42 protein-coding genes, 4 tRNA genes and 1 pseudogene (1 of these 47 cut by a window edge) are annotated in these 57,671 nt (G+C 71.5%); 28 read left to right on the top strand and 19 right to left on the bottom strand.

Annotation, left to right across the window (positions count from 1 at the left end; genetic code table 11):
- Window positions 1-92: 92 nt before the first annotated feature.
- Both OG199_RS08910 and OG199_RS08905 read right to left on the bottom strand, forming a co-directional pair.
- On the bottom strand, window positions 93-737 hold the full coding sequence (locus OG199_RS08910; protein ID WP_401805160.1) for a CoA transferase subunit B: 645 nt from the start codon (window positions 735-737) through the stop codon (window positions 93-95).
- Window positions 737-1,519: a CoA transferase subunit A gene (locus OG199_RS08905; RefSeq protein WP_356803755.1), complete on the bottom strand. Its 783-nt coding sequence runs from the start codon at window positions 1,517-1,519 to the stop codon at window positions 737-739. The genes OG199_RS08910 and OG199_RS08905 overlap by 1 nt, the downstream gene beginning before the upstream one ends.
- Window positions 1,520-1,767: 248 nt before the next feature.
- Here OG199_RS08905 and OG199_RS08900 point away from each other — a divergent pair, with 248 nt between their 5' ends.
- A complete protein-coding gene (locus tag OG199_RS08900) occupies window positions 1,768-2,232 on the top strand; it encodes a MarR family transcriptional regulator (protein WP_356803754.1) in 465 nt (154 codons plus the stop codon).
- A gap of 66 nt (window positions 2,233-2,298) precedes the next feature.
- Here OG199_RS08900 and OG199_RS08895 read toward each other — a convergent pair whose 3' ends face one another.
- Both OG199_RS08895 and OG199_RS08890 read right to left on the bottom strand, forming a co-directional pair.
- Entirely contained in the window at window positions 2,299-3,294 is a 996-nt protein-coding gene (locus OG199_RS08895) for a DUF3048 domain-containing protein (protein ID WP_356803752.1), read from the bottom strand.
- Window positions 3,295-3,655: 361 nt separating this feature from the next.
- On the bottom strand, window positions 3,656-4,726 hold the full coding sequence (locus OG199_RS08890; protein WP_405828923.1) for an ATP-dependent DNA ligase: 1,071 nt from the start codon (window positions 4,724-4,726) through the stop codon (window positions 3,656-3,658).
- Window positions 4,727-5,481: 755 nt separating this feature from the next.
- Between OG199_RS08890 and OG199_RS08885 the strand changes: the two genes are divergently transcribed.
- The 4 genes from OG199_RS08885 (at window position 5,482) to OG199_RS08870 (ending at window position 13,318) form a co-directional block, all read left to right on the top strand.
- Window positions 5,482-10,389 (top strand): RICIN domain-containing protein, encoded by a 4,908-nt coding sequence (locus OG199_RS08885; RefSeq protein ID WP_405828921.1) that lies wholly within the window; start codon window positions 5,482-5,484, stop codon window positions 10,387-10,389.
- Window positions 10,382-10,771: a hypothetical protein gene (locus tag OG199_RS08880; protein ID WP_405828919.1), complete on the top strand. Its 390-nt coding sequence runs from the start codon at window positions 10,382-10,384 to the stop codon at window positions 10,769-10,771. Before OG199_RS08885 ends, OG199_RS08880 begins: the two co-directional genes overlap by 8 nt.
- A gap of 244 nt (window positions 10,772-11,015) precedes the next feature.
- Window positions 11,016-12,038, top strand: a complete 1,023-nt coding sequence (gene ligD, locus OG199_RS08875; RefSeq protein ID WP_401805167.1) for a non-homologous end-joining DNA ligase — start codon at window positions 11,016-11,018, stop codon at window positions 12,036-12,038.
- A 233-nt stretch (window positions 12,039-12,271) separates the two neighbouring features.
- Window positions 12,272-13,318: a LacI family DNA-binding transcriptional regulator gene (locus OG199_RS08870; RefSeq protein WP_356808954.1), complete on the top strand. Its 1,047-nt coding sequence runs from the start codon at window positions 12,272-12,274 to the stop codon at window positions 13,316-13,318.
- Between the two features lie 225 nt (window positions 13,319-13,543).
- On the opposite strand, the gene OG199_RS08865 is transcribed toward OG199_RS08870, so the two are convergent.
- Window positions 13,544-14,335, bottom strand: coding sequence for a VOC family protein (locus OG199_RS08865; RefSeq protein WP_356808953.1), 792 nt, complete (start codon window positions 14,333-14,335; stop codon window positions 13,544-13,546).
- 281 nt (window positions 14,336-14,616) lie between these two features.
- Here OG199_RS08865 and OG199_RS08860 point away from each other — a divergent pair, with 281 nt between their 5' ends.
- The 7 genes from OG199_RS08860 to OG199_RS08830 all read left to right on the top strand — a co-directional run bounded on the left by OG199_RS08860 (window position 14,617) and on the right by OG199_RS08830 (window position 19,474).
- Window positions 14,617-14,865: a WhiB family transcriptional regulator gene (locus OG199_RS08860; RefSeq protein WP_168531122.1), complete on the top strand. Its 249-nt coding sequence runs from the start codon at window positions 14,617-14,619 to the stop codon at window positions 14,863-14,865.
- A gap of 207 nt (window positions 14,866-15,072) precedes the next feature.
- Window positions 15,073-15,144, top strand: a tRNA-Ala gene (locus OG199_RS08855).
- A 28-nt stretch (window positions 15,145-15,172) separates the two neighbouring features.
- Window positions 15,173-15,247: transfer RNA gene (locus OG199_RS08850), tRNA-Ala, on the top strand.
- A 31-nt stretch (window positions 15,248-15,278) separates the two neighbouring features.
- Window positions 15,279-15,350 (top strand) — tRNA-Gly (locus tag OG199_RS08845).
- Window positions 15,351-15,378: 28 nt separating this feature from the next.
- On the top strand, window positions 15,379-16,725 hold the full coding sequence (locus tag OG199_RS08840; protein ID WP_405828916.1) for an SDR family NAD(P)-dependent oxidoreductase: 1,347 nt from the start codon (window positions 15,379-15,381) through the stop codon (window positions 16,723-16,725).
- A 77-nt stretch (window positions 16,726-16,802) separates the two neighbouring features.
- Window positions 16,803-18,026, top strand: coding sequence for a ribonuclease inhibitor (locus OG199_RS08835; RefSeq protein WP_405828915.1), 1,224 nt, complete (start codon window positions 16,803-16,805; stop codon window positions 18,024-18,026).
- 167 nt (window positions 18,027-18,193) lie between these two features.
- Entirely contained in the window at window positions 18,194-19,474 is a 1,281-nt protein-coding gene (locus tag OG199_RS08830; protein ID WP_405828913.1) for a calcium-binding protein, read from the top strand.
- A gap of 297 nt (window positions 19,475-19,771) precedes the next feature.
- Here the strand turns inward: OG199_RS08830 and OG199_RS08825 are convergent, their stop codons facing one another.
- Both OG199_RS08825 and OG199_RS08820 read right to left on the bottom strand, forming a co-directional pair.
- Window positions 19,772-21,586: an AAA family ATPase gene (locus OG199_RS08825; RefSeq protein WP_405828911.1), complete on the bottom strand. Its 1,815-nt coding sequence runs from the start codon at window positions 21,584-21,586 to the stop codon at window positions 19,772-19,774.
- Window positions 21,583-23,010, bottom strand: coding sequence for a DUF2201 family putative metallopeptidase (locus tag OG199_RS08820; protein ID WP_405834471.1), 1,428 nt, complete (start codon window positions 23,008-23,010; stop codon window positions 21,583-21,585). Before OG199_RS08820 ends, OG199_RS08825 begins: the two co-directional genes overlap by 4 nt.
- 102 nt (window positions 23,011-23,112) lie before the next feature.
- Between OG199_RS08820 and OG199_RS08815 the strand changes: the two genes are divergently transcribed.
- Window positions 23,113-23,189 (top strand) — tRNA-Gly (locus OG199_RS08815).
- A gap of 34 nt (window positions 23,190-23,223) precedes the next feature.
- Here the strand turns inward: OG199_RS08815 and OG199_RS08810 are convergent.
- The 4 genes from OG199_RS08810 to OG199_RS08795 form a co-directional block, all read right to left on the bottom strand.
- Window positions 23,224-24,090, bottom strand: coding sequence for a hypothetical protein (locus OG199_RS08810; RefSeq protein ID WP_356807567.1), 867 nt, complete (start codon window positions 24,088-24,090; stop codon window positions 23,224-23,226).
- A 325-nt stretch (window positions 24,091-24,415) separates the two neighbouring features.
- Window positions 24,416-25,393, bottom strand: a complete 978-nt coding sequence (locus tag OG199_RS08805; RefSeq protein WP_356807569.1) for an acyl-ACP desaturase — start codon at window positions 25,391-25,393, stop codon at window positions 24,416-24,418.
- Window positions 25,394-25,698: 305 nt separating this feature from the next.
- Entirely contained in the window at window positions 25,699-26,475 is a 777-nt protein-coding gene (gene ddaH / locus OG199_RS08800) for a dimethylargininase (protein WP_356807571.1), read from the bottom strand.
- Window positions 26,476-26,667: 192 nt separating this feature from the next.
- Window positions 26,668-28,293 (bottom strand): ABC-F family ATP-binding cassette domain-containing protein, encoded by a 1,626-nt coding sequence (locus tag OG199_RS08795; protein ID WP_356807573.1) that lies wholly within the window; start codon window positions 28,291-28,293, stop codon window positions 26,668-26,670.
- A 308-nt stretch (window positions 28,294-28,601) separates the two neighbouring features.
- Here OG199_RS08795 and OG199_RS08790 point away from each other — a divergent pair, with 308 nt between their 5' ends.
- Window positions 28,602-29,282: a GPP34 family phosphoprotein gene (locus OG199_RS08790; RefSeq protein WP_356807575.1), complete on the top strand. Its 681-nt coding sequence runs from the start codon at window positions 28,602-28,604 to the stop codon at window positions 29,280-29,282.
- A gap of 296 nt (window positions 29,283-29,578) precedes the next feature.
- Here OG199_RS08790 and OG199_RS08785 read toward each other — a convergent pair whose 3' ends face one another.
- Window positions 29,579-29,995, bottom strand: coding sequence for an SsgA family sporulation/cell division regulator (locus tag OG199_RS08785; protein WP_356807581.1), 417 nt, complete (start codon window positions 29,993-29,995; stop codon window positions 29,579-29,581).
- Window positions 29,996-30,264: 269 nt separating this feature from the next.
- Here OG199_RS08785 and OG199_RS08780 point away from each other — a divergent pair, with 269 nt between their 5' ends.
- The 3 genes from OG199_RS08780 (at window position 30,265) to mmpA (ending at window position 32,398) form a co-directional block, all read left to right on the top strand.
- Complete coding sequence (locus tag OG199_RS08780) at window positions 30,265-31,356, top strand: WD40/YVTN/BNR-like repeat-containing protein (RefSeq protein ID WP_405828908.1); 1,092 nt, start codon at window positions 30,265-30,267, stop codon at window positions 31,354-31,356.
- Between the two features lie 108 nt (window positions 31,357-31,464).
- On the top strand, window positions 31,465-32,154 hold the full coding sequence (locus tag OG199_RS08775; RefSeq protein WP_405828906.1) for an endonuclease V: 690 nt from the start codon (window positions 31,465-31,467) through the stop codon (window positions 32,152-32,154).
- 82 nt (window positions 32,155-32,236) lie between these two features.
- Window positions 32,237-32,398 (top strand): morphogenic membrane protein MmpA, encoded by a 162-nt coding sequence (gene mmpA / locus OG199_RS08770; protein ID WP_356809985.1) that lies wholly within the window; start codon window positions 32,237-32,239, stop codon window positions 32,396-32,398.
- Between the two features lie 226 nt (window positions 32,399-32,624).
- On the opposite strand, the gene OG199_RS08765 is transcribed toward mmpA, so the two are convergent.
- A complete protein-coding gene (locus tag OG199_RS08765; RefSeq protein WP_405828904.1) occupies window positions 32,625-33,797 on the bottom strand; it encodes a saccharopine dehydrogenase family protein in 1,173 nt (390 codons plus the stop codon).
- 531 nt (window positions 33,798-34,328) lie between these two features.
- Here OG199_RS08765 and OG199_RS08760 point away from each other — a divergent pair.
- The 4 genes from OG199_RS08760 (at window position 34,329) to OG199_RS08745 (ending at window position 40,399) form a co-directional block, all read left to right on the top strand.
- Window positions 34,329-35,480, top strand: a complete 1,152-nt coding sequence (locus tag OG199_RS08760; protein ID WP_356808048.1) for a CaiB/BaiF CoA-transferase family protein — start codon at window positions 34,329-34,331, stop codon at window positions 35,478-35,480.
- Between the two features lie 280 nt (window positions 35,481-35,760).
- Window positions 35,761-36,903, top strand: a complete 1,143-nt coding sequence (locus tag OG199_RS08755; protein ID WP_266704273.1) for an acyl-CoA dehydrogenase family protein — start codon at window positions 35,761-35,763, stop codon at window positions 36,901-36,903.
- A gap of 29 nt (window positions 36,904-36,932) precedes the next feature.
- Window positions 36,933-38,147 carry an acetyl-CoA C-acetyltransferase gene (locus OG199_RS08750; protein ID WP_266704275.1) on the top strand — a complete coding sequence of 405 codons (1,215 nt, stop codon included), beginning with the start codon at window positions 36,933-36,935 and terminating at the stop codon, window positions 38,145-38,147.
- Between the two features lie 47 nt (window positions 38,148-38,194).
- Window positions 38,195-40,399: a 3-hydroxyacyl-CoA dehydrogenase NAD-binding domain-containing protein gene (locus tag OG199_RS08745; protein ID WP_356808043.1), complete on the top strand. Its 2,205-nt coding sequence runs from the start codon at window positions 38,195-38,197 to the stop codon at window positions 40,397-40,399.
- A gap of 181 nt (window positions 40,400-40,580) precedes the next feature.
- On the opposite strand, the pseudogene OG199_RS08740 reads toward OG199_RS08745, so the two are convergent.
- Window positions 40,581-41,323 (bottom strand): annotated as a pseudogene (locus tag OG199_RS08740) (MerR family transcriptional regulator).
- Between the two features lie 156 nt (window positions 41,324-41,479).
- On the opposite strand from OG199_RS08740, the gene OG199_RS08735 reads away from it, so the two are divergent.
- From OG199_RS08735 to OG199_RS08720, 4 genes are all read left to right on the top strand, one after another.
- Entirely contained in the window at window positions 41,480-43,330 is a 1,851-nt protein-coding gene (locus tag OG199_RS08735) for an AMP-dependent synthetase/ligase (protein ID WP_405828901.1), read from the top strand.
- Between the two features lie 187 nt (window positions 43,331-43,517).
- Entirely contained in the window at window positions 43,518-44,987 is a 1,470-nt protein-coding gene (locus OG199_RS08730) for an amino acid permease (protein WP_356806236.1), read from the top strand.
- Window positions 44,988-45,050: 63 nt separating this feature from the next.
- A complete protein-coding gene (locus tag OG199_RS08725) occupies window positions 45,051-45,530 on the top strand; it encodes a macro domain-containing protein (protein ID WP_401805191.1) in 480 nt (159 codons plus the stop codon).
- 141 nt (window positions 45,531-45,671) lie between these two features.
- Window positions 45,672-46,148 (top strand): hypothetical protein, encoded by a 477-nt coding sequence (locus OG199_RS08720; protein ID WP_405828898.1) that lies wholly within the window; start codon window positions 45,672-45,674, stop codon window positions 46,146-46,148.
- Window positions 46,149-46,216: 68 nt separating this feature from the next.
- Here OG199_RS08720 and OG199_RS08715 read toward each other — a convergent pair whose 3' ends face one another.
- Window positions 46,217-47,716 carry a M1 family metallopeptidase gene (locus tag OG199_RS08715; protein WP_401805194.1) on the bottom strand — a complete coding sequence of 500 codons (1,500 nt, stop codon included), beginning with the start codon at window positions 47,714-47,716 and terminating at the stop codon, window positions 46,217-46,219.
- Between the two features lie 216 nt (window positions 47,717-47,932).
- Here OG199_RS08715 and OG199_RS08710 point away from each other — a divergent pair, with 216 nt between their 5' ends.
- Window positions 47,933-49,894 (top strand): Xaa-Pro dipeptidyl-peptidase, encoded by a 1,962-nt coding sequence (locus OG199_RS08710; RefSeq protein ID WP_405828896.1) that lies wholly within the window; start codon window positions 47,933-47,935, stop codon window positions 49,892-49,894.
- Window positions 49,895-50,203: 309 nt separating this feature from the next.
- Here OG199_RS08710 and OG199_RS08705 read toward each other — a convergent pair whose 3' ends face one another.
- Window positions 50,204-51,175: an FAD-dependent oxidoreductase gene (locus OG199_RS08705; protein ID WP_405828894.1), complete on the bottom strand. Its 972-nt coding sequence runs from the start codon at window positions 51,173-51,175 to the stop codon at window positions 50,204-50,206.
- A 188-nt stretch (window positions 51,176-51,363) separates the two neighbouring features.
- On the opposite strand from OG199_RS08705, the gene OG199_RS08700 reads away from it, so the two are divergent.
- Window positions 51,364-53,004 (top strand): ABC-F family ATP-binding cassette domain-containing protein, encoded by a 1,641-nt coding sequence (locus OG199_RS08700; protein ID WP_356806226.1) that lies wholly within the window; start codon window positions 51,364-51,366, stop codon window positions 53,002-53,004.
- 22 nt (window positions 53,005-53,026) lie between these two features.
- On the opposite strand, the gene OG199_RS08695 is transcribed toward OG199_RS08700, so the two are convergent.
- The 3 genes from OG199_RS08695 to OG199_RS08685 all read right to left on the bottom strand — a co-directional run bounded on the left by OG199_RS08695 (window position 53,027) and on the right by OG199_RS08685 (window position 57,036).
- Window positions 53,027-53,599: a putative glycolipid-binding domain-containing protein gene (locus OG199_RS08695; protein WP_356806224.1), complete on the bottom strand. Its 573-nt coding sequence runs from the start codon at window positions 53,597-53,599 to the stop codon at window positions 53,027-53,029.
- Window positions 53,600-53,684: 85 nt separating this feature from the next.
- Window positions 53,685-56,081, bottom strand: a complete 2,397-nt coding sequence (locus tag OG199_RS08690) for a Tex family protein (RefSeq protein WP_405828892.1) — start codon at window positions 56,079-56,081, stop codon at window positions 53,685-53,687.
- A gap of 88 nt (window positions 56,082-56,169) precedes the next feature.
- Window positions 56,170-57,036: an SCO6745 family protein gene (locus OG199_RS08685; protein WP_401805200.1), complete on the bottom strand. Its 867-nt coding sequence runs from the start codon at window positions 57,034-57,036 to the stop codon at window positions 56,170-56,172.
- Between the two features lie 125 nt (window positions 57,037-57,161).
- Here OG199_RS08685 and OG199_RS08680 point away from each other — a divergent pair, with 125 nt between their 5' ends.
- On the top strand, window positions 57,162-57,671 hold the 5' portion of the coding sequence (locus OG199_RS08680) for a GlxA family transcriptional regulator (RefSeq protein ID WP_405828889.1). The gene runs 444 nt beyond the window's last position; the window shows 510 of its 954 coding nt (coding positions 1-510); its start codon is at window positions 57,162-57,164; the stop codon falls past the right edge of the window.

The following is a 57,671-nucleotide window of genomic DNA, read 5'->3' as shown; positions in this document are numbered from 1 at the left end:
GTGCGCGGCCAGGCCGTCCGGGCGGCCTGCGGGTGGCGAGCCGTCGTACCCGCCGAACGGGGTGCGGACGGCGCCGACGACGCGCACGTCCCTCATGACAGCTCCCGCGGGGTGCGCAGCCCGGCGCCGGTGCTGGCGGCGACCTCCCGCGCCGTGACGCCGGGTGCCGTCTCCACCAGGACGAGACCGTCGGCGGTGATGTCGAGGACACCGAGGTCGGTGATGACCCGATCGACGCAGGCCTTGCCCGTGAGAGGCAGCGCGCACTCCTGAAGGATCTTCGGCGAGCCGTCCTTCGTGGTGTGGGTCATCACCACGATCACCCGCCGGGCCCCGTGCACCAGGTCCATCGCACCGCCGATGCCCGTGATCATCTTTCCCGGTACCGCCCAGTTCGCCAGATCACCCCGCGCCGAGACCTGCATCGCGCCCAGCACGGCGACATCGATGTGCCCGCCGCGGATCATCGAGAACGACAGCGCCGAATCGAAGTAGGAGGCGCCGGGCAGGACCGTCACGGTCTCCTTCCCCGCGTTGATCAGATCCGGATCGACCTGGTCCTCGGTGGGGTAGGGGCCGGTGCCCAGGATCCCGTTCTCCGACTCCAGCACCACCTCCACACCCGCGGGCAGATGGTTCGGGATCAGCGTCGGCAACCCGATCCCCAGGTTCACGTACTGCCCGTCGCGCAGCTCACGCGCCGCACGCGCCGCCATCTCCTCACGACTCCACGCCATCACGCACCCACCGATCCACCGGCCGCGGGACGGGAGACCGTCCGATTCTCGATCATCTTCGCGCCCGCCTGTTCAGGGGTGAGGGCGACGACGCGCTGTACGAAGACGCCGGGCAGATGCACCGCGTCCGGATCGATCTCCCCCGGCTCGACCAGCTCCTCGACCTCGGCGACCGTCACCCGCCCGGCTGTCGCGGCCAGCGGGTTGAAGTTGCGGGCGGACTTGTTGAACACCAGATTCCCGTGCCGGTCCCCCTTCGCGGCCCGCACCAGCGCGAAATCCGTACGGATGCCGCGCTCCAGGACGTACTCGGCCCCGTCGAAGACGCGGACCTCCTTCGGTGGCGAGGCCACCGCCACTCCACCCCGGCCGTCGTAGCGCCACGGCAGTCCGCCGTCCGCGACCTGCGTACCCACCCCCGCCGGCGTGAAGAACGCCGGGATCCCGGCCCCGCCCGCCCGCAGCCGCTCCGCGAGCGTGCCCTGCGGGATCAGCTCCACCTCCAGCTCCCCGGCGAGGTACTGCCGGGCGAACTCCTTGTTCGCCCCGATGTAGGAGCCCGTCACCCGTGCGATCCGCCCGGCCGCCAGGAGCACCGCGAGGCCCGACTCCATCGCCCCGCAGTTGTTGGAGACCACTCCAAGACCGGAGGTCCCGCGCTCGAACAGGGCCTCGATCAGCACGTTCGGCACTCCGCTCAGTCCGAACCCGCCCACCGCGAGCGTCGCGCCGTCCGGCACATCGGCCACCGCCTCCGCGGCCGTGGCGACCACCTTGTCCATCCGTGAAGCCCCCTCTCTCCCGAGCGTCCCGTGTCGTCATCGACGAGGACGCAAATAGTCAGGGCACTGAGTATCTTCCAGGGTTTCGTTCACGCTGCCACCCGGCCGCCCCACCGTCAAGACCCCATGTCATGGCCGATTCGGGCTTGATCCGAGCAGAAGACAGGCCGGTACGCGGACGGTATCGTTCAGTACACTTACCAAAAACTGCCGGACATACGACCGTGTCGACGACCTCTGGAGCGCATATGGCCGCGGTGGACCTCTCCACCCACCCCGGGCACCTGGCCCGGCGGCTGCAGCAGGCGCACTACCTGCTGTGGAACACGATGGTCTCCGAGGAGATCACCTCGCCGCAGTTCGCGGTCCTGAACGCGCTCGTCGCGGAGCCGGGGCTGGACCAGCGCACGGTGGGGGAGCGCGTGGGTCTGGACCGGTCCACCATCGCCGAGGTCATCAGCCGGCTCGGCCGCCGGGGCCTGCTCGACAAGGTGCGCGACCCCCAGGACGGCCGGCGCTCTCTGCTGCGGCTGACGGACGAGGGGACGCGCACGCACCGCAAGCTGATCGTGCGCACGGCGCGGATGAACCAGATCTTCCTGGCGCCGCTCTCCGCCGAGGAACAGACCGTGTTCTTCGACCTCATCCGGCGGGTGTCGGACGCCGCCGAGGGGCTCCGCCATCCGACGGAACCCCTCCTGGCACCGCGGTAGGCCGGGCCGGGCGCCACCGGGCGCCACCCGACGGTCACCGGTCGGACACGCCAGGCCCGGCCGCGCTCACGCTTTGGCGAAGACCACCCACACCTGGCCCTTCGCGAAGTTCATCGGAGCGCCGTTGTTCGTCGTGAACTCCGTGCCGTCCGTCGCGGCCGGCCGCTTCCAGTCGGCGTCGAAGACCCGGCCGTCGCGCAGCACCTTCGCCGTCCCCGAGCCGACCGTCTGCGTGAAGGGCGTGTTGTTGCCGAGGACGTCGTGGTACTTCGACTTGAGCAGTTTCACGTACTGCACGACCACCGTCGCCGGAGCCACCCTCTTGCCGTCCGTCGTGACCGTCGGTGTCCCGTCCATCGACACCAGCCAGCGCTTCGTGCTCGCGGACCAGGAGAAGGTGAAGCGGGCGGCCGGGAAACGCACCGTTCGGGACGTCTCCGGGCTGCCGCCCGCGGGGGCCGCGCCGAAACGGAAGCCGGTGGTGAGGGCGGCGGCGCCGGGTGCCGACCGCAGCAGTCGGCCGGGCCGCAGATAGAGATTGTGCGGGGCGGGCTTGGTGGTGCCGCGGTAGTACGAGTCGGGGCTCTGCTCGGGCGATTCCGGCCGCAGCGGCGCCTTGTCGATGACCGGCAGCAGTTTGTGCTGGGCACCCGAGAAGGCGAGTATCGGCTCGTCGAACTGGCGCAGCACCTCCAGGTCGGACTCGCGCGCGCTGCGCACCGGTCCGACCGCCTTCGGCAGCTGGGTCGCGTAGATCGCCATCAACCGGCTCAGGCCGCCCTCGACCTGTTCGGCGTACACGATGTCCGCCGCGTCGAGGCCCGTCTGCGGGCGGGCCTCGCTCGCGTTGTCGATCTTCACGGCGAGGACGGAGCCGACGCTGTCGGCGCCGGCGTGACCAGGAGTCGGCCTCGGTGCCTGGCTCTGGCCGGCAGTCCGGGCGCCTGCGTCGGCGTTCGGGCCGTGGTCCGTGGTGCAGCCCGTCATCAAGGAGCCCGTCGCCGCGACCGTCAGCAGCGCCGCTGCCATCGCGCCGCGCCGCATCGATGCCTTCTGTCGCATGCTCACCGTGTCACCTTGTCCCGTGCCATCGATTATGCGCTCATACGTTCATCGGTGCTCATACCCGCTCGTTTTGAGGTCGTGCGCGGCGAGGACCGATCGGTGCGCGGATTGATCCGCCGCCGCCGCCGGAGCAAGCGAGGCGGGGCCGGGCGGGGCGGGCCGGTGTGCGGGTTCGGCCGGGCGGGGCCGGTGGACGGGACGCGGCGATGACCGGACGGGACCGGGGCGGACCGGACGGGACCGGGGCGGGACCGGGGTGGACCGGGGTGGACCGGACGGGATCAGGCGGGACCAGACGGGATCAGGGGACCGGACGGGGACCAGACGGGACCCGGCCGGAGGACCGGGCGCGCGGTCGTCAGCCCTGCGGCCCGAGGATCTCCGCGAGGTCGTACCCCACGGGCTCCTCCAACTGGGCGTAGGTGCAGCTGTCGGCGGTCCGGTCCGGGCGCCAGCGGCGGAAGCGGGCCGTGTGGCGGAACCGTACGCCGTTCTCCATGTGGTCGTACGCCACCTCGGCCACCCGTTCCGGCCGCAGCGGTACCCAGGAGAGGTCCTTCTTCGCCGACCATCTGCTGGGCGCGCCCGGCAGGCGGGCGGACTCGTGCGCCGACTCCTGCGACCAGGCGGCCCAGGGATGCCGCTCGATGTCCTCCATGCGCAGCGGCTCCAGCTCCGCCACCAGCTCGGCCCGCCGCTTCATGGGGAAGGCCGCGCTCACCCCCACGTGCTGGAGGTTGCCCGCGTCGTCGTACAGGCCGAGCAGCAGGGAACCGACGACCGGGCCGCTCTTGTGGAAGCGGTACCCCGCCACGACGACGTCCGCGGTGCGCTCGTGCTTGATCTTGAACATGGCCCGTTCGTCCTGCCGGTACAGGAGGGCGAGCGGCTTGGCGATCACCCCGTCCAGCCCCGCGCCCTCGTACTGCTCGAACCACCGCTGCGCCACCTCCCGGTCGGTGGTCGCCGGTGCCAGATGGACCGGCGCCGTCGTCCCGGACAACGCCGTCGTCAGCAGGGCGCGCCGGTCGCCGAGCTCCACGTCGAGCAGCGACTCGTCGGCCAGCGCGAGCAGATCGAAGGCGACGAAGGAGGCGGGGGTTCGCTCCGCCAGCGTCCGCACCCGTGAGGCGGCGGGGTGGATGCGCTCGGTGAGGGCGTCGAAGTCGAGCCGGCCGTCCCTGGCGATCACGATCTCGCCGTCCATCACACAGCGCTCCGGCAGCCGCTCGCGCAGCGCCTCCACCAGCTCGGGGAAGTACCTGGTCAGCGTCTTGCCGGTGCGGCTGCCGAGCTCGACCTCGGCTCCGTCGCGGAACACGATCGCGCGAAACCCGTCCCACTTCGCCTCGTAATGCATGTCCGGCGGGATCTTGGCCACGGACTTGGCGAGCATCGGCTTCACGGGCGGCATCACCGGCAGATCCATGCTTCGACCATACGCGCGGTCCGGGAGGGGGTCAGGTTGGACATACACGGCCAAGAAGGCAGGTAGGTCGCCCCGTCGACCCGCGCGGTTCGGAGCGTCGGTGAGAGATCCCTCGGCCTGCTTTTCGCCGTGCGCCGCATCCGCCGATCGAGGCGCCGATGACCACCACGCCCGACCGTTCCCGGTCCTGAGACGAAGGACTCGCAGTCATCGGCCACCTCACCCCTCAGCGACGCGCCTGCCCAGATCACTCAACCGCGTCCTCTACTTCATGGTGGCCCCTCGCTGAACGCCACTGAGAGCGAACTCGCCGCGGACAGCGTCACCGTGGCCACGCACCGCCGGAGCATGCACGCACAACTCGCCACCAACACACAGCCTTTGGCCTGCTCACAGACCTCGCGCCGACCGTGATGTTGATCACTCCGTTGCGGAGCGTGTGCAAAGGTGCGGGTCGGTAAAGGGTCGACAAGGGTATCTCTCACAGGCTGCACACAGATTCCACCTGATTCCCTCACAGGCGGGATGGCTACCGAACGTAACTGCCTTGGCTGCAAGGCCTTGTCGCGGTGATCACCGGTATGCCTAGGGTGGCGTCCGCTCCCGGAAGGACCTGACCAGTCCGCTTGTCCGGGAGTGCCTGGCGTGTCCACGGGGGAGCGCCCAACACCACGTGAGGCCCATGCGCGGCCCTGACGTGTCCCTCCCGGTAGTGCGCCCACAGCAGCCACCCCCTGAAGAGAGGGATATGCGTGTTGATCAGACCTGTGCGGAAGCAGGGCAGACGCCCAAGACGGCTGGCCGACCTGGCGACTTCGGTCGTCCCGCTCGCCACCCTGGCCCTTCTCGCCACCGTAGCGGTGCACCCGGCCTCGGTTACCGGCCAGGATCCGCGTACCAGCCCGGCCGCAGACTCCTACGACGGATTCGATGCCAAGGCCGCTGAGCAACTGCGCTCCGATCAGTGCCTCATGGCCGACGGACTGCGCAGGGGCGGCCCTAATCAGTACGGCCTTGCCGGCACCGCCCTGTCGCTGCCGCCGGACCAGTTGCACCAGAAGGCTGACCGCACCTACGGCACCGGCGCCTACGCTCAGGCATGGCAGAAGGACAGTGACGACTCCGATGCCTGGGTGAAGAAGACGGAGGACGCCCGTCAGTCGTGGAGCAACGCCGTCAGCGGCCTGGACAACTACCCTGGCGCCGCCGCGAAGGAGAACTTCTTCGACAAGGCGGGGCTGCTTCCCTGGCTCTACCAGTCGTACTTCAGGTCGGTTGACCTACTCTCGCCGTTCTACGACCCATCACCGCAGGCGGACGACAAGACGAAGAAGGCCGCCCTCGCAATTGGTGATCCGCTGTACACCAACAGCGGGACGGTCCAGGATCAGGAGGCCTGGAAGCTCTGGAAGAAGAACTCCGGGAATATCGTTCGGAACGAGATATTCGTTCCGCGGGTGTTCGCTGACGACGCCCGTATCTTCCTCGCTTCCGGGGGCTTTCCCAGCGCTGCGCCAGCACCGGACAGCCCGGAGTTCCGCGTCGCGGTGGAGGATTTGAAGACTCGGTTCGCCTCGTGTGCGTGGCACGATCCGATCGACCCGGACCGGGTGCTCGGCAAGGAAGTGGCACAGGCGTCTGCCGAGTGGCAACAGGAGATCGCCTCGCAGGCCACGCAACGCAACCAGATCCTTGCTGCCAGCGGCAGCGCCGACAAGGCGCTCCAGGACGGCGCGCTCGCCCTGGGCAAAATGCTGGGGCAGTCGTGGATCGCGGACTACTCCACCCGTTGGCTGGACTATTACACCGATGGCGGCTTCAACTGGATCGGCGACGGGCAGTTGGAGATCCAGGTACCGGGCGCTGCCGGCAAGTGCCTCGACGTTGCGGGCGCCGGCAAGACCAACGGCACCCCGGTGCAGGTATACACCTGTGGCGGCGGTGCCGCCCAGGCGTGGCAGTTGTGGGCCTCTTACGACGGCGGCTACACCCTGCGCAACCCGAACTCGGGAAAGTGCCTGGAGGTGTTGAACGGCAGTTCTGCCGACGGCACGAAGATCCAGATCCGCGACTGCGGCAGCGCCAAGGCCCAGCAGTGGAAGTTCGACGTGCGCAGCGCCGGTCCGCTGGTGAACGCCGCGTCCGGCAAGTGTCTACACCTGCCGACGTTCGACAACAGCAAGGATGCGGTGCTGTCGACGTGTAACGGCTCCGCCGCGCAGAAGTTCCGGATCGTTGCCAAGACCCACACCGGCAGCGCACCCGCGAAGGCCGATGTGGACAAGGCCAAGGCGGCCATCACCACTGCCCAGGCCGAGGCGAAGAAACAGCTCGCCGTGCTCAAGACGCAGTTGGGGACAGCACAGAAGGCTGAAACCACGTCGGACACTGCGCTCAAGGCGGCGTACGGCATCGCCGACACCAACGGCGCGCCGCGGGGCCGTGGTCTGCTGGTAGGACTGCAGAAGGACCAGGTCACCAAGGGCGCAGCCGCCGCGCTCCAGGCGCTGGAGAAGGCCGGCGAGACCGCCGAGGCCGCGACCCGTGCCTCGGCCGGGGACAGCGCGACCATCACGCAGCGTGCTCTGGCCCAAGCGGCGCAGACGAAGGCGGAGTTCCGCACGAAGGCTGCCGAGGCGGCGGAGGCGCAGGCCAAGGCGGCCGCGGACGCGGCCAAGGTACACCGCGACAATGCCAAGAAGGACAAGGAGACCGCGGAAGCCAAGCTCGCCGTCGCCGTGAAGGCCGAGGGAGATTCGAAGGCGGCTGCCGCCGACGCGCACGCCAAGCGGCTCGCGGCAGAAGCCGAGGAGAAGACGGCCAAGGCGGAGAAGGAGAATGCCGCGGCCAGTCGGGCCGAGGCCGCCGAGCATCGCAAGAACGCCGAGTCCGAGGCGACCAAGGCCTCCGACGCGAAGGACAAGGCCGAGGCCGCCGAGAAGACCGCCGAGAGCAAGCGCGACGACGCGGTCACGGCGAAGGACCACGCCAAGGCGATGCGCGACGACGCGTGGGACGCCGAGCAGAAGGCCAACGCCACGCGCGCCAAGGCCGATGCCAAGGAAGCCTACGCGGACTCCCTCGAATCCGGGACTGCCGCCGACGCCGCCCGTGCCGCTGCCAACGACGCAGACAAGCACGCCGACGACGCCGAGGCCGCGGCCGGCAGGGCCCGCTCCGAGGCCGACGCCGCCACCCAGGCGGCCGCCGACGCGGACGCCGCGGCCACCCGCGCCGAGGCCGCCGCCAAACGGGCCCGCTCCGACGCCGACGCCGCACAGGCGGCCAAGCTGAAGGCCGACGCCGCGGTGAAGACCGCCACCAGCGCCGTCGCCGACGCCATCAAGGCCTCCCAGGACGCCTCCGCCGAGGCGAAGGCCGCGGTCAAGCTGGCCGACGAGGCCGAGCAGCACGCCAAGGACGCCAAGACCCAGGCCGACGGTGCCAACAAGGAGGCCGGCAACGCGGTCGTGGCCGCGGCGAAGGCGGCCGGGTTTGCACACGTCACCGCCCAGGCGGCCATGGACGCGGGCGAAGCGGCAGAGCAGGTCGCCGACCCGGCCAACGACGCGATTCAGCTCGGCTCGCCCTACGTGGACTCCGACTCCGCGGCAGGACTGGTGGTGCTGACGGGGCAGTCGTCGAAGTCGATCGCGGAACAGCAGCGGGCCGTCTCCGAGGCGCATGCCAGGAACGCCGCCGCTGAGGCCGACGCCGCGAAGAACATCGCCGACCAGGCCAAGGGCGACGCCAAGGAGGCCTACCAGCACGCGGCGAACGCCGCCCAGTACGCCGCCGACGCCCGCACCTATTCCAAGGACGCCCTCGGCTACGCCGCCGACGCCGCCAAGGCAGCGGCGGCAGCCTCGGCGTCCCTGGCCCGCACCATCGACTACGACCAGCAGGCCACCACTGACGCAGCCGCCGCCGACAAGGCCGCAGGCAACGCCGAGGGCTATGCCAAGGACGCCCGCGACAGCGCCGACGCCGCCGAACTCGACGCCTCCGCCGCCCGCTCCGCCGCCTCTCAGGCCGAACAGGACGCCACGGTCGCCCGCGCCGCCGCCAACCGCGCCGACGCAGCCGCCACCGAAGCGGAACAGGCCGCCAAGGACGCCGACAAATACGCCAAGGAAGCCCAGGAAGCCGCCGACCGAACCGAACGGGAGGAAGCGAACAAGGAAGCATCCCAAGGGGCCGGTACGGGCATTCCCGGTGTGTTCGCTGTTCCGGACGAGTCCACCGTCGAGATCGTCAGCAGCAAGCAGATCGGCACCTGTCCGGGAATGCCGGAAGCGGCCTTCCAGGGCTGCAACGCGAAGTACGACCTGGTCGTCACCTACGAGGCCGACTTCTACCTGTGCACCGACGACCAAGCCCAGGCCACGGCTGACGGGTGCCCGAAGGCGGCGTGGGAGTTCCTCCAGCGGGCGACGCTGAAGAACATCAAGATCGACGGCTGGACGCACACGTTCTCCGGCAAGGACATCGTCCGCGCCGGATGGCAGAACATCTTCGGTGATGTGGCCGGCGCCGTCCTGTTCTCCTTCTTCGCCGAAGACCTGATGGACTGCTGGCACGGCAGCAAGACCGCCTGCGCCTGGAGTATCGCCGTATACGTTCCGATCGAGAGCGTGCTCGCCCCGATCGCACGTGCAGTCAAGGCCCTCGATGCAGCTGCCAAGACCGGCATCGGCTTCACCGACGCGTGGAAAGCCCTTCGCGCGCTGCCCCTGACGGAAGAAGCCGTCGCCGGGATCGGTGCCAAGGCCCTCGATGCTCTCGGTAAGGCACGCAAGTGGTGCACCGGCACCAACAGTTTCCCCGGTACGACGCGTGTGCTGATGGCCGACGGCACGACCAAGGAGATCAGGGACATCAGGATCGGTGATGCGGTGCTCGCCACCGATCCTGAAGGCGGCCGCACCGAAACGCACACCGTCTCCCACACCATCTACACGCCGGACGACACCGACTTCGCCGACATCACGATTGACGTCGGGCACGCTCGAATAACCGCCACGCAGCACCACCCCTTCTGGTCACCCAGTGCCCATCGCTGGATAGACGGAGGTGACCTCCGTCCCGGTCAAACGCTGCGTACCAGTAGCGGTGCGACCGTCACCGTGCTGCGAGTCCACCGTTTCCACCGACTGCACTCGGCCTACAACCTCACTGTCGAAAACCTTCACACCTATTACGTGTTGGCTGGAACGACACCGGTTCTGGTGCACAACGCTGATGGGTGTCCGACCGGAACAATGGTGCTCGGAATCGGCGAGCACTCGGATGCACTGGCCAAGGAAATTGAGGGAGGTTATACCTTCAATGGCGATGAATTCGCGGAGGTGGTCGGCAGGGTGAACGGGCGGAAGATCGCCTTGTGGATGACCGAGGTGTCGAACGTGCTGCGCAACAACGGCAAGGTCGCAGTCAGTCTGAAGGGTTTTGATGGGGCGACCCCTGCCGAGCAATATGCGCGTGCCTATAAGGTATTTCTCACAGGTGACTGGGCGGCCACGCAGTGGGAAATGGGTCAGATCGGTCTCCATATACAGCGAGGGAATCTCGAATGGGACAAAATCATATTCTATAGCAAAGAGGGTAAAGTGGTGCCGAAGAGTGAGATGCCCGAACCGAACTGGGATGAACTGAATGGGTGAGGCGACGTCGCATTTCACCGGTTCCGAGATCTTCCGATCGGACAGGTCCTTCAAGGTCTGGCAGTACGCCGTCGGTCATCGCCAACTGCTGCTCCGCAGTAGCCGGGACATGCCGCCGGACACCCGGATCGAGATCTACTTCGCCAACGTCGATCTCATGCTTCTCCGTCCCAGCTACAGCGGCTTGGTCATCCGCCGGGGCGACGGCGAGGAATGCCGGCAGGTCGGCCTCGACTACGGGGTAGAGGTGAAACCCGGGCGTCTGTACGTGCTGGGTGGCGGCCTGAAGAGCTTCGTTGTTGCGGCTCCTCCGCAGTGGCACGAGGACGAAGGCGAGACGGACGATCCATCCTGGTTCGGTCCCCTGCGGGGAACGTTCTGAGAACCGGCCGGGAGGCCCCTTCGTGAAGGGGCCTCCCGGCGCTGTCCGGCCGCTCGCGGTGTCCGACCGGATCACCCCAGGTCAGCGGGGTCAGTTGGCGCATGGCCGCTGGGCTGCGAAAGCCGTTCCGCGACAAGGTTCCCGCAGGCCAGGCTGGCTGCGGGAACTCTTGTGTTCTTCTGCGGCGACACGGAGCCGTTCGCCCGGTGTGCGAGGCGGGTGGGGTGCGCCTACCGTGGCCCGCATGGGCGAAGCGGTGGAACTCGAGGCAGCCGGCAGGACCGTACGTCTGTCCAGCCCGGACAAGATCTTCTTCCCCGAGCGAGGTTTCACGAAGCTGGACCTCGCCCAGTACTACCTCGCCGTCGGCGACGGCATCCTGCGTGCCCTGCGCAACCGCCCCACCACCCTGGAGCGCTACCCGGACGGAGTCGAGGGCGAGAACTTCTTCCAGAAACGGGCGCCCAAGAACATGCCCGACTGGATCCCGACCGCCCACATCACCTTCCCCAGCGGCCGCAGTGCCGACGAGATGTGCCCCACCGAGGTGGCGGCCGTGCTCTGGGCCGCGCAGTACGGCACGCTCACCTTCCACCCGTGGCCGGTGCGCGGCGACGACGTCGACCATCCCGACGAACTCCGCATCGACCTCGACCCGCAGCCCGGTACGGACTACGAGGACGCGGTGCGCGCCGCCCACGAACTGCGCGAGGTCCTCCACGAGTACGGGGACCTGCGCGGCTGGCCCAAGACCTCCGGCGGACGCGGCCTGCATGTCTTCGTGCCGATCGCACCGCGCTGGACCTTCACCCAGGTGCGCCGCGCCGCCATCGCGGCCGGCCGGGAACTGGAGCGCAGGATGCCCGACCGGGTGACCACGGCCTGGTGGAAGGAGGAGCGGGGCGAAAAGATCTTCGTGGACTACAACCAGACGGCCCGGGACCGCACCATCGCCTCCGCCTATTCGGTACGTCCCCGTCCGCACGCCCCCGTCTCCGCGCCGCTGCGCTGGGAGGAGGTGGCGGAGGCCCGCCCCCGGGACTTCGACCTGGCGACCATGCCGAAGCGCTTCGCCGAACTCGGCGACGTCCACGCGGACATGGACGACCACGCCTTCTCCCTCGAAGCGCTGCTGGAACTGGCCGCCCGCGACGAGCACGACCACGGTCTCGGGGATCTGCCGTATCCGCCCGAGTATCCGAAGATGCCGGGCGAGCCGAAGCGGGTGCAGCCGAGCCGGGCCAAGCGCGCGGAGGGCCAGGCGTAGACCGGGGGCCCGCCGGCGGGGGTGACGGCCGGTCGGCCGTTCCCGTCGGGCGGACGGTCGGCGGACGGTGTCGGGTCCGGTGCCAGGAGCCGATCCCTCGGACGGGAGCGTGGGGCCCCGGCGCCGAGAGCCGATCCCCTCGGACGGGAGCATGGGGTCCGGCGCCGGGAGCGCTCTCATCCGTTGCTTCCCGGGGCTATCCTGATCGGCAACCGCCGAGGAGGAGCCCTGAGGTGACCGAGACAGCGTCGCGCCCCACACTGGAGGCCGTGGCCGCCAGGGCGGGGGTCTCCCGGGCCACCGCGTCGCGTGTGGTCAACGGCGGCGACGGAGTGCGCGAACCACTCGTCGAACGGGTCCGGCGGGCCGTCGAGGAACTCGGTTACGTTCCCAACCAGGCGGCCCGCAGCCTGGTCACCCGGCGCCACGACGCGGTCGCCGTCGTCATCGCCGAACCGGAGACCAGGGTCTTCGCGGACCCCTTCTTCGGCCTCCAACTCCGGGGCATCAGCAAGGAGTTGACGGCGCATGACTCGCAGCTCGTCCTGCTGCTCACGGAGGGCCGCGACGACCACGCGCGGGTGGGCCGATATCTCGCGGGCGGACACGTCGACGGCGCGCTCGTCTTCTCGCTGCACCTCGACGACCCGCTGCCCGAGCTGATCCACGGCGCGGGCGTGCCGACCGTGTTCGGCGGACGGCCCGGTTGGGGCGACGGCACCCGCGACGCGGCGGCCCCGGTGTACGTCGACAGCGACAACCGGGGTGGCGCCCGCGCGGCCGTACGCCACCTGGTCGCCCTGGGGCGTACCCGCGTCGCGCACATCACCGGCGCCCTCGACCAGACGTCCGCGGTCGACCGGCTCGACGGTTTCCGGGACGTCATGGCCGACGCCGACCCGCGGCTCGTGGTCGAGGGCGACTTCACGCCCGCGGGCGGCGAGCGGGCGATGCGCGAACTGCTGGAGCGCTGCCCCGACGTCGACGCGGTGTTCGCCGCGAACGACCTGACCGCCTCGGGAGCGCTGCGGGTGCTGCGCGAGCGGGGGCGGCGGGTGCCGGACGACGTCGCGGTGATCGGGTTCGACGACATGCTGCCGGTCGCGGAGCAGACGGATCCACCGCTCACCACGGTCCGTCAGGACATAGAGGAGATGGGGCGGTTGATGGCTCGTCTGCTCCTGCGGGATCTGGACCGGCGTACGGCGAAGGAGAGCACGGAGCGCGGACCGTCCGACGTGATCCTGCCCACGACCTTGGTGCGACGGGCCTCCGCGTAGCCGTCGGAACCGGACGGTGCCGGGGGCAGCGCGTGCGACAACGCCTGGCTGCCGGACCCGCCACGGGGTGGTGTGACGACGGGAGCGGCGGGGCCGGTGACGGGAGCGACGGAGGTCGGTGACGGGTGCCGTGGGCGGTCGGGAGCGACCTGGGCCGGTTACGGGCCGGCCGGGCCCCGGTGGAGGCCGGCCGGCCCGGCTGCTCCCGGCATCACCGCGGCGGGCTCAGCTCGGCCGCGGAGCGCTCTTGATCACCGCGAAGCGTGCCCCGTACGGGTCGGCGAGCTTGGCCATGCGGCCGACACCTTCCAGATCCGTGGCGGGCATACGGACCGTGCCACCCAGCTCCTGTGCCTTGGCGACGGTCGCGTCCGTGTCCGTCACCTCGAAGTACGGCAGCCAGTACGCACCGGACGCGGCCTCGGTCGGGTCGTCGGCCAGGGGGACGACCCCGCCGAACATGTCCGTCTCCTCGGTCCCGGCGGGGTTGATACAGGTGTACGTGCCGCCGGGGAACGGCGCGGCCGAGGTCTCCCAGCCGAACACGGAGTTGTAGAACGCGGCGGCCGCGGCGACGTCCGGGGTGTAGAGCTCGACCCAGCACAGCGAGCCGGGGTCGCCCGCCACGTCGACGCCCTTGGTCCGGGCCGGCTGCCAGAGTCCGAAGGGCACGCCCGCGCGGTCGGCGAGAATCGCCATGTGGCCCTCGCCCATGACATCCATGGGCAGGAAGACCGCACTGCCCCCGGCCTGCTCGGCGGCCTTGGTGGTGGCCTCCGCGTCGGGGGTCTGGAAGTACACCGTCCAGGAGGGCGGGCCCTGTTCGGCGGTGGTCTGCATGCCGCCCGCGACGGTCTTCCCGGCGAGCTGGAAGAAGCCGTAGCCACCGGCGTCGGGCCCCGCCGACTGGAATCGCCAGTCGAAGAGGCCTCCGTAGAAGGAGGTGGCGCCTTCGATGTCGGGTGTGCCGATATCGAGCCAGTTCGGAGCGCCGGAAACAAAGCGGGTGGTGAGCATGAGTGCCCTCCTCTGAAGGGTCCCGTTGTCTGCTCTGCCGAGTCTTGCACCGCCCACTGACAATCGCTGCCGGGACGCGGGCCCGGCGCGGGCCGTGAGGCGAGCGACCGCGCCTGTCACCACGGGTGACCGGGCGTGTTTGTATTGTTTTCACTGCGTCCGCGCGCCGCCGTGCTCCCGCGCGGTCGGGGGGAGCATCATCGGGGCCGCCGGAACGCTCGGAACGTGGCGTTGATCCGGCGTTGATCGAACGTTTTTCGGCGCGAGGCACGCTCTTCGGCATGCACACCGACACCATCATCCCGGCGGACTCCGACTGGCAGGAGCAGGCGCTGTGCGCGCAGACCGGGGCAGAATTCTTCTTTCCCGAGCCGGGCAGCTCGGTGCGTGAGGCAAAGCGCATCTGCGGCATGTGCGAGATGCGCCCGGCCTGCCTCGAATACGCGCTGAACAACGACGAGCGTTTCGGCGTCTGGGGTGGCCTCTCCGAGAAGGAAAGGCTCAGCCTCCGGCGCGCGGACCGGCACTGACGGGCGCCCTCCCCCACGTACGGCTCCGGCGCACCCCCACTCGCACCCCACACACCCCTCACCCGCACCCCTGACCCATACCCCACGCACCCCTCACCCGCGCCGTCCCCGCGACCGCCTCGCGGTCGGCACACCGTGATCCGGTGCGGCGGCCCGGTAATCGACGCGCCGCCGTGGCCGGAGTGCGGTTAGGATCCGCTGGCGCACCCGGGCGTCGAGCAGAGGCAGACTCGCCGCCTTGGCAAGGCGGATACGCCGGTTCGAATCCGGTCGCCCGGGCTGCGTCCGGTCCGGCGGACCGGGGGAACGGGGCCCTGTAGAGCAGAGGCAGACTCGCCGTCTTGGCAAGACGGATACGCCGGTTCGAATCCGGTCGCCCGGGCTGCGTCCGGTCCGCCGGGCCGGGGGAACGGGGCCCTGTAGAGCAGAGGCAGACTCGCCGCCTTGCCAAGGCGGATACGCCGGTTCGAATCCGGCCGGGGTCACGGCGACGTACACGCGGGGCGGGGACACATGGGCGAGGGCGGCGGGATCCCACAGGACGAGCTGGCGGCATTCCACCGTACGGTCGGCAGGCTGCGGGAACTGCCCGTCGACGACCCGGTGCGGCTGCGGGCGGAACAGGTCGCCGCGTCCTTCGCGCGCGACGGGCGGCTGCGCAGACGCAAGGCGCGCGGCGCCGAGGTGTCCGCCGCCGACGCGGCGGTGATGGCCGCGACCGCGACGGGCGCGCTCGACCGGCGGGAGGACGCGCCGCTCACGCACGCCGGATCCGGCGCCACCGCCGGGGGCGTCTTCAACAAGTCCCGTACCTGCTACGTCTGCAAGACGCCCTACCGGCAGGTCGACGCCTTCTACCACCGGCTGTGTCCGGACTGCGCGGCCGACAACACCGCCCGGCGCGCGCTCGCCACCGACCTCGGCGGGCGGCGCGCGCTGCTCACCGGAGGCCGGGTCAAGATCGGTTTCCAGCTGGCCCTGATGATGCTGCGCGACGGCGCCGAACTCCTCGTCACCACCCGCTTCCCGCACGACGCCTTGGGCCGATTCCGCGCCGAACCGGGCAGCGGGAAATGGCTGGACCGGCTGACGGTGCTGGCGGTGGACCTGCGTGATCCGCGCCAAGTGCTCGGCCTGTGCGAGCAGTTGCGGCAGGAGGGCGAGCCGCTCGACATCCTGGTGAACAACGCCGCGCAGACGGTGCGGCGGCCCGTCGAGTCGTACGCCCTGCTGGCCGCCGGGGAGCGCGCCGGACTGCCCGAAGGAGCCCGGCAGGCACCGGGGTTCACGCCGATGCGGGCGCTGGGCAGCGGCCGTGCGGCGCTGCCCGCGGCGCTGCGGGAGGCCGACGAGGCCGGACTGCTGCCCGACCCGTCTCCGGAGAACTCCTGGTCGGCGCGGCTGGGCGACCTCGACCCGGCCGAGGTCCTGGAGACCCAGTTGGTCAACGCGCTCGCCCCGGCGCTGCTCTGCGACCGCCTGCTGCCTCTGCTGCTCGCCTCGCCCCGAGCCCGTCGTTACGTCGTCAACGTGACGGCCGTGGAGGGCCGGTTCGCCGTGCGCAACAAGATGGCGGGCCACCCGCACACCAACATGGCCAAGGCCGCCCTGAACATGCTCACCCGGACCAGTGCGGCCGAACTGGCGGACAAGGGGGTGCACATGTGCGCCGTCGACACCGGCTGGATCACCGACGAGAACCCCGCTCCGAAGAAGGAACGGATGGCGGGCGCGGGGTTCCGCACCCCGCTGGACGTGGTGGACGGGGCGGCCCGGGTGTACGACCCCATCGTGCGGGGCGAGGCGGGCGCGCCGGTGTCCGGGGTGTTCCTCAAGGACTACCGGGAGGCGGCGTGGTGAGCGGGGCCGGTGCGGAAGGAGCGGCTCCGGGACCGCACCCGGAGCCGCACCCCGGGCCACACCCGGAGTCGGAGCCTGTGCCGGAGTTCGCGGGCGTGCCGTCCGTCGTCCCGCGCCCCGCGGCCGAACTGGAGCCGCTGCTCGACTGGTTGCGCGGTGGCCGTCCGGCGGGGGAGCGGCTGGACTTCACGGCGGGTACCGCGCTGCCCGACGGGCGCCTCGACCTGTGCAAGCAGGGGATCGGCGCGCAAGGCGCGGCACTGATCGCCGAGGCGCTCTCCGAGGGCGCCTCCCCCGTGCGGCACCTGCTGCTCGGCACCGACGGGCTCGGCGACGTGGGTGCCGCCGCGGTGGCGGGGGGCGCGGACGTCGAGACGCTGTATCTCGGCTGCAACGGGATCACCGCCGGCGGGGCCTGCCGGATCGCCGACAACCTGCGCGCCTCGCCGCGGGTCGTCACCGGCGTTTGGCTCAAGCGCAATCCGCTCGGCAGCTGGGGAGGGCGGGCGGCCGCCGAACTCGTCGACGCCGCACGGTCGCTGCGCACGCTGGACCTCGTGCAGACCGGGCTCGACGCGGCGGGCGCGGTCGTCCTCGCCGACGCCCTTCTCACCGCGGCGGACAACGGCCGCCGCATCGAGCGACTCTTCGTGGGCGGCAATCCGCTCGGTGCGGCAGGTGCCGTACCGCTGGCCGAACTGATCGACGGCGGCGCGGTCGACGAACTCTACGTATCGGCCGCGCGGTTGGGCGACACGGGTGCGCTGCGTCTGGCCGGCGCGCTCGAGCGGGCGCCGTACGGACGCCTCACCCGGCTTTCCGTCGCCAGCAACGGCATCGGGGCCGGGGCCGCCGCCCGGCTGGTGGCGGCGGCGACCGCGGCCGGGGTGGCCCTGCTCGACCTCGGGCGCGTGCGCGCGGCCGCGGTGCTCGGCGCGGCAGACAACCACGTCGACCTCGCGGCGGCCACCGCCGTCGCGGAGGTGCTGGCGGGCACCGAACACCGTCTCACCCACCTCGTCCTCACCCACACCGGCATGCGCAGCCGTGAGGCTCACCGCCTCCTCGACACGGCGCCGCGTGCCGTCACCGCGACCCGCTTCGTGCTGGGCAGCGGCATCGCCACCAGTGTGAAACGGCGGCTGGCGGCGCTGAGCGCGCACGTACCCGCCCCGGCCGTTCCGGCGGACGTCGCCGCGGTACGCAGCGTCCACCGCACGGCGCCTGCCGGGGGCGAGGAGCACGGCCAGGGCCTGTCCGGCGGATCAGGTGACCAGCAGCCGAGGGATCCCTGTTCCTAGTCGGGCAGCGGCTGGTCGGTGGATCGCGGGCGGTATGACGGTGTGTCTGTACGACTGCACGGGGCGGGTGTGGCTTGATCGTCGGGCGGTCCCGGCAGGGGCCTGAACATCAACCGACGTCCGTGGCACGTGCTGAGTGCCGCGCTCTTTGTCGAGGAGTCCCCATCGTGAGACCGACCCTGCAACATGCCGTGTTCCCTCGACGTGGCGCGGGAGCCGCGGGTGAGCGGTGGCGCCCGGCCAGGCGTGCTGCGGTCCTGTTCGCCACGGTGGCGCTGCCGGCGGCCCTGGTGGTGCCCACGGCCACGCCCGCTGCTGCGGCGGTGCCCGTGACGGTCACCTTCAACGCGGGCGCCGACCAGCCCTTCACCGTCCCGGCCGGCGTCACCCAACTGACCGTCACCGCCACCGGCGCCGCGGGCCAAAGCGAGCGCAGCGGCGGCGTGGGCGGCAACGGCGCCACCGTCACCGGCACCGTCACCGTGCCACCGAGCACCACCACCCTCTTTGTCAACGTCGGCACGGGCGGCGGCGCCGGGGGCGGAGCGGGGAGTATCACGGGCGGTGCCGGCGGCGGTTCCAGCGATGTCCGCACCTGCAGCTCGGCCGGCCCCGGCTGCACCCTGACCGGCGTCCCCGGCACTGACCCCCGCCTCATCGTCGCGGGCGGCGGAGGCGGCGGCGGAAGCGGCTCCCCCGGATTCCTCGTCCCGGAGGCCACCGGCGGAAACGCCGGAAACACCGGGACGGCCGGCGGCAGCAGAACGAGCGGCGGCCAGGGGGGCGGCGGCGGAACCCAGACCGCCGGCGGCGCGGCCGGAGCCGCATGTCCCTTCGGCGGTTCATCCGGCACTCCGGGCACGGGCGGTGCGGGCGGCACCGGCGGAGGCGGCTTCGGGGCGGGCGGAGGCGGGGGCGGCTGGTTCGGCGGAGGCGGCGGCGGAGGCTGCGACCTCGTCTCGAATCTCCCCACTCCCACCGCCGGTCCCGGCGGCGGCGGTGGCGCGTCGAACCGCGTCCCCACGGGTGGTACCTCCGCACCCGCCGCGGGGCCGGCCCAGGTGACCATCACCTACGAACCGGTGCCCCCCACCTGCGCGACCGCCACGCCCACCATCACCGGCACCAACGGCAACAACGTCCTGATCGGCACTCCCGGCGATGACGTGATCTTCGCTCTCGGCGGCAACGACGTGGTCGACGGCCGTGGTGGCAACGACATCATCTGCGGCGGCGACGGCAACGACTCCCTCACCGGCGGCGACGGCAACGACCGCATCGAGGGCGGCAACGGCAACGACACCCTGAACGGCGGCAACGGCAACGACGCCCTCTTCGGTGGTCCCGGCAACGACGCGCTCTTCGGCGGCCCCGGCACCAACACCAACGACGGCGGCCCCGGCACCAACGCCTGCTTCAACCCCTCCACCGGACCCGGCTGCTTCTGACCCACCCCGCACGCCTCCCACCTGATCGACCTACATCAGAAACGGGCCCCGGCACATCCCTGGTCGCAGCGGCGACCCTCGCACGGGGCCCGTTTCAATGCTCTGTCCATCCGAGGCGCGTAAGCCTGCTCGCACGCGGAGCCGAGTCCAGAGGCAGGCGTACAGCAGTGAAGGACCGCAACCCAGCAGCGGCCCCCGAACGGGGCGCACGCGGGGATTCGGCCGCGAAGTCGTGCCAGGCGTGCCGAACCGCGATGCGCCGGACACGCCCTGGTGTTCTGCCGGGACGGCTCGGTGTCACCGCCGCATGGCCGTGAATATCTCGGTCCAGAAACGCTGTTGCTGCGCCGACGCACCCACCAGATACGTCGCCCGCAGCTTCGGCGGCAGCAGGGGGACCAGCCGTGCCACCAGCGTCCGGTGCTTCTTCAGCTGGGACAGCTCCGCGTTGGCGAGGATCTGGTGGACGACGTCGCTGTCGTCGGTGCCCTCGTCGGAGTGCCGGGCCGCGCGCCGCAGCCGGGCCTCCCAGGCGTCCGCCTCGCGGGCGAGCTCGCGCAGCCCCGTCACCGGGCGTCCGCGCAGCCGGTCGACGAGCGCCGTCAGGGACACGGGGGCGTACTCGCCGTCGCCGAGGTAGACCGTCGCCATCTCCAGCTCGAGCCCGTGCCGGTGCAGCTTGATGAGCCGCTCCAGGGTGCGCTTGGTGATCCAGGCACGGCCCTCGTCGTCGATGTCGTTCTTCCACCACTCCAGGACGGTCTCGGCGTCCGGGCCGTACCGTGCGAGCAGCCACTCGTTGGCCGGGATGTCCTCCGGTTCGACCGTCAGGGAGGCCGTGAACCGGCTGGCCTGCGCGATGTTGTTCCGCGCGACCAGGAGTTTGCGGCCCAGGTGGTACGGAGGATTCTGGACGGCGATCTGCGCGCGCAGGTTCTCGATCCGGCGCCCCGCCAGCGACCACTCCTGGGTGATCTCCATCAGCTTGGCGAACGCGGCCTTGTCCTTGGGCCGGTTGTACTCGTCCCAGACGATCGCCTTCGGCTCGGGACCCGTGAAGTTCGCCGCGAGCAGGTTGTCCAGGGTGCCGTCCGCCGACGGGATCGGGGCGCACAGGTCCTCGACGTTGGTCACCGGCAGCGAGAAGTACAGCGGCTCCCGGCCGAGTCCCTCGCGCACCGTCTCCCGTACGAGCTCCGTCTTTCCGCAGCCGGGCGGTCCCTGGAGCAGTACGGTCCAGCGATTGCGCAGTGCCGCCCTGACGACCTGGCGGACCGGGTCCGGGATCGTCGACGGATTGGACACACCGAGCTCCTCGGCGATCCGGTTCAGGAGCTCCGCGGTGCGGTTTCGCCCGGGTTTGCCGTCGGGGCGGGGCTCGACGAGGCGCAGCCGCTCTCCGCCCACCAGGGGCAGGGCCCAGCGCAGCGGGAATCCCTCCCGGGCGTTGGCCAGGATGTGGTCGAGGGTGCGCGGCGAGAGCAACTCGCGCAGCGCGGGGGAGAGGGAGGCCCACAGCGAGAAGACCGGTGTCAGGTCCCATTCCCGGTACGTGGCGGACAGGTGGCGGCGCCACGAGGTGTCGTTGGCCGTGACGCGCAGGGTGACCATGCGGTCGAGGAGCGCGAGGTCGCCGCGCCGCGCCGACGTCTCGGCCAGTGACTCGTTGTCGGTCAGGAAGACGCCGATGCAGCCCAGGGCGCGCAGGTCGTGCTCGCCGAGGGTCCAGTCGCAGGCGATCTGCATCAGCTGGGACTGGACCGTGTCGCCGGCCTGCAGCGAGTCGTCGATGAGCAGGACGAAGGGTGTGCCCGGCTTGAGCTGGCTCATCACGAGCTGGCGCAGTACGAGTTCACCGCTGTGGGCGTCCCGTACCGGCGCGTTGACCAGCAGGTCGTCCGGGGTGAGGTTGGCCGCGGGCACGTACACCAGCGTGGCGTCGGGGTGGGCGCGCGCCACGTGCGAGAAGAACGTGGCCGTCTTGCCGATGCCGTGCTCGCCGAAGATCTGGCCCGTCTGCCCCATGGCGATCAGGGCGTCGATGAACGCCTCCAGACGGGAGGGCACGGGTGTGCCGCGGTCGGTGCGGCCGGGGTCGGTTGCGGTGGTCATCGGTCCTGGTCCGGTGCTGAAGGGAGTCGGTGCGACCCGGTGGTCACGCGGTGGCAGTCCATGGGCGGGCTGTGGGTCTCGGGCCAGTCGTTGCCGCCCTCGGTGATCAGCCAGATCCACTTGTCGGGCTCGGCGGGGGTGATCGGCGGGGCACAGCCGTCGGTGAGCACCACCACGGCGTCCGGACTCACCTCGCAGCGGCGGCCGTTCACCTCCGTGCGCCCCTCGACGTAGTCGGCGACGGCCCCGAAGTCCGTGCCCCCTCCGCCGAGGACGCGGCCGCCCGGCTCGAAGGGCATCACCTCGGCGTCGAAGGACAGCCAGTGCGCCTCGACCCCGTCGATCCGTCCGACGAGGCCGGTGAGCCAGTCGATCACCCGGTTCGGCATGGAGCCCGAGGTGTCGTACGCGATGACGAGCACCTTGTCCCGTACCGGGCCGCGCCGCGAGAGCATCGGTTCCTGGCCGAGCGCAGCGAGCAGCGCGCCCCGCTTCTTGGGGTACACGAGCCGCTCGCCGTCACGGAGTCGTGAACCGAGCACGTCGACCAGCCAGCGCTGCCACCAGTCGACCGTCCGTGTCCTGACGGTCTCGCCGCGCAGGGCTCCGGCACCGAGCCGCCCCCAGATCCTCGCCGTCCGTGCCGAGGCGTCCTCCGTACGGCCCATCAGGTCGAGCAGCTCCCGCTCGGCGCCGGTGTGCCCACGGCGGGCCGCGAGCAGGGCGTTGAGCAGCGCGGAGGAGGAGACCTCGTCGACGGTCTCCTGGTCGGCGGGCACCTCGGTCGTCAGATGGACGCACACCCGCCGGGCGGCCACCGGGGGGTGGCGCATCCGCTTCAGCTCGCCGTACACCGTCATGTCCGTCTCGGTGAACTCGTCGTAGCCGACCGGTTCCAGTGCCTGGGTCAGCAGGTCCTGCCGGTACGCCGCGTGGATCAGGCGCGGATCGACGCCCGTGGGGTGTCCGTCGAGCAGGGGCAGGGATTCCCGGCGCAGCCGTACCAGCGCCACGTGGTTGATCGACACTTCGGTGGCCATCTCGAAGACCGGGTCCGCGCGCAGCTGCGGGTCGGCGAACAGGTGCCGCTGCAACAGATGCCGCGCCTCGTGGAACAGCACGAACTTCACGCCGTCCAGGCCGAGTCGTACGAAGAAGTCCGGGTTGTAGAGCAGCAGGCAGGTGCCGTCGCCGGAGGCCACCACGGCCGCCGTGTCCACCGCGGTCGTGGCCAGTTGGTGGTGGCACTTCGCGTACAGCCAGGACGCCACCGCCGACTCGGTCAGACCGAAGTCCAGCAGCGCGGCCTCCTTGAGCCGCCGCGCCTGCTCGACCACGTCCGATCCGGCCGGTCGGTACCGCCCGAGCGCCCTGCGGTCCGCCAGATCGACGACGGGCCGCCGCCCCCGCTCCCCGTACGCCATGTCCCCGCCCCCGTGTCCGACGCCGTGCCCGTTCTCCCCCGTCACCTCCTTGGTATCAGGCCCCACCGACATCGGGCCAAGGCATTACGCTCGATGCCAAGGGCGGGGTCGTAGCGCAGAGGCAGACGCGGCCGGTCTCCCAAACCGGGGCACGCTGGTTCGAATCCAGCCGCCCCGCCCCCTCGCGCCGCTCACCTCGCCCCGCCGAGCGGGTCAGGCGACGGCCCCGGCGGTCACGAGCAGCTCGGGGACCGTGCCGTAGTACGTACCGACCAACTGGGCGAGTACGGCCCAGGCGTCCTCGCGGTCCCCCAAGTGGTCCCGCACCAGCGGCCGCAGTGCGTCCTCGGCCTCCCGGACGCGGGCCGGGAACATCGTCCGGCCCAGCGACAGCACCCGCAGTACCCGGTCCGCGGGGCTCCACGTCGTCGCGTACCGCGCGGGACCGTCGAGGGCACCCGACTGCCGGACCCGGTGGGTGAACTTCGCGTGCGAGCCGAACCGTTCGCGCAGCGCGGGCGGACAGTCGGGGCGCACGGCCAGCGCCCAGCGCGCGTAACCGGGCAGCGCCCGCTCCTGGTCGGCCGCCGCGACCGCCTCCCAGCCGGGGCGTCCCACCACCATGGAGGCGGCCTTCCGCGCCGGGCCCATGGACCGGGAGGCCCGCAGCGCGCCGACGAGCCCGAACCGGCTGAAGGGCTCGGGCACCGGCGGTTCCGGCTCCCGGAGCAGTGACTTGGCGACCGGTACGGCGTGTCTGCGGCCGGGGCCGTGGGGTATTCCGCGCACGATCGCGCGCCGCATCGCGTCGTCCGCCGACGGATGCCGCCACACCAGGGCGTTGAGTTCCGGATCGTCCTCCTCCAGAACCCACAGCAGCACGGAGGGCGGCACGGACGTGCGGGTCCACCAGGAGTACACCGAGCGCCGGGCGTCCAAGGCCTCCTCGGACTCTGCCGAGTCGCCGTCGGGCAGGGGCGGCCGCAGGCCGATCCGGCGCCGCACCCGCTCGGCCTGATCGGCGTCGAGCAGACCCAGCAGGAACCCGGCCGCCCGTTCCGACGTGGTGTTGTCATGCATGGCCGCATGATGCCGCAGCCGGGTGCGGGCCCGCACCGGAAAATCGGTCGGTGCACCGCTCGGTGCACCGGAGCGCGGTCCACCGGGCGGCAGCCGGCAGGCGCGGCCCCCCGCGTGGACCGCGCTCCCCGGCACTACGCGGGGAGCCCGCTGATCCTCGCCCGTCACCGTCGGGCGGCTGAGAGCACCGCGCCGCCACCCGGTGGCCGACGCGCGGGACGCGGCGCCGGCCAGGTGACGGCGTAGAAGGCCAGGTGACGGCGTATAAGTGGGGTGTCGGCGCCCGGGGCCGCCGGGCTCCGGTGGTGCGACGGGCGGCGGAGTGTCAGCCGGCGGCGCGCGCGGCCATCCGCGCCTTGCGTGCCGCGAGCTTCTCGTCGAACTTCGAGGCCTCCGCGTCCAGGCCGCCCATGAAGAAGCCGAGCTCCTCCTGGGCCCGCAGGCCCTCGGGTCCGAGGCCGTCCATCTCCAGGACCTTCAGGTGGCGCAGCACCGGCTGCAGCACGTCGTCGTGGTGGATGCGCATGTTGTAGACCTCGCCGATGGCCATCTGCGCGGCGGCGCGCTCGAAGCCGGGCATGCCGTGTCCGGGCATCCGGAAGTTGACGACGACGTCGCGCACGGACTGCATGGTCAGGTCGGGGGCCAGCTCGAACGCGGCCTTGAGCAGGTTCCGGTAGAAGACCATGTGGAGGTTCTCGTCGGTCGCGATGCGCGCCAGCATGCGGTCGCAGACCGGGTCGCCCGACTGGTGACCGGTGTTGCGGTGCGAGACGCGGGTCGCGAGCTCCTGGAAGGCGACGTACGCGACCGTGTGCAGCATCGAGTGGCGGTTGTCCGACTCGAAGCCCTCGTTCATGTGCGCCATACGGAACGCCTCGAGCTTGTCGGGGTCGACGGCGCGCGAGGCGAGCAGGTAGTCGCGCATCACGATGCCGTGCCGGCCCTCCTCGGCGGTCCAGCGGTGCACCCAGGTGCCCCAGGCGCCGTCCCGGCCGAAGAGCGCGGCGATCTCGTGGTGGTAGCTCGGCAGGTTGTCCTCGGTGAGGAGGTTGACGACCAGCGCGATCCGGCCGATCTCCGTGACCTTCGACTGCTCCTTGCCCCAGGCCTCGCCGTCCTCGAACAGGCCGGGGAAGTTGCGCGCGTCGCTCCACGGCACGTACTCGTGGGGCATCCAGTCCTTGGCCACCTTGAGGTGACGGTTGAGCTCGGTTTCGACCACTTCCTCCAGCGCGTACAGCAGCCGAGCGTCGGTCCAGGCGGCGGACGGGCTGCCGAGGTGGGGAGAAGTAATCGTCACGGGTGCTCCAGGGGGACGTGAAAGTACTGAGTTACTGAGCGAGTTACTGAGCGTGTTGCTGGACGAGCTGCTGAAACGAAGGACTGAACGTACGACTGAACATACGACTGAGCGGGGACGAAACCTACGGCATCGTAGGCTACGTATCCGTAGGTTACGAAACCGTAGGTTAAGTTCGCTGTAAAGAGTGCCTGATCAGCGGGGTCCCCCAGGCGGTGCCGCGTCCCTCGGGGCTCGCTCCGGAGCCCATCGACTCACCCCTGTTTCACGGGTCCCGGAGCCGAACGGGTGGGTCGTTCACTCGTTCAGGTGTACAACTCCCGGATTCGTACCGAGAGACAGGTCACGCAGCCCTCGAGCTTCTCGAACTCGCCGATGTCCACGACGACCGGCTCGTGGCCGAGGCCCGCGAGCAGCTCCGCGGTCTTCGGGGCGCTCGCCGCCATCAGCAGCTTCTCGCCGCCGAGCAGCACGACATGGGCCCCGGACTCCTCCGGCACCGGCAGGAAGCGCGGGAACAGGGACGGCGTGTCCACCAGCGGCTCATGGCCGATCACCGTCCCGTCGGGCAGCGCCGTGACCGCCGACTTCAGGTGCAGCACCTTGCTCACGGGTACGGCGACGACCTGCGCCCCGAGCGGTTCGAGGGCCGCGCGCAGTTGCTGGACCCCGGCCGCGTTGGTGCGTCCGCCGAGTCCTACGTACACCGTGTCGCCGACCTTGAGGACGTCGCCGCCGTCCAGGGTGCCGGGCTCCCAGATCCAGTTCACCGAGCAGCCGAGCCGGGCCACGGCCTCCTCCACCCCGGCGGTCTCGCCGCGCCGGGACTCGGCGCCGGGGCGGGCGATCAGCGCGACGTTGCGGAAGACGACGACGGCGTCCTCCACGAACACCGAGTCGGGGCAGTCGTCGGCGGGATCCACCTCGACGGTGTCCCAGCCGTGCGTGCGCAGGGCCTGCGCGTACGCCTCCCACTGCTCCACCGCCAGGTCGACGTCCACCTTCTCGCGCTCGATGTGCGTCACGAGCCCCTCGGCGAGACGGGGGCTGGGCCTGCGGATGAGTGCTTTCTGGCTGGGCACGTACGGTCTCCGAATCGGCAGGGTGCGTCGGCGCACATCATGCAGCGCCGTTCGCGCGCGCAACAGCCCCCGCCGGACGCGACGCGGTCCCGGCCCGGTGACAGGAGGCCGCCGGCCGGCCCGGTGAGACCGGGACCGACGCCGGGCGGCCCCGGCGTCCCGACCGACGTTAGCCAGCCCCGTGGGTCCCCGCTATGCGGGATACCCGACAGCTTCCGGCGTGGTTTCTTTCAGTTCTCCTCCTTCCAGCACCAGCCAGCGTGTGATTCCGATCGACTCCAGGAACGGCACGTCGTGGCCGGCGACGATCAGCGCGCCCTCGTACGAGTCCAGGGCCGTGGTGAGCTGCCGGACGCTCGCCATGTCGAGGTTGTTCGTCGGCTCGTCGAGCATCAGGAGCTGCGGCGCGGGATCGGCCAGCATCAGCGCCGCCAGCGCCGCCCGGAAGCGTTCGCCGCCGGAGAGGGTCGCCGCCGGCTGATCGGCCCGCGCCCCCTTGAAGAGGAAGCGGGCGAGCCGCGCCCGGATCCGGTTGTTGGTGGCGTCCGGCGCGAAACGGGCCACGTTCTCGGCGACCGTCAGCTCGTCGTCGAGGACGTCGAGCCGCTGCGGCAGGAAACGGGTCGGCACATGGGTCCGGGCCTCGCCGGACACCGCGGCCAGCTCGCCGGCGATCGTCCGCAGCAGCGTGGTCTTGCCCGCGCCGTTGCGCCCGATCAGCGCGATCCGCTCGGGGCCGCGCAGATCGAACAGGCCCTTCACCCGCGCGCCGTACCTCAGCTCCAGGTTCTCCAGCGTGAGGACGGTGCGGCCCGGCGGCACGGCCGTGTACGGCAGGTCGACGCGGATCTCGTCGTCGTCCCGGACCGCCTCCACCGCGTCGTCGAGCCGTTCCTTCGCCTCGGCGAGCCGCTCCTCGTGCATGATGCGGTGCTTGCCCGCGGACTCCTGGGCGGCCCTCTTGCGCGCCCCCATGACGATCTTCGGCTCGCGCTTCTGGTCGTTCATCTTCTGGCCGTACCGCTTGCGGCGGGCCAGCTTGACCTGCGCGTCGACCAATTCGCGCTTCTGCTTGCGCAGATCGGCCTCGGCGACGCGCACCATGCGTTCCGCGGCCTCCTGCTCGTCGGCGAGCGCCTCCTCGTACGCGGAGAAGTTGCCCCCGAACCAGGTGACCTCGCCGGAGCGCAGATCGGCGATCTGGTCGACCAGGTCCAGCAGCTCACGGTCGTGGCTGACCACGACCATGACCCCGGACCAGGCCTCGACGGCCGCGTACAGCCGGCGCCGCGCGTAGAGGTCGAGGTTGTTGGTGGGTTCGTCCAGCAGCAGTACGTCGGGCCGGCGCAGCAGGAGCGCGGCCAGCCGGAGCAGCACCGACTCGCCGCCCGACACCTCGCCGATGGTGCGGTCCAGCTCGACGTGGCCGAGACCGAGTTCGCCGAGCGTCGCGAGCGCGCGCTCCTCGACGTCCCAGTCGTCGCCGACGGCCTCGAAGTGTTCCGCGGCCGCGTCGCCCGCCTCGATGGCGTGCAGCGCGGTGCGGGTGGCGGCGATACCGAGCACCTCGTCGACCCTGAGGCCGGTGTCGAGCGTGACGTTCTGCGGGAGGTACCCGACCTCGCCGGCGACGCGCACCGTGCCGTCGGCCGGGGCGAGTTCTCCCGCGATCAGCTTCAACAGGGTCGTCTTTCCCGATCCGTTGACGCCGACGAGTCCGGTCCTGCCGGGGCCGAAGGCGATCCGGAGATCGTCGAAGACGGTGGAACCGTCCGGCCAGGCGAAGGAGAGGGAGGTACAGGTGATGGATACAGACATGGGGCCTCGCGGTCGCTTGAGGGGGTCAAGGGCAACGCGTGTGAGACACCGCGGGGCGACGGCGGACCGGAGAGAGAGGTGGGAGTCCCGTGACAGAAGGGCGGCTCATGCACCGAGGTCGCACGCCACGCACCGACCGGCCGGAAACGGCGGGTCGTGTGGAGCGGTGTCTTCCGACCTCAGTAGAGCAACGTCCTTCTCCATTCGACGGCAACAGAACCGCTGTACACCGTAGGAACGGGTACTAGGCCTGTCAACGCATTAACGTGGCCGCCCCCGTCCCCGTCCGTCCCCCCGAAGGAGCCCCCGTGCCGAACGGCCCGCTGTCGCTGCCCGCCCGGCTCTACCTGCTGTCCTGGGACACCACGCGGCTCAAGGTCACCGGCGAGTCCCACCTCCACCATCTGGTCCGCGCCGGCGCGCTCACGGAGCTGGCCCAGCGCGGACTGCTCGCCGACGTGGACGGCATCGCCACGCCGGTGGACGTCGACGCCCGGACGGGTGACCTCGCCCTCGACGGACTCCTGGAACTCGTCGAGGAGTCCCGGCCGCGGAAGTGGAAGGCCTGGGTGACCCTCCGGGCGCGCGTCACCCTCGACGCGGTCCGCGCGCAGCTCACCGCCGAGGGGTATCTGCGCGCCGGGAAGAAACGGATGCTGGGGCTCTTCCCGTCCGTCGACCACAGGCTGGAGCGGGTGGCGGCGGTGGACGCGCTGCGGGAGGAGGCGCGGGCGGTCCTGCGGGGGCCCCTGCCCGTCTCGGAGGTCTCCGACCGGGACGCGGCCCTCGTCGCCCTCGCCGCCGCGGCCGAACTGCGCACCCTCGCACCGGGCAAGGACCGCAAGCTCTACAAGGAGCGCATCGAGGAGCTCACCGAACGCAGCGGAGCGGCGGCCCCGGCGTTGAAGAAGGTCATCCAGGAAGTGCGTACGGCGGTGATCGTGGCGGCCACCGCGGCCTCGACCGCCGGAGCGGCGACGGGCGGCTGACCGGGCGGGGGTGCCGGCCCCTGTCGCCCTGGCACGGACATGCGGCGGGCCGCGCCGCCTGGACTCGCGGGGTTCGCATCGCCGGGGCTCGCGGGGCTCGCGGGGCACGCACGGTTTGCAGAGCGGGTGTCGGCGAGGCTCGCGTCGTCGGGGCCGTCGACCCGCAGACGCTCACGTCGCTCGCGGCGGGCACCCGGGCCCGCTCCGTCCCCGCGCTCACCGGCTCGGAGCACCGACCGCCGGCGGGCCGGATCGCGCCCGGCTCCGGCAACGCGCGCCCGAGGCGGTGCACCGTCTCAGCAGGTGCCCCGCATGAGCTCCGCCAGGTCGTGGTCCAGGTCGATTTGGAGGTGTTCGTGCCCGACGGGCACCAGCTCGGTCGTGCGCCGCAGGAAGTCCCGCATCTCGCCCGAGCGCACATGCACCACGGCGGTGCCCTCGGGGGCGTGGAACTCCAGGACGGTGCGGTCGTAGCCGTACGGCCGCACCCGTACGTCGCCGTATCCCACGGCGTCCTCCATGCCGGAGGCGAGCAGCTCGCGCGAGAACGTCCAGCACACGTCCACGCCCTCCAGGGTGGCCGGGGCCGGGAAGGTCATGCGGACGGCGAAGGGGTCGCTCCGGTCGTAGTGGAGCGTTGCGGGAATGCTCGGCATCCGCGGCGCGGCGGCGACGAGACGGGCCTCTACGGGCTGCTCGATGACGGTGGACAACGCCTTGCTCCCTTGTGACGGCTGGACGAACTTCGGGCGGATGAGGCCAGGCATCTGAAGAGACGAAAGAACGAGCCGTTCAGTGCACCTGGGACCCGAGTGACATCTGTCACCGAGTCCCTCCCTCGCGGTCGCCCGCGGCGGACCGTGATGATCCATTTCCAGTCCCCCGCGTGCCCGCGATACCGGAGAGGACACCAATCGGCGCCCCGGGGTTCCCGTCGAGGACATCTGGACGGCGCCGGGTGAGTGGGCTAGCTTCGCCCGCCATGAGGGGCTTGGGGAAGTCGAGACGTACGAGTCGGGCGGTCACCGTGGGACTGTGCGCGGCCGCGTTCGCCGCCGCGCTGACGGGGGCGGCGCCCGCGCAGGCGCACGAAACCGGGAAGGCCGCCCACTGGGAACTCAAGGACAGCGGTACGGACGCACGGTTCCGTGGACTGTCCGCCGTCAGCCGGGACACTGCCTGGGTGGCCGGATCGAAGGGCACCGTGCTGCGCACCACGGACGGTGGCGCGAGCTGGCGCGACGTCTCGCCGCCCGGCGCGGCCGAACTGGAGTTCCGTGACATCGAGGCGTTCGACGCACGGCGCGCCGTGGCCCTGACCATCGGAGAGGGCGAGGCCTCCCGGGTCTTCCGCACCGAGGACGGCGGCGCCACCTGGACCGAGTCCTTCCGCAACACCGATCCGAAGGCCTTCTACGACTGCCTCACCTTCTTCGACCGGCGCCACGGCCTGGCGATGAGCGACCCGGTGGACGGCAGGTTCCGCATCCTGTCCACGAGCGACGGCGGGCGCTCCTGGAAGGTGCTGCCCGGCGCCGGCATGCCCGTCGCGCAGGAGGGCGAGGCGGGCTTCGCGGCGAGCGGGCAGTGCCTCGTGAGCGCGGGACCGCGGGACGTGTGGCTGGCCACGGGCGGAGCGGCACGCGCGCGCGTGCTGCACTCCGCGGACCGGGGACTGACCTGGAAGGCGGCCGACACGCCGATCCCGGCCGGCGACCCGGCACGCGGTGTCTTCGCCCTCGCCTTCCGTGACCGCGCCCACGGCTACGCGGTCGGCGGCGACTACCGCGCCGACCAGACCTCCCCCCGGGCGGCGGCCGTCAGCGGCGACGGCGGCCGCACCTGGACCCCGGCCGGCCGGCCGCCGCCCGCCTACCGCTCCGGCGTGGCCTGGCTCCCGCACAGCCGTGCCTCCGCCCTCGCGGTCGGCCCGACCGGCACCGACCTCACGACCGACGGCGGCCGTACCTGGCGGACCCTGGACACCGGTTCGTACGACACCGTGGACTGCACTCCCGACCTGGGTTGCTGGGCCGCCGGTGAGAAGGGCCGGGTGGCACGTCTGGAGCGCTGATCCAGCGCCGGGCCGTGCGCCGGAGCGGCGGCTCCCGGCACCCGGCCGGAGGCGGGCGCGGCCCGGGCCGGCCCGCCCGCCGGACGGCCCCGTAGGCTCGTCGGCACCATGAAGACCGTACGCATTCCCGCGGGTTGGCCCGCGACGGAGGAGCAGGCCCGCGCCGTCCAGGACGAGCTGCGCGGGCGGGTGGTGCTCGACGAACCGGGACCGTCCCCCGGCACCGGCGCCGTGACGGGGGTCGACGTGGCCTACGACGACGAGCGGGACCTCGTCGTGGCCGCCGCCGTCGTGCTCGACGCCGCGACCCTCCAGGTCGTCGCCGAGGCCACCGCCGTCGGACAGGTCTCCTTCCCGTACGTCCCCGGGCTGCTCGCCTTCCGTGAGATCCCGACGGTGCTGGCCGCGCTCGACAGGCTGCCGTGCGCGCCGGGCCTCGTCGTCTGCGACGGTTACGGCCTCGCCCACCCGCGCCGCTTCGGCCTCGCCAGCCACCTCGGCGTACTCACCGGGCTCCCCACGATCGGGGTCGCCAAGAACCCGTTCACCTTCACCTACCAGGAGCCCGGTGCCCCGCGCGGCAGCGCGTCGCCCCTGCTCGCCGACGCGGACGAGGTGGGACGGGCGCTGCGCACCCGTGACGGCGTCAAACCGGTGTTCGTGTCCGTCGGCCACCGGGTGAGCCTGGACCACGCGTGCGCGCACACGCTGGCGCTCACCCCCGAGTACCGCCTCCCGGAGACCACCCGGCGTGCGGACTCCCTGTGCCGACGGGCCCTTCAGGAGGCAACGCCTTGACGGGCTGAGCCCGTTGACCGGGTACGCGTTCTGAGTACGTGTACGGATGCGCCGCCACCCGGTGATCGGCAGGCTGTGCCGTATGACGACGCACCGATCCCCGCAGCCCGCCGCCCGCCGAGACCGGCCCGGCCCCGACCGACCCGCCGAGCGTGCCGTGACGGCCGCGCTGGTCCTCTCCGTCGTCGCCGGGGTCGGCTGGGTGGGCGGAATGATCTACACGGTGCTGGAGTGGCCGCTGTAGGCACCCCGGCAGCCACGGGAATCGATGTGCGGGACGATCCGTCACGAACCTGGGCGGCGGACCCGGGTTCAGCGGGCCCGTGGCGGGGGAGGGCCCTGCGGGCGGACGGGGCGGACGGGGCGGACGGGGCGGACGGGGCGGACGGGGCGGGAGCGCCCCGGGCCCCGGGCGCACGCGGCGGAGGAAGCCGACGGCCCGGCGGACGGGCCGAGGGCCCCGGCGGCCGTTACCGGGCGGCCGCGACCCGGAAGGTGATGCCCGCCGCGCGGAGCCGTGCGATGAGCGCGTCGCCCATCGCCACCGCCGTCGTGACCTGGCCGGCCGTCCGCGGCAGGTCGTCGAAGGCGAGCGAGAGCGCGGACTCGGCGAACATCTTGGCGGTCTCGTCGTAGCCGGGGTCACCTCCCGCGACCTCGGTGAACACCCGCTTCCCGCCGCCCTCGCCGACGAACCGCACGGAGAACCAGCTCTTGGCCCGCCGCGCGGCGCTCGGCCCCTCGCCCGGCTTGATCCGGCCGGACAGCCAGCGCCGCGCGGGCGGCAGTTGGGCCGCCGCGAACACCGCGCCGACGGCGGCGACCCCGCCCATCGCGATCGGCAGCCGCTGGACGGCCGCGTAGTGGCGGTAGCGGAAGTCGGGCCCGTACCGGTGCAGCACCCGCGCCGAACGTTGCACGATCTGGGGGTCGATCGTGGGCAGCGGAAGCGCCCAGGCGTCGACCTCCTTGGCGTACCGGGGCGCGCTCACCGGCGCGGACGCACGCCGTTCCATCAGCCGCGGTTCGTACCGCCCCCGGTCCCGCGCCGCGGCCAGGATCTGCCGGCCGCGCGCGAACTGGGTGAGCGCGGAGGCGAACGTGCCGCCCGAGAACATCGCCTGGGCGCGCACGAATCCGTCGACCCGCAGCGGTACGCCCTCGGGCAGCTGCCGCACCGTGAAATACGCGCCCAGGTCGTGCGGCACCGAGTCGAAGCCGCAGGCGTGCACGAGCCGGGCCCCGGTCTCCCGGGCGCGCGCGTCGTGCCGGACGTACATCAGGTCCACGAACTCGGGTTCGCCGGTGAGGTCCAGATAGTCGGTGCCCGCGTCGGCGCAGGCGGCGACCAGTTCCTCGCCGTGCAGGATGTACGGACCCACCGTCGTGGCCACCACGCGCGCGTGGCGGGCCAGTTCACGCAGCGACGCCGGATCGGAGACGTCCGCCCGGATGACGTCGGGAGTGCCGGCCAGCCGTTCGCGCAGCCGCTCCAGCTTCGTCAGGTCGCGCCCCGCGATCGCCCAGCGCAGTCCCTCGGGCGCGTGCGCGGCGAGGTACTCCGCGGTGAGCACCCCGACGAAGCCGGTGGCTCCGAAGAGCACGATGTCGTACGTGCGATCCGTCTCTTTCGCCCTGCTCATGACACTCCCACTCTCGACCGCGCGCGAGCGGGTGGTGCCCCCGCTGCCGTGCGCGGAGCGCCGTTGTCGGTGGCTGAGGCTAGCGTGAGGGGCGAACAGCCGGACGACGAGGTCGGGCGAAGAGGCCGGAGGTGGCCGTGGCCGTACCGGGGAGCGCCCTGAGACGGTGCGCGCGCGTGAGCGGGTCCGACCGCCCGCTGCCGGGCGCGGACCGGTCCGTCGGCTCCGTCCGCGTCCCGCCGAGCGCCCCGGTCGCCCCCCGGCCCGGCCCGCCCGGATCCGGCCAGAGATGGATATCTCCGCCGTCTCCGCCGTCTCCGCCGGGCCCCGGTGTCGAGGCCGTCGAGCGCTGAACCCGCGGAACCCGCTGACACGCCCTTGTCCGGCGTGTTTCGGCAGGGTTGGGCGATCTCTCCGCGATTCCCTCCCGGGGATTTAACTAAGCGCTTGCTCGCTGGGGCTTGCCCGGCGTGGAACACGTTCTTAACATCTCTGATGTCACATCAGTGGTGTCACAGTGCTGGGGGCTTGATGGCAGTGGCAGGGACGACGGCGCACGGCCCGCTGGCCGGGGTGCGCGTGGTCGAGTTGGCGGGCATCGGTCCCGGACCGTTCGCCGCCATGCTCCTCGCCGACCTCGGCGCGGACGTCGTCCGCGTGGACCGGCCCGGCGGTCCGGGCCTCGGGATCGCTCCGGAGTACGACGTCACCAACCGCAACAAGCGGTCGGTCGTGATCGACCTGAAGTCCGAGGACGGTCCGGCCCGCGTCCTGGACCTGGTCGAACGCGCGGACGTCCTCGTCGAGGGTTTCCGCCCCGGCGTGGCCGAGCGGCTCGGCGTCGGCCCCGGGGTCTGCCACACGCGCAACCCCCGGCTCGTCTACGGACGCATGACCGGCTGGGGACAGCAGGGCCCGCTCGCCCAGCGCGCCGGGCACGACATCGCGTACATCGCCCCGACCGGCGTCCTCGGAATGATCGGCGGGCCGGACGAACCCCCGGCGGTCCCGGCCAACCTCGTCGGGGACTACGCGGGCGGCAGCCTCTACCTCGTCGTCGGTGTCCTCGCCGCGCTCCACCACGCCCGCGCGACCGGCACCGGACAGGTCGTGGACGCGGCGATCGTGGACGGCACCGCACACCTCTCCTCGATGATCCACGGCATGGTCGCCGCCGGCGGCTGGCAGGACCGGCGCGGCGCCAACCTCCTGGACGGTGGCTGCCCGTACTACGGGACGTACGAGACGTCCGACGGGAAGTACATGGCGGTGGGGGCCCTCGAAGCCCGCTTCTACGACGAGTTCGTGCGGCTGCTCGGCGTCGAGGAGCACGCGGGCGCCCGCACGGACGTGGCCCGCTGGGGCGCGCTGCGCGAATCGGTCGCCGCGCGTTTCAGGACCCGTACCAGGGAGGAGTGGACCGCTGTCTTCGACGGCACCGACGCGTGCGTGGCCCCCGTCCTGTCGCTGCGTGAAGCTCCCGCGCACCCCCACCTCGCCGCCCGCGGCACCTTCACCGACCACGGCGGCATCACCCAGCCCGCCCCCGCGCCCCGCTTCTCCGTGACCCGCACGTCCGTCCGCTCCGGCCCCGTCCTGCCCGGCACGGGCGCGGCCGACGTGGCCCGCGACTGGGGCGTACCCCACCTGGCCGAGGACGACCGGACGAAGGACGGCGGCTGATGGGACTCTCCCTTGTGCCCGACCGCCTTGTGCCCGACCGCGCGGGCGACGCCCGGCAGGCCCCCGCCGGGGCCGCCGCGCCGAAGACGGAGGCCGCGGCCGCCGTCCCGGACGCGTGCCGCGAGCCGATCTCCCCGTGCGGGCCCAGAGGCCGCGTACGCGAGCGTGTCGAGGGCTTCCGAGGGGCCCGGGCCGACATGCTCGACGTCATCCCGGCAGGGGTCCGGTACCGGGCCGGCCGGCCGAGACCGTCAAGAGCCGGCTCCAGGAGGGGACACGCATGAAGCGGCAGATCTTCGGTACCGAGCACGACGCGTTCCGCGAGACCGTGCGCACCTTCCTCGCCAAGGAGGTGACGCCGTACTACGAGCAGTGGGAGAAGGACGGCATCGTCTCGCGCGAGGCATGGCGGGCGGCAGGGACCCAGGGGCTGCTCGGCCTCGCCGTACCGGAGGAGTACGGAGGCGGCGGCAACGCCGACTTCCGCTACAGCGCCGTACTCGCCGAGGAGTTCACGCGCGCGGGGGCCGCGGGTCTCGCCCTCGGCCTGCACAACGACATCATCGGGCCGTATCTGACCGGTCTGGGTACCGAGGAGCAGCGGCGGCGCTGGCTGCCCGGTTTCTGCGACGGCTCGCTGATCACCGCGATCGCGATGACCGAGCCCGGCGCCGGATCCGACCTCCAGGGCATCAGGACGCACGCCGAGGACCGCGGCGACCACTGGCTGCTCAACGGCTCCAAGACCTTCATCTCCAACGGGATCCTGGCCGACCTCGTGATCGTCGTCGCCCGGACGACCCCCGAAGGCGGTGCCCACGGCCTGTCTCTGCTGGTCGTCGAGCGCGGCATGGAAGGCTTCGAGCGTGGCCGCAACCTCGACAAGATCGGACAGAAGGCCCAGGACACGGCCGAGCTGTTCTTCCACGACGTCCGCGTCCCCAAGGAGAACCTGCTCGGCGAGTTCAACGGAGCCTTCGTGCACCTCATGACGAACCTCGCCCAGGAGCGCATGGGCATCGCCGTCGCCGGGATCGCCGCCGCCGAACACCTGCTGGACATCACCACCCAGTACGTCAAGGAGCGCGAGGCCTTCGGGCGGCCGCTGTCCAAGCTCCAGCACATCCGCTTCGAGATAGCCGAGATGGCGACCGAGTGCGCCGTCACCCGGACGTTCCTCGACCGCTGCATCGTCGACCACTCGAACGGGGAACTCGACGCCGTGCACGCCTCGATGGCCAAGTGGTGGGCCACCGAACTGCAGAAGCGTGTCGCCGACCGCTGCCTGCAACTGCACGGCGGCTACGGCTACATGACGGAGTACCGCGTCGCCCGGGCCTTCACCGACGGCCGCATCCAGACCATCTACGGCGGGACCACCGAGATCATGAAGGAGATCATCGGACGCTCCCTGCTCGGCTGACCCTCCGCACCCTCCCCGAAAGGCTCACCGTGACCACCGAAGCGTACGTGTACGACGCGATCCGCACCCCGCGCGGCCGCGGCAAGGCGAACGGCGCCCTGCACGGCACCAAGCCCATCGACCTGGTCGTCGGGCTCATCCACGAGATCCAGCGCCGCCTCCCGGGCCTCGACCCGGCCGCGATCGACGACATCGTGCTCGGTGTCGTGGGCCCGGTCGGCGACCAGGGTTCCGACATCGCCCGTATCTCGGCGATCGCCGCGGGACTGCCCGACACGGTCGCCGGCGTCCAGGAGAACCGCTTCTGCGCCTCCGGCCTGGAAGCCGTCAACCTGGCCGCGATGAAGGTCCGCTCCGGCTGGGAGGACCTGGTGCTCGCGGGCGGCGTCGAGTCGATGTCGCGGGTGCCGATGGCCTCGGACGGCGGCGCCTGGTTCGCCGACCCGATGACCAACATGGCCACCAACTTCGTGCCCCAGGGCATCGGCGCCGACCTCATCGCCACCATCGAGGGCTTCTCGCGGCGCGACGTCGACGAGTACGCGGCCCTGTCCCAGGAGCGTGCCGCCGCCGCCTGGAAGGACGGCCGCTTCGAGAAGTCCGTCGTCCCCGTGAAGGACCGCAGCGGCCTCGTCGTCCTCGACCACGACGAGCACATGCGCCCCGGCACCACCGCCGACTCGCTCGGCAAGCTGAAGGCGTCGTTCGCGGACATCGGCGACCTCGGCGGCTTCGACGCCGTGGCCCTGCAGAAGTACCACTGGGTCGAGCAGATCGACCACGTCCACCACGCGGGCAACTCCTCCGGCATCGTCGACGGCGCCTCGCTGGTCGCCATCGGCTCCAAGGAGGTCGGCGAGCGGCACGGCCTCACCCCGCGCGCCCGGATCGTCGCCGCCGCCGTCTCCGGCTCCGAGCCCACCATCATGCTCACCGGCCCCGCGCCCGCCACCCGCAAGGCGCTCGCCAAGGCCGGCCTGACCATCGACGACATCGACCTCGTCGAGATCAACGAGGCCTTCGCCGCGGTCGTCCTGCGCTTCGTGAAGGACATGGGCCTCTCCCTGGACAAGGTGAACGTCAACGGCGGAGCGATCGCGCTCGGCCACCCGCTCGGCGCCACCGGCGCGATGATCCTCGGCAGCCTCGTCGACGAACTGGAGCGCCAGGACAAGCGCTACGGCCTCGCCACCCTGTGCGTGGGCGGCGGCATGGGCATCGCCACGATCGTCGAGCGCGTCTGACCTTTCCCACGGATCAACGGACCCACGCATCTAACGGAGCACCCCTGATGAGCACTGAGCCCACCACCATCCGCTGGGAACAGGACGAGACCGGCGTCGTCACCCTCGTCCTCGACGACCCCAACCAGTCCGCCAACACGATGAACCAGGCCTTCAAGGAGTCGATCGCGGCGATCGCCGAGCGCGCCGAGGCCGAGAAGGACTCCATCCGCGGCATCATCTACACCTCCGCCAAGAAGACCTTCTTCGCGGGCGGCGACCTCAAGGACATGATCCAGGCAGGCCCGGAGACCGCCCAGCAGGCCTTCGACACCGGTACGGCCATCAAGTCCTCGCTGCGCCGCATCGAGACCCTGGGCAAGCCCGTGGTCGCCGCCATCAACGGCGCGGCCCTCGGCGGAGGTTACGAGATCGCCCTCGCCTCCCACCACCGGGTCGCCCTGGACGCCCCCGGCTCCAAGATCGGCCTGCCCGAGGTCACCCTCGGCCTGCTGCCCGCGGGCGGCGGCGTCACCCGCACCGTCCGCCTCATGGGCATCACCGACGCCCTCCTCAAGGTGCTGCTCCAGGGCACCCAGTACTCCCCGCGGCGCGCCCTGGAGAACGGCCTGGTCCACGAAGTGGCGGCCACCTCCGAGGAGATGCTCGCCAAGGCCCGCGCCTTCATCGACGCCAACCCGGAATCACAGCAGCCCTGGGACAAGCCGGGCTACAAGATCCCCGGCGGTACGCCCTCGAACCCGAAGTTCGCCGCCAACCTCCCCGCCTTCCCCGCCAACCTGCGCAAGCAGCTGGGCGGCGCCCCCTACCCGGCTCCGCGCAACATCATGGCGGCCGCCGTCGAGGGCTCCCAGGTCGACTTCGAGACCGCCCTCGTCATCGAGGCGCGCTACTTCACCGAGCTGGTCACCGGACAGATCTCGAAGAACATGATCCAGGCGTTCTTCTTCGACCTCCAGGCCGTCAACTCCGGCGCCAACCGGCCCAAGGGCGTCGAGCCCCGCAAGGTCACCAGGGTCGCGGTCCTCGGCGCGGGCATGATGGGCGCCGGCATCGCCTACTCCTGCGCCCGCGCGGGCATCGACGTCGTCCTCAAGGACGTCTCCGCCGAGGCCGCCCAGAAGGGCAAGGCCTACTCCGAGAAGCTGTGCGCCAAGGCCGTCGCCAAGGGCCGTACCAGCCAGGAGAAGGCGGACGCGCTGCTCGCCCGGATCACGCCCACCGCGGACCCGCAGGATCTCGCCGGCTGTGACGCGGTCATCGAGGCCGTCTTCGAGGACACCTCGCTCAAGCACAAGGTGTTCCAGGAGATCGAGGCGGTCGTCGCCCCCGACGCCCTGCTCTGCTCCAACACCTCCACGCTCCCCATCACCGCCCTCGCCGAGGGAGTGGAGCGCCAGCAGGACTTCATCGGCCTGCACTTCTTCTCGCCCGTCGACAAGATGCCACTGGTCGAGATCATCAAGGGCGAGCGCACCGGCGACGAGGCCCTGGCCCGCGCCTTCGACCTGGTCCGGCAGATCAACAAGACGCCGATCGTCGTCAACGACTCGCGCGGCTTCTTCACCTCCCGGGTGATCGGCCACTTCATCAACGAGGGCGTCGCCATGGTCGGCGAGGGCATCGAGCCCGCCTCCGTCGAGCAGGCGGCGGCCCAGGCCGGCTACCCGGCGAAGGTGCTCTCCCTGATGGACGAGCTGACCCTCACCCTGCCGCAGAAGATCCGCCGCGAGTCGAAGCTGGCCGTCGAGGAGGCCGGCGGCACCTGGACCGCGCACCCGGCCGAGGCCGTCATCGACCGCATGGTCGACGAGTTCGGCCGCCCCGGCCGCAGCGGCGGCGCCGGGTTCTACGAGTACGGCGAGGACGGCAGGCGCGGCAGGCTGTGGCCGGGACTGCGCGAGCACTACACCAAGCCCGGGTACGAGATCCCGTTCCGGGACATGCAGGAGCGCATGCTCTTCTCCGAGGCGCTGGACACCGTCCGGCTCCTCGAGGAGGGCGTGCTGACCTCCGTCGCGGACGCCAACATCGGGTCCATCTTCGGCATCGGCTTCCCGGGCTGGACGGGCGGCGTCCTGCAGTACATCAACGGCTACGAGGGAGGGCTGCCCGGATTCGTGGCCCGCGCGCGGGAACTCGCCGAGCGTTACGGGGAGCGGTTCAACCCGCCCGCGCTGCTGATCGACAAGGCGGCCAAGGGCGAGCCGTTCAGCGACAAGAAGGGTGCGGCGGCACCCGCCGGACGGTGACCCGCCGCTGAGCGGTACACCGCTCCCGCTTCCCCGGGGCGGGGACCGGACGCCGACCGGCGCACCGGTCCCCGCCCCCAGGGGTGCTCACGGGACGGCGCGGACCGGCGCACCCGCAGGCCGTGGGACCCGTCACCCCGACCGGCCTGTTCATCCCCGCCGGCCCGTCGTCCCGGCAAGCTCAGGACTCCTCCTCCAGCCACTCCCGCAGCTCCCGCTTGAGGGAGCGCTGGAACGTGGTCAGGAGAGCCTGCACCACCAGCGGCTGCATGTGCGCCGACAGGGATCTCACCGCCGCGGCGGACTCGTGCCGGCCCACCGCCTCCCGCAGCAGCGTGGACAGTTCGTGCGCCACGGCACGCGAGTGCTCCAGCAGGACGCCCTGCGCCGCGAGAATCGTCCCGTGCGCCAGCGGTACGTCGAGGAGCTGGACGCCGAGCCCGAGCAGCCCGGGGTCGACCCGGAAGGAGTCCCCGGCCCGCTCGACGACGTTCATCGCGACGAGCCGCTCCAGATGCTCCTCGTCCAGCGGCCGGCCCGCCCGCCGCTCCAGCTCCTCGCGCGTCACCTCCTCCGCCGCGTCCGGTGCCCAGGAGGCCACCACCGCACGGTGGAGAGCCAGATCGCGGGCGCTCAGGTCGGACGGCAGCTGCCCCAGATGACGCTCGATCGCGGCCAGGGTCATGCCCTGGCGCTGCAACTCCTCGATGAGCGCGAGCCGGGCCAGGTGCTCCTGGCTGTAGTGCCCCACCCGGCGGGGGCCGATCACGGGCGGCGGCAGCAGACCCCTGGTGCTGTAGAAGCGGACCGTACGGACCGTGACGCCCGCGCGCGCGGCCAGCTCGTCGACCGTGAGCGCCGGCTCCTCGGTGTCCGTCGTCATGGCAGGTCCTCGCCTCTTCGGTGGTACAGCGATAGGTGCAACAGTATTGCTGTCTCACCGGTGTTGTGAAAGCGTCCGGCGCGGTCGCCGCCCGAACACGCTCCGTGGAACCAGCGGCACGCTCCGTACGTTCATCCGACGTCCCGGCAGGACGGCCGGGACGCGCGATGCCGAGCCGATGGCGCCAGGAGGCGGTCATGACCACGATCCTGCGACTCCCCGGGGACCCTGCCGAACTCACGCTCCCCGCCCTGCTGTTGCGCAACGCCGAGGACCACGGGGATCTCCCGGCCCTGTCCTGGCGCACCGACGCCGGTGCCGGATGGACCACGCTCACCTGGAGCGAGGTGCGCCGAGAGGCGGCCACCCTGGCCACCGGGTACGCGGCACTGGGCGTCGAGCGCGGCGAGCACGTCCTGATGATGATGACCAACCGCCCCGAGCACTGGCTGAGCGACCTGGCCCTGACCCACCTGGGCGCCGTCCCGGTCACCGTCTACGGCACCGCCGCACCCGAACAGGTGGCCCACATCGCCCGGCACAGCCGAGCCCGCCTCGCGATCGTCGAGGGCGCTCGCGAACTCGGCTGCTGGGAGCCACTGCTGGCGGACCCCGCCACCCGACTGGAGCGCCTGGTGGTGGCCGAGGCGGCGCAGGCGGGACCGCATCGGACGTACGCCTCCCTCAAGGGGCACGAGTTCCTCGGGCCGTTGGGGAATCTGGGCGTCCTGGAGAAGAACGGCGGGGTGCTGGAGAAGAGGGGCCTGTTGAGGGCGGGCGCCCTGGAGCGGACGGACCTCTTCGAGAAGGCCTGGCGCGAGACCAGGGCCACGGACCCCTTGACCGTCGTCTACACCTCGGGCACCACCGGGGAGCCCAGAGGCGTACGCGTCACCCACCGCAACGTCGTCCTGAACGCGCACGCCCTGAACCGGCTCGTCGAGCTCCCCGACCACGTCGAGCACCTCTGCTACCTCCCCCTCGCGCACATAGCCGAGCGCATGCTCGGCATCTACCTGCCGGTGTTCCGTGCCTCGCACGTGTACCTGTGCCCCGACCCGGCGCAGGTGGGGTCGATCGCCCGGGAGCTGCGTCCGGCCCAGTTCTTCGGCGTCCCGCGGGTGTGGGAGAAGCTCGCCGCGGCCGTACGGACCGCGCTCGCGGGACTTCCGGCGCGGCGCCGCGCGGACGTGGACGCGGCCATGGAGACGGCACGCGCGCGCGTGGCGTGCCGCGAACGGGGGGAAGAGCCGTCCGCCGAACTGGACGAGGCGTACCGGACGGCGAGGGAGCAGGTCCTGGGCCCGATCCTCGCCCTCGCCGGATTCGACCGCCTGGTGTGGACGGCGAGCGCCTCGGCGCCGATGCCTCCGGACGTGGCCGACTTCTGGGCGGGCTTCGGACTGGTGATCATGGATGCGTGGGGGCTGACCGAGACCATAGGCGTCGCCACGACCAACAGCCCGGCCGCCTTCCGTCGCGGCTCGGTCGGCAGACCTCTGGACGGCCTGGAACTGCGGACCGCCGGGGACGGCGAGATCCTGGTGCGCGGCGCGACCGTCTTCGACGGCTATCTGCGCGCCGACGGCACGGTCGAGGACCCCCGCGACGCGGAGGGCTGGTTCGCCACCGGCGACCTCGGCCGAATCGACGAGGACGGCTTCCTCCTCCTGACCGGCCGCAAGAAGGAAATGATCGTGACCTCGACGGGCAAGAACGTCTCGCCCGCCCACGTGGAGAACACGCTCAAGGAGCACCCCGTCGTCGACCAGGCCTACGTCCACGGCGACGGCCGTCCGTACCTGGTCGCCCTGCTCGTCCCGGACCCCGCCGCGGCGGGGGATCCGGCGGACCTGGCGGAGGCGGTCGCGCAGGCCGTGGCGCAGGCGAACACACGCCTGAGCCGCACCGAGCAGATCAGGCGCTACCACGTGCTCGACCGGGAATGGGGCCCCGTGACGGGCGAGCTCACGCCCTCGCTGAAGCTGCGCCGCACGGCGGTACAGGAGCGCTACAGGGACACGATCGAGCAGCTGTACACCACCTGACCTGCGGTTGGATCGCTTTGATCATCATGTGAGATGTCCCGCGATGTGAGGTGTGCCATCGCGTACGCGCGAATTCGTCGGGAAGGTGGCTCCTTGGTCCGTGCCGCGACAGGGGAGGTACGGGCCGAGACATATCCGGACACCCGGGCGCACCGTGCGTCGGGCGCACCAGAGAGTGGATCCACCCGTGAGCAACGACGCCGTAGACACGGCCAAGCCCGCCACATCCCGAAGCGACGCGGCCCGCACGCCCGCGGACGCGGGCGACGCCGGATACAGCAAGGACCTCAAGGCCCGCCACGTCAACATGATCGCCATCGGCGGCGCGATCGGCACCGGACTCTTCCTCGGCGCCGGCGGACGCCTCCACAGCGCGGGCCCCGCACTGGCGATCGCGTACCTGGTCTGCGGAACCTTCGCCTTCTTCGTCGTGCGCGCCCTCGGTGAGCTGGTCCTCTACCGGCCCTCCTCCGGGTCCTTCGTGTCGTACGCGCGTGAGTTCCTCGGCGAGAAGGGCGCCTACGTCGCCGGGTGGATGTACTTCCTCAACTGGTCGACGACCGGCATCGCCGACATCACCGCGATCGCGCTCTACACGCACTACTGGAGCTTCTTCACCGACATCCCGCAGTGGGTGCTGGCCCTGATCGCCCTCGCGGTGGTCCTGGCCGTCAACCTGATCTCGGTGAAGATCTTCGGCGAGATGGAGTTCTGGTTCGCGATCATCAAGGTCGCCACACTGGTCTCCTTCATGCTGGTCGGCATCTTCCTGCTGGCCACCCACCACGACGTGGACGGCCAGAAGCCCGGTCTGAGCGTCATCACGGACCACGGCGGTCTCCTGCCGCACGGCCTGATGCCGGTCGTCCTCGTGATGCAGGGCGTGATCTTCGCCTATGCGGCCCTGGAACTGGTGGGTGTCGCGGCGGGCGAGACCGCCGAGCCCGAGAAGGTCGTTCCGCGTGCGGTGAACTCGATCATGTGGCGCGTCGGCCTCTTCTACGTCGGCTCGGTCGTTCTGCTCGCGCTGCTGCTCCCCGGCTCGGTCTACTCGGCCGACGAGAGCCCCTTCGTCACGGTCCTGTCGAAGATCGGCGTCTCGGGAGCCGGTGACGTCATGAACCTGGTCGTGCTCACCGCGGCCATGTCGTCGCTGAACTCCGGCCTGTACTCCACCGGCCGCATCCTGCGCTCCATGGCGACGGCGGGCTCCGCGCCCAGGTTCACCGCGCGGATGAACCGCAGCCAGGTGCCCTACGGCGGCATCCTGCTCACCTGCGCGGTGTGCGTGCTCGGTGTGGGACTGAACTACCTCATGCCGGACCAGGCCTTCGAGATCGTCCTGAACGTGGCGTCCCTGGGCATCATCAGCACCTGGGTGATCATCATGATCTGTCACCTGGTGTTCGTCCGCCGTGCCAAGGCCGGCCTGGTCACGCGCCCGTCCTTCCGTCTCCTCGGCAGCCCCGTCACGGAGACCGTGACGATCCTCTTCCTGCTGGCCGTGCTCGGCCTGATGTGGAACGACCCGGAGGTCGGCCGCAAGACCCTGCTTCTCATTCCGGTGATCGCGGCTCTGCTGGTCGGCGGCTGGTTCGCGGTCCGCCGTCGGGTCTCCAAGGCCGCCCAGGAGGAGCTGAGCGGGCTCACGAAGTAGCGCCTGCCGCGGTCCGGTGGCGGCTCGAGGAGCGTTGTCAGTGCCGGCGTCTACGGTGGCGTCATGTCGGGGATCATGTATGTCCGGGGTGACGCCACCGTTCCGTCGGTGAAGGGCGTCAAGCTGATAGCCCATGTCTGCAACGACATCGGAGGCTGGGGGAGGGGCTTCGTGCTGGCGCTCTCCCGCCGCTGGCCGGAGCCGGAGAAGGCCTACCGCGCCTGGCACCGCGACCGCGCGCACAACGACTTCGGGCTGGGCGCCGCCCAGTTCGTCCAGGTCGAGCCGTACGTGTGGGTCGCGAACCTGATAGGCCAGCGGGGTATCCGGAGGGGCAGCAAGGGGGTTCCCGTCCGGTACGAGGCGATCGACGCGGCGCTCGAACGGCTTGCGGACCGGGCCGTCGCACTCGACGCGTCCGTCCACATGCCCCGTATCGGCTGCGGCCTGGCGGGCGGTACCTGGTCGCGTGTCGAGCCGCTCATCACCCAGCGGCTGGTGCAGCGGGAGATCGCGGTGACGGTGTACGACCACGAAGGGTGAGCGGCGCGCGACGGACGACCGTGACGGACGGGACGGTCGCGACGGCCTAGCAGGCCGCGGGGGTCGGCCGAGGGGTTACTTTCGGTCAACTCTGGCGCAGAACGTCGTTGGTTCGCACGCGTGAGAGGGTACATCACGGCCATGGACCTCATCCCGTACCCGATCGGCCCACTCAACCCGAAGGTTCAGGATCTGCTCCTCGCGCTGCCGCTGTTCGCCCTCGTCTACGTGCTCATCGCCCGGATACTGCCACGGATGAACCGGGTGCTCGAGGCACGGGACGACGCGATCAACGGCACCAGGGAACGGGCCGACGCCGTGCAGGCCCGCGCCGAGCGCGAGCGCGCCCAGACGGAGGCACTTCTGGCCGAGGCCCGTCACGACGCCGCCCGGATCCGTCAGGACGCCCACGAACGGGGCGCCACCCTGATCGCCGAGGCCCGCCAGGACGGGCAGCGCGCCCGCGAGGCCGTCCTGGCCGAGGGTCGTGCCCGCATCGAGTCCGAGCGCGCGGCCGCCGAGGTCGAACTCCGCATAGCGGTGTCCGAGTTGGCCTCCGCCCTGGCGAGCCGCATCGTGGGCGAGCGGATCGGGGCCCCCGCGCAACAAGGCAACTGACACCCGCCGTCGAACGGCCGCCCGTCCCGGAAGGGGCGGGCGGCCGCACGAGCACCGGGGCCCTGAATTCAGCCGGAGTGGACGGAGTCGGTCGCGGCGATCTTCTTCCACGACCTGGGCTGCGCGGGGACCGCCTTGGCGGCCCCGGCCGCCGACAGCGAGGCGCCCCGCGCGGCGGGTGCCGCCGGCTTCGACGGCTGGAACAGCCACGTGTCGAAGAGCGCGGCGAGGGACTTCCCGGACACCGTCTCCGCGTACTTCCGGAAGTCCTCGACCGTGGCGTTCCCGTACGGGTGCTCCTTCGGCCATCCCTTCAGCACCGTGAAGAACGCGTCGTCCCCGATCTCGTTGCGCAGCGCCTGGATCGCCAGCGCTCCCCGGTCGTAGACGGCGGTGTCGAACTGGTTGTCCGGACCGGGGTCACCGGGCTTCACCGTCCAGAAGGCGTCGTCCGCCGGATGCGACGCGTACGTGTAGTCCGCCAGTTCCTGCGTCGTCCCCTCACCCTCGTGCTCGGACCAGAGCCACTGCGCGTACCGCGCGAAGCCCTCGTTGATCCAGATGTCCTTCCACCCGGCCAGCGACACGTCGTCGCCGTACCACTGGTGCGCCAGCTCGTGGACGACCACGGAGGTGTTGGAGCCGCCCGCGAACTGCCGGGGGCTGTAGTACACGCGGGTCTGGGTCTCCAGCGCGTACCCGGTCGTGGTGTTCGGGACGTAACCCCCCACCGAGTTGAAGGGGTACGGGCCGAAGTAACCGGTCAGCCAGTCGACGATCTCCCCGGTCCGCTCGAGGCTCGCCCGCGCGGCCCCGTCGTTGTCGCCGAGGTCCTTGCTGTAGGCGTTGATCACCGGGACGCCGTCGGACGTCTTCCCGGTGGTGATGTCGAACCTGCCGATCGCGAGCGTGGTCAGATAGGTCGCCTGCGGCTTGTTCGAGCGCCAGTTGTAGCGGGTCCAGCCGCGCTGTGAACTCGTCGACTGGAGTGTGCCGTTGGAGATGGCCTGGGTGCCGTCCGGCACGGCCACCGAGACGTCGTAGGTCGCCTTGTCGCTCGGGTGGTCGTTGCTCGGGTACCACCACCAGGCCGACTCGGGCTCGTCCGCCGCGACGGCGCCGTCCGGAGTGCGGTGCCAGGTCGAGAAGCCGTACGCGCTCTTCGTGGACGGCACCCCGCTGTAGCGGACCACGACGGTGACGGGTGTGCCCTTCGGCAGCGGGGTCGCCGGGGTGATCTCCAGCTCGTGCTGGCCCGAGGTGGTGAACGAGGCCTTCGCGCCGTTGACCCGCACCTCGCTCACATCGAGCAGGAAGTCCAGATCGAAGCGCGAGAGATCCTGCGTGGTGGTGGCCAGGAGGGTGGCCGTGCCCTCCAGTTCGTCCGTCGCCGGCTGATAGGAGAGCCGGAGGTCGTAGTGCGAGACGTCGTACCCGCCGTTGCCGTAGGCCGGGTAGTAGGGGTCGCCGATGCCCGGCGCCCCGGGGGTGTAGTCCGCCGCCGATGCCGGGATCGCCAGCAGCAGGGAGGCGGCGAGCGCGCCCGGGGCGATGAGTCTGCGGTGCACGTCAAGCTCCAAGTCGTTGGGGCACGGGGTCTGTTCGGAGCCTATTGAGTCCCTGTGACCCCGGCCGTGTCCATGGCCACCCCTGTCACACGATCGCCATTCGGCCGACACCTTTCGCAGGAACGTCGCACCCGCCCCGACCGCACCGGAGGTTCCCTCCGCGGACCCTCCAAGTGCCCCCTTTTGCGCATGAGTTGACCGGGGTACCGTCCGCGCATGCCGATACCAGCGCGCCGCATGCGCTTCACGACCTGGAGATCGCTCGCGACGGTGGCCACGGCCGCCCTGATGGCCGCCTTCCTCACCCCCGCCGCCGCGCACGCCACCGTGCGGGAGAGCGCCCCGGTGTACTCCTACGACAACGCCGTCCGCGAATCCGTCTGGGTGGACACCGGCCTCGACGGTGACAGCGACGGCAGGACCGACCGCGTCGCCGTCGACATCGTCCGGCCCCGCGAACCCGCCCAGCAGGGCCGCAAGGTGCCCGTGATCATGGACGCCAGCCCGTACTACTCCTGCTGCGGACGCGGCAACGAGAGCCAGCTCAAGACGTACGACGCGCACGGCGACGTCGTCCAGATGCCGCTTTTCTACGACAACTACTTCGTGCCGCGCGGCTACGCCTTCGTCGGCGTCGACCTGGCCGGAACCAATCGCTCCGACGGCTGTGTGGACGTCGGGGGCCGCTCCGACATCCAGTCGGCGAAGGCGGTCGTCGACTGGCTGAACGGCCGCGCCAGGGCCTACACCACCCGCACCGCTGCCACCCCGGCCAGAGCGACCTGGACCAACGGCCGCACCGGCATGATCGGCAAGAGCTGGGACGGCACCATCGCCAACGGGGTCGCCGCCACGGGTGTCAAGGGCCTGAAGACCATCGTGCCGATCAGCGCCATCTCCTCCTGGTACGACTACTACTTCGCCCAGGGCGCCCCGCTCTACGACTCGGGACCGGACTGGCTCTCCGACTACGTCGACAGTCCCGACGCCCGGGCCCGGTGCGCCGCCGTGCAGCAGAAGATCGTCGCGGGGGCCCCGCGTACCGGCGACTGGACACCGTTCTGGACCGAGCGCGACTACGTGAAGGACGCCGGCAAGGTCAGGGCCAGCGTCTTCCTCGTCCACGGCATGCAGGACCTCAACGTCCGCACCAAGAACTTCGGCCAGTGGTGGAGCGCCCTCGCCAAGAACGGCGTCGAGCGCAAGATCTGGCTCTCCCAGACCGGTCACGTCGACCCGTTCGACTACCGGCGCTCCGCCTGGGTCGACACCCTGCACCGCTGGTTCGACCATGAACTGCTCGGCTACGACAACGGCATCGACCGCGCGCCCATGGCCGACATCGAGCGCCACCCCGACCAGTGGGCCACCACCTCCGTCTGGCCGCCCCGTTCCACCGGGACGGCCACCCTGCGCCCCGGCACCGGCACCCAGCAGGGCGTCGGCACCCTCGGACTGCGCAAGGGCTCCGGAACGGAGACGTTCACCGACGACCCGCGGCTGAGCGAGACCGACTGGGCGGCCCACATCGACCGGTCCACCGGCGAGAAGGCCGGGTTCGTCACCAAGCCGCTGACCAGGGACCTGCGCCTGTCCGGCTCGTCCGAGGTCACGGTCACCGCCACGCCGACCACCTCCACCGCCCACCTCAGCGCGGTCCTGGTCGACGTCGGCCCCGACACCATCCGTGACTACGCCGACGGCGGCGAGGGCATCACCACCCTCACCGACCGGACCTGCTGGGGAGCGAGCTCCGCCGGCGACAGTTCCTGCTACAAGGTCACCCAGGCCACGACGGCCGACGTCGACGCCACCGTCCTCAGCCGGGGCTGGGCCGACCTCGGCACCTACGCCTCCCCGCACAAGGGGGTACCGCTCACGCCCGGCAAGGCCTACACGATCACCCTCGACCTGGCCGCCACCGACCACGTCGTGCCGGCGGGCCACCGGCTCGCGCTCGTCGTCGCGGGCACCGACCGGGATCTCATCGACCCGCCCTCCAGCACCCCGACCCTGACGCTCGACCTTTCCCGTACGTCGGCCCGGGTCCCGGTGGTCGGAGGCGCCGAGGCCTTCGGCAGGGCGACCGCGGGGACCGGCACGGCCACGCGTCCGTCCGCCCACGACGCCGTACGCGATCCGCGCACGGCCCAGCGGATCCCGGGCGACCGCCACTGACGGCGTCCCGGACACGCGCCGGGGCCGTGCCGGTCACCCACCGTCACGGCCCCGGCCGCGCCGAGCACCCGGAACCGCCGTCGACCCGAGGCTCGTTCGGCTGGGGCCAACCACCGTTCGTCGGAGGCATGTTCGGGCCCCGGGACCCAACCGCAGACCACCCAGGGCTCGTTCGGCGCCTCGGACCAATTGCCCTCGGCAGGAGGCCCGTTCGGCCACCTGGGAGCAGGCTCCTCTCACCGGAGGTCCGTTCGGGCACCTGGCACCACGGTCACGGGCCGCCGCCGTCCGTCCGTCCGCGGCAACGGTTCAGCGCGCCGCGGCCGGGTCCTCGCCCCCGGCGAGCGCGGCCGCCTCCCGCGCGCATCCCCAGGCCACGGTGACCCCCGCGCCGCCATGGCCGTAGTGGTGCACCACGATCCGTCCGTCGGCGCGCACCTCACGCTCCAGCCGCACCGGGGTGCGCACCGGCCGCAGCCCCACCAGATGACCGAGGACATGCGCCCCCGCGATCTCGGGGCGCAGGGCGGCACACCGCTCGACGATCCGCGCCGCCGCCACCGGATCGGGCGTGAGCGACCAGTCGTCCTCGTCGGTGGTGCCCCCGAGCACCAGCCGGTCGGGCTGCGGGAAGACGTACGTGCTCGTCCCCGCGCTCTTGTCGGTCGCCACGATCCAGGAGTCGATGCCGGGGTTCTCCGTGATCACGAGCTGTCCGCGCACGGGCCGTACGGCCGGATCCGGGACCAGCGTGCGCGCCCCCAGCCCCGTGCAGTTGACGACGACCGGCGCCGCCACCCGGGCGAGGTCGGTCACCGTTCGGGTCTCGACGGTCCCGCCGGCCGCCGTGAACCTCTCGCGCAGCCACTGCAGGTGCACCGGCATGTCGATCAGCGGCAGTCGCGCGCGCAGCCCGATTCCCGCGTACTCCTCGGGGGAGGCCGCCCGCAGCCCCGGCACCCGGGCGGCCCACGGACCCTGCGCGTCCAGTCGCGACCCCGCCAGTACACCGTCGACCATGCGTACGCCCGTCGTCGCCGGCCGCTCCGCCAACTCCTCGTACACGGAGAGTGACTGGAGCGCCCATTCGCCGGCGAGCGCCTCGGGCTCGATGCGGTACGGCCACCACAGCGCGCCGGCGACCGCGGAGGTGGCCCGCTCGGCGGGCTCCCGCGTCCACACCCGGACCCGCCTGCCCCGCTCGGCCAGGACGACGGCCGTCGTCAGTCCGATGACACCGCTGCCGACCACGATCACGTCGTCGCTTCGCGTGTTCTCCACGCGGGGACGTTAGCGGATCGTGCCGTGCTCACGTCACTCCCCGTCCGGGGAAACCCACAGGCCGCCGCATGGCGCAGAGGGGCGACGCGCGGCGGCGAAGGCGGCGGAAGCACGCGCGCGGGCGGCCGGTGGCGCCCGGAACGCGGGGTCTCCGGCAACCCGGCCGGGCCGTTAGGATCGGCCTCCTGATGACTGCCACTCTCGTCGCCAAGAACCTCGCCGCCGGACACGGCGACCGCTCGCTCTTCACCGGACTCGACCTGGTCGTCGCGCCCGGCGACGTGATCGGGCTCGTCGGTGCCAACGGCGCGGGCAAGTCCACGCTGCTGCGGCTGCTCGCAGGGCTGCTCACGCCCGAGCAGGGGGAGCTGCGGCTGTCCCCGCCGTCCGCGGCGGTCGGGCACCTGCCGCAGGAGCCGGAGCGCCGGGACGGCGAGACCGTACGGGCCTTCCTCGCGCGGCGCACCGGCGTGGCGGAGGCCCAGCGGGTGATGGACGAGGCGACGCAGGGGCTCGTCGACGGCGCGCCGGGCGCGGACGACGCCTACGCGGAGAGCCTGGAACGCTGGCTCGCCCTCGGTGGCGCCGACCTCGACGAGCGGGCGGAGGAGGTCGCCGACACCCTCGGGCTCGCGGTCGACCTGGACCAGCCGATGACGGCCCTGTCCGGGGGGCAGGCCGCCCGCGCGGGCCTGGCCTCCCTGCTGCTCTCCCGCTACGACGTCTTCCTGCTCGACGAGCCCACCAACGACCTCGACCTGGACGGACTGGAGCGGCTCGAACGGTTCGTCTCCGGCCTGCGCGCGGGCACCGTCGTCGTCAGCCACGACCGAGAGTTCCTCACCCGCACGGTCACCAAGGTGCTCGAACTCGACCTCGCGCAGCAGCAGATCACGCTGTACGGCGGTGGCTACGAGGCGTACCTGGAGGAGCGTGACACCGCCCGCCGGCACGCCCGCGAGGACTTCGACGAGTACGCGGACAAGCGGTCCGCCCTCGAAGGGCGCGCCCAGATGCAGCGGTCCTGGATGGACAAGGGCGTGAAGAACGCCCGGCGCAAGGCGAACAACGACAACGACAAGATCGGCCGCAAGTTCCGCAGCGAGGCCAGTGAGAAGCAGGCCGCGAAGGCCCGGCAGACCCAACGCATGATCGAACGGCTCGACGTCGTCGACGAGCCGCGCAAGGAGTGGGAACTGCGCATGGAGATCGCGGCGGCGCCGCGCTCCGGAGCGGTGGTCGCCACGCTGCGGGACGCCGAGGTGCGGCGCGGCGACTTCACCTTCGGGCCCGCCACGCTCCAGATCGACTGGGCGGACCGGGTGGCCGTCACGGGCGCCAACGGCGCGGGCAAGTCGACCCTGCTGGGCGCCCTGCTCGGCCGCGTCCCGCTGGACGCCGGGCACGCCACCCTCGGTTCCGGTGTCGTCGTCGGCGAGGTCGACCAGGCCCGCAAGCTCTTCCACGGCTCGGAGTCCCTGCTCGACGCGTTCTGCGCGGCCGTCCCCGACACCGAACCGGCCGAAGTCCGAACCCTGCTCGCCAAGTTCGGCCTGAAGGCGGAGCACGTGCTGCGCCCGGCCGCGAGTCTCTCCCCGGGCGAGCGCACCCGTTCGGCGCTGGCCCTTCTCCAGGGGCGCGGGGTCAACCTCCTCGTCCTCGACGAGCCGACCAACCACCTCGACCTGCCCGCGATCGAGCAGTTGGAGTCGGCCCTCGACACGTACGAGGGCACGCTGCTGCTGGTGACCCACGACCGCCGGATGCTCGACGCCGTCCGCACCACACGGCGCCTGGAAGTGGCCGCGGGCAAGGTGACGGAGCGCTGACCGGTCGGCCCGGGCAGGACACTCACGGGTCCACCGCCAGCCGCCGTGCCGTCCAGGGGTAGTCGACGACGAATCCGTCCGGGTCGAACTCCAGGTCACTGCGGTGGTCCCCGGAGGAGAAGCGGACCCGGCCGCCCTCGCCACCGCTCTCCAGATGGGTGTACGTCTGCTGCGACGCCCGGACGGCGAGGTCCGGCACGGACACCCGGGCCATCAGGAACTCCCGCTCGCCCGGGGTGAGATGGAGCCGGTGGCGCAGCACGGGCAAGGTGTTCGTCAGCGGGCACGGCCCCAGGTCGCAGTCGAGGGCGCCGCCGAGCTCGGGCAGCCACTCGCCGTCCGCCGTCCAGCGGCCCTCGCCGTCGTGCCGCAGATCGAGCGTATGGGTGCCCGAGGCCGTCTCGGCGCTCACACACAGCCGCCGGGTCACGAACCCGTCGGCGGTGTCGAGCTCGTAGGAGATCCAGTACGGCTCGGGAACGGTCCCGACGGCACGCCCGCGCGCCCGCAGAGAGCGGGCGCCGGACGTGATCCAAGAGGTCTCGTACCCCTTGCTCTCAGTGACTTCCCAGGTAAGGACGCGCGAGCCGACCATACGGTCACTGTAGGGACGTGGGCCCGGTGGCGCGCCCCTTCGGGTGCGCGGGAAACCGCGCACCCGGCCGCCGCTCACCCGCGGTTCAACGACGGCCCTTCTTCGGGTCGACCAGTCCGGCGCGCCGCAGTGCGTCGGCCATCGCGCTGTTGGCCGGCGGCGGAGCGGCCTGCCGCGAACCTCCGCCACCGCCGCCGCCCGCCCCGCCTCGTGGCTGGCGCTGCTGGCGCTGCTGCGGAGGCCGTCCGCCGCGCTGCGGACGCCCGCCCTCACCCTGCTGGTCCGACGCGGTCGCCTCGTCGTCTAGGCGCAGCGTCAGCGAGATCCGCTTGCGCGGGATGTCGATGTCGAGCACCTTCACCTTGACGATGTCACCCGGCTTCACGACGTCCCGCGGGTCCTTCACGAACGTCCTGGACATCGCCGAGACGTGCACCAGACCGTCCTGGTGGACGCCGATGTCCACGAAGGCGCCGAAGGCGGCCACGTTCGTGACGACCCCCTCGAGCACCATCCCGGACGCCAGGTCGGAGATCTTCTCGACGCCCTCCTTGAAGGTGGCCGTCTTGAACGCGGGCCGTGGGTCGCGGCCGGGCTTCTCCAACTCCTTCAAGATGTCCGAGACGGTCGGCAGACCGAACGTCTCGTCCACGAAGTCGGCCGGCCTGAGCGAGCGCAGCACACCGGTGTTGCCGATCAGGGTGGCGACCTCGCTGCCCGCCGTCTTCACCATCCGCCGCACCACGGGGTACGCCTCGGGGTGCACGCTGGACGCGTCCAGCGGGTCGTCCCCGCCCCGGATGCGCAGGAAGCCCGCGCACTGCTCGTACGCCTTCGGGCCGAGCCGGGCCACGTCCTTGAGGGACGTACGGGAGCGGAAGGGGCCGTTGGCGTCGCGGTGCGCCACGATGTTCTCGGCGAGTCCCGAGGTGATGCCGGAGACACGGGAGAGCAGCGGGGCGGAGGCCGTGTTGACGTCCACACCCACGCCGTTCACACAGTCCTCCACGACCGCGTCGAGGGAGCGGGAGAGCTTCACCTCGGACAGGTCGTGCTGGTACTGACCGACACCGATGGACTTCGGGTCGATCTTCACCAGCTCGGCCAGCGGGTCCTGGAGCCGGCGCGCGATGGAGACGGCGCCGCGCAGCGACACGTCCATGTCGGGCAGCTCCTGCGAGGCGAACGCGGACGCCGAGTACACCGACGCCCCCGCCTCGGAGACCATCACCTTGGTGAGCTGCAGCTCGGGGTGTTTGGTGATGAGCTCACCGGCGAGCTTGTCCGTCTCGCGGGACGCCGTGCCGTTGCCGATCGCGATCAGGTCGACCGTGTGCTCCTTGGCGAGGCGGGCGAGTTTGGCGACGGCCTCGTCCCACTTGTTCGCCGGGACGTGCGGGTAGATGACGTCCGTCGCGACGACCTTGCCGGTCGCGTCGACCACGGCGACCTTCACGCCCGTGCGGAATCCGGGGTCCAGGCCCAGCGTCGCGCGCGTGCCGGCCGGAGCGGCCAGCAGCAGGTCCCGCAGGTTCGCCGCGAAGACGTCGACCGCCTCGTCCTCGGCGGCGGTGCGCAGCCGCAGCCGCAGGTCGATGCCGAGGTGCACGAGCAGGCGGGTCCGCCAGGCCCAGCGGACCGTGTCCTTCAGCCACTTGTCGGCGGGACGGCCGCGGTCGGCGATCCCGAAACGCTGGGCGACGATCCCCTCGTACGACGAAGGGGCCGACGGGGACTCGGCGGGCTCCTCGGGCTCCAGGACGAGATCGAGGACCTCCTCCTTCTCACCCCTCAGCATGGCGAGGACGCGATGCGAGGGCAGCTCCTTGAAGGGCTCGGCGAAGTCGAAGTAGTCGGCGAACTTGGCGCCCGCCTCCTCCTTGCCGTCCCGCACCTTGGCCGCCAGGCGTCCGCGCACCCACATGCGCTCCCGCAGCTCGCCGATCAGATCGGCGTCCTCCGAGAACCGCTCGGTGAGGATCGAGCGGGCGCCGTCGAGCGCCGCCTGCGGGTCGGCGACGCCCTTGTCCGCGTCGACGAAGGCCGTCGCCGCGGCCAGCGGGTCGACCGACGGGTCGCCGAGCAGGCCCTCGGCCAGCGGCTCCAGACCCGCCTCGCGCGCGATCTGCGCCTTCGTGCGCCGCTTCGGCTTGAACGGCAGATAGATGTCCTCCAGGCGCGCCTTGGTCTCGGCGCCCCGGATCTGGGCCTCGACCTCCTCGGTGAGCTTGCCCTGCTCGCGCACCGATTCGAGGATCGCCGTGCGCCGGTCCTCCAGCTCCCGCAGATAGCGCAGCCGCTCCTCGATGGTGCGCAGCTGCGCATCGTCGAGCATCTCGGTCGCTTCCTTGCGGTAGCGGGCGATGAAGGGCACCGTCGAACCGCCGTCGAGCAAGTCGACGGCGGACTTGACCTGCCGTTCCCGTACGCCGAGCTCCTCGGCGATCCTGCCTTCGATGGACCCTACGAGGGGTGTCGTCACGATCCCGTACCGCCTTCTCCACTGAGGTTGCGCGGCAATTGTGGCAGGTGACACCGACAACGGGGGATCAGGGCGCCGATCGGGGGTGTCAGCCCTTGCCGGTCATGCCCTCGGGGAACGCGCCGGCCGCGAGCGCCGTCATCAGCAGTCCCTTCGCCAGTTCGGTGAGGCGCTCCACTCCCGCGGCGCCCAGATGTTCGTACGGGGCCCGGTCCAGCTGATCCGTGCGCACCTCGATCTCCTGACGCAACGCGACACCGGCCTGCGTCAACTCGCCCTCCGCGTCCAGCAGTCCGCGCCCGCGCAGGCGCTCCACCGCCGCCTCCCAGTCGGCACGTGACCAGCCGCGGGTGCCCAGCGCCCACTTCGGCGCCATGCCCTTGCCGGTCGCGGTGTGGCTCACCAGCGCCTCGACCGGGTCGAGTTCCGCCGCGAGCAGCACCGCGAGGTGGCCGTCGCCCCGGTGCTCGCGCAGCAGCGTGGCGCCGTGCCAGAGCGCGAGGTGCGGCGCGTCGGGCACGGGCAGGTCCGCGTGCGCGGCGTAGAGCGGGCGCGCCGTCCTGGTGCAGGCCTCGGCCGCCCGCAGGGCCAGCTCGGCCGCCTCGGCCATCTCCTCGGAGGCGACGACGTCCTCGCCGAGCAGCCGCCGCAGCGTGGCGTCGACGGCACGCGCGCGTGCCGCGAGGACGGTCTCGGGGGAGGCCTTCTCCCACACCTCGGGCACGTGCCGGGCCACCAGTTCGTGGCGGAAGTTGTAGAACGTCGCCGTCACCGTGCCCGGGCCCACCGGCCCCATGGCCGCGGCGCGCACCGCGAAGTACGCCCCCCGGCTGTCGTCGATGCCGACCGCGGCGAGCTCGCGGCCCAGGTCCGGCGAGAAGTAGTGGGTCGAGTGCAGCGGATTGAGGACGTTGTGGCAGCGCCGTCCGGCGCGCTCGGGCAGAGGAGTGGTCATGACCGCAGGTTACCGACTGGTCAGTACGTGGGGAACGGGTGGGCGCGGAGACCTGCCCGGCGGTGGCAGGAAAGGTGGGGTACTCGTCCTTGCGGCCATCGGCGGTCCCGCCAAGAATCGAAGACATGCGAACCGTCGTGGTCGTCCTCTTCGACGCGGTGCAGAGCCTCGACGTCACGGGTCCCGCGGAGGTCTTCGCGGGCGCCGAGACCTGCCGGCCGGGCTCGTACCGCGTCCGCACCGCCTCCCTGGACGGCGCGCCGGTCCGTACCTCCAGCGGCCTGGCCCTCGTCCCCGACGGCACCCTCGCCGAGGCGCCGGCCCCGCACACCCTGCTCGTCCCCGGCGGACGGGGCACCCGGCGCCCGGACCCCCGGCTCACCGACTGGCTGCGCGAGCACGGCCCCCGCGCCGACCGGCTGGTCTCCGTCTGCACCGGCGCCCTCCTGCTCGCCCGTGCGGGCCTGCTCGACGGCCGCCGCGCGACCACCCATTGGGCGTACTGCGACACACTCGCCCGCGAGCATCCGGCCGTCCGAGTCGAGTCCGACCCCATCTACGTACGCGACGGCCGGGTGTCCACCTCCGCGGGCGTCACCTCCGGAATCGACCTCGCCCTCGCGCTCGTCGAGGAG

Origin of the sequence: Streptomyces sp. NBC_01176 (genome assembly GCF_045039825.1) — a bacterium.
Lineage (GTDB): Bacteria > Actinomycetota > Actinomycetes > Streptomycetales > Streptomycetaceae > Streptomyces.
The sequence above is the reverse complement of the archived record's forward strand: the minus strand, read 5'-3'. Positions and strand labels throughout refer to the sequence as shown.

Bases quoted from the DNA above. Each gene is read 5' to 3' on its own strand.
- OG199_RS08910 (WP_401805160.1), bottom strand. From the start codon at position 737: ATGGCGTGGAGTCGTGAGGAGATGGCGGCGCGTGCGGCGCGTGAGCTG.
- OG199_RS08905 (WP_356803755.1), bottom strand. From the start codon at position 1,519: ATGGACAAGGTGGTCGCCACGGCCGCGGAGGCGGTGGCCGATGTGCCG.
- OG199_RS08900 (WP_356803754.1), top strand. From the start codon at position 1,768: ATGGCCGCGGTGGACCTCTCCACCCACCCCGGGCACCTGGCCCGGCGG.
- OG199_RS08895 (WP_356803752.1), bottom strand. From the start codon at position 3,294: ATGCGACAGAAGGCATCGATGCGGCGCGGCGCGATGGCAGCGGCGCTG.
- OG199_RS08890 (WP_405828923.1), bottom strand. From the start codon at position 4,726: ATGGATCTGCCGGTGATGCCGCCCGTGAAGCCGATGCTCGCCAAGTCC.
- OG199_RS08880 (WP_405828919.1), top strand. From the start codon at position 10,382: ATGGGTGAGGCGACGTCGCATTTCACCGGTTCCGAGATCTTCCGATCG.
- ligD (WP_401805167.1), top strand. From the start codon at position 11,016: ATGGGCGAAGCGGTGGAACTCGAGGCAGCCGGCAGGACCGTACGTCTG.
- OG199_RS08865 (WP_356808953.1), bottom strand. From the start codon at position 14,335: ATGCTCACCACCCGCTTTGTTTCCGGCGCTCCGAACTGGCTCGATATC.
- OG199_RS08860 (WP_168531122.1), top strand. From the start codon at position 14,617: ATGCACACCGACACCATCATCCCGGCGGACTCCGACTGGCAGGAGCAG.
- OG199_RS08840 (WP_405828916.1), top strand. From the start codon at position 15,379: ATGGGCGAGGGCGGCGGGATCCCACAGGACGAGCTGGCGGCATTCCAC.
- OG199_RS08825 (WP_405828911.1), bottom strand. From the start codon at position 21,586: ATGACCACCGCAACCGACCCCGGCCGCACCGACCGCGGCACACCCGTG.
- OG199_RS08820 (WP_405834471.1), bottom strand. From the start codon at position 23,010: ATGGCGTACGGGGAGCGGGGGCGGCGGCCCGTCGTCGATCTGGCGGAC.
- OG199_RS08810 (WP_356807567.1), bottom strand. From the start codon at position 24,090: ATGCATGACAACACCACGTCGGAACGGGCGGCCGGGTTCCTGCTGGGT.
- OG199_RS08795 (WP_356807573.1), bottom strand. From the start codon at position 28,293: ATGTCTGTATCCATCACCTGTACCTCCCTCTCCTTCGCCTGGCCGGAC.
- OG199_RS08780 (WP_405828908.1), top strand. From the start codon at position 30,265: ATGAGGGGCTTGGGGAAGTCGAGACGTACGAGTCGGGCGGTCACCGTG.
- OG199_RS08775 (WP_405828906.1), top strand. From the start codon at position 31,465: ATGAAGACCGTACGCATTCCCGCGGGTTGGCCCGCGACGGAGGAGCAG.
- mmpA (WP_356809985.1), top strand. From the start codon at position 32,237: ATGACGACGCACCGATCCCCGCAGCCCGCCGCCCGCCGAGACCGGCCC.
- OG199_RS08765 (WP_405828904.1), bottom strand. From the start codon at position 33,797: ATGAGCAGGGCGAAAGAGACGGATCGCACGTACGACATCGTGCTCTTC.
- OG199_RS08760 (WP_356808048.1), top strand. From the start codon at position 34,329: ATGGCAGTGGCAGGGACGACGGCGCACGGCCCGCTGGCCGGGGTGCGC.
- OG199_RS08755 (WP_266704273.1), top strand. From the start codon at position 35,761: ATGAAGCGGCAGATCTTCGGTACCGAGCACGACGCGTTCCGCGAGACC.
- OG199_RS08745 (WP_356808043.1), top strand. From the start codon at position 38,195: ATGAGCACTGAGCCCACCACCATCCGCTGGGAACAGGACGAGACCGGC.
- OG199_RS08735 (WP_405828901.1), top strand. From the start codon at position 41,480: ATGACCACGATCCTGCGACTCCCCGGGGACCCTGCCGAACTCACGCTC.
- OG199_RS08725 (WP_401805191.1), top strand. From the start codon at position 45,051: ATGTCGGGGATCATGTATGTCCGGGGTGACGCCACCGTTCCGTCGGTG.
- OG199_RS08720 (WP_405828898.1), top strand. From the start codon at position 45,672: ATGGACCTCATCCCGTACCCGATCGGCCCACTCAACCCGAAGGTTCAG.
- OG199_RS08710 (WP_405828896.1), top strand. From the start codon at position 47,933: ATGCCGATACCAGCGCGCCGCATGCGCTTCACGACCTGGAGATCGCTC.
- OG199_RS08700 (WP_356806226.1), top strand. From the start codon at position 51,364: ATGACTGCCACTCTCGTCGCCAAGAACCTCGCCGCCGGACACGGCGAC.
- OG199_RS08695 (WP_356806224.1), bottom strand. From the start codon at position 53,599: ATGGTCGGCTCGCGCGTCCTTACCTGGGAAGTCACTGAGAGCAAGGGG.
- OG199_RS08685 (WP_401805200.1), bottom strand. From the start codon at position 57,036: ATGACCACTCCTCTGCCCGAGCGCGCCGGACGGCGCTGCCACAACGTC.